General features: G+C 47.6%; 43 protein-coding genes, 5 tRNA genes and 1 pseudogene (1 of these 49 running past the window's edge). 4 read left to right on the top strand and 45 right to left on the bottom strand.

The annotated features are described in order from the left end of the window. The 36 genes and pseudogenes from ACY2VW_RS04650 to ACY2VW_RS04475 form a co-directional block, all read right to left on the bottom strand. Positions 1–779: the 5' portion of a hypothetical protein gene (locus tag ACY2VW_RS04650; protein WP_461877228.1), read on the bottom strand. 484 nt of this gene lie to the left of the window's left edge; the window shows 779 of its 1,263 coding nt (coding positions 1–779); the start codon lies at positions 777–779; the stop codon falls past the left edge of the window. Positions 780–818: 39 nt separating this feature from the next. Next, positions 819–1,730, bottom strand: a complete 912-nt coding sequence (locus tag ACY2VW_RS04645; protein ID WP_461877227.1) for a glycosyltransferase — start codon at positions 1,728–1,730, stop codon at positions 819–821. Positions 1,731–2,037: 307 nt separating this feature from the next. Further along, positions 2,038–2,478 carry a hypothetical protein gene (locus ACY2VW_RS04640; RefSeq protein WP_461877226.1) on the bottom strand — a complete coding sequence of 147 codons (441 nt, stop codon included), beginning with the start codon at positions 2,476–2,478 and terminating at the stop codon, positions 2,038–2,040. Positions 2,479–2,496: 18 nt separating this feature from the next. Continuing rightward, positions 2,497–3,396: a glycosyltransferase gene (locus tag ACY2VW_RS04635; RefSeq protein ID WP_461877225.1), complete on the bottom strand. Its 900-nt coding sequence runs from the start codon at positions 3,394–3,396 to the stop codon at positions 2,497–2,499. Positions 3,397–3,406: 10 nt separating this feature from the next. Continuing rightward, positions 3,407–3,901 (bottom strand): glycosyltransferase, encoded by a 495-nt coding sequence (locus tag ACY2VW_RS04630; RefSeq protein ID WP_461877224.1) that lies wholly within the window; start codon positions 3,899–3,901, stop codon positions 3,407–3,409. A 15-nt stretch (positions 3,902–3,916) separates the two neighbouring features. After that, positions 3,917–4,384 carry a PssD/Cps14F family polysaccharide biosynthesis glycosyltransferase gene (gene pssD / locus ACY2VW_RS04625; RefSeq protein ID WP_461877223.1) on the bottom strand — a complete coding sequence of 156 codons (468 nt, stop codon included), beginning with the start codon at positions 4,382–4,384 and terminating at the stop codon, positions 3,917–3,919. A gap of 22 nt (positions 4,385–4,406) precedes the next feature. Beyond that, on the bottom strand, positions 4,407–5,015 hold the full coding sequence (gene rfbC, locus ACY2VW_RS04620; protein WP_461877222.1) for a dTDP-4-dehydrorhamnose 3,5-epimerase: 609 nt from the start codon (positions 5,013–5,015) through the stop codon (positions 4,407–4,409). 15 nt (positions 5,016–5,030) lie between these two features. Further along, a pseudogene (locus ACY2VW_RS04615) lies at positions 5,031–5,546 on the bottom strand (SDR family oxidoreductase); the annotation flags it as partial. A 149-nt stretch (positions 5,547–5,695) separates the two neighbouring features. Next, a complete protein-coding gene (locus ACY2VW_RS04610; RefSeq protein WP_461877221.1) occupies positions 5,696–7,138 on the bottom strand; it encodes a sugar transferase in 1,443 nt (480 codons plus the stop codon). 270 nt (positions 7,139–7,408) lie between these two features. Further along, positions 7,409–8,152, bottom strand: coding sequence for a DNA repair protein RecO (recO, locus tag ACY2VW_RS04605; protein ID WP_461877220.1), 744 nt, complete (start codon positions 8,150–8,152; stop codon positions 7,409–7,411). Between the two features lie 25 nt (positions 8,153–8,177). Then, positions 8,178–9,095 (bottom strand): GTPase Era, encoded by a 918-nt coding sequence (gene era, locus ACY2VW_RS04600; RefSeq protein ID WP_461877219.1) that lies wholly within the window; start codon positions 9,093–9,095, stop codon positions 8,178–8,180. Positions 9,096–9,115: 20 nt separating this feature from the next. Next, positions 9,116–12,031 (bottom strand): insulinase family protein, encoded by a 2,916-nt coding sequence (locus ACY2VW_RS04595; RefSeq protein ID WP_461877218.1) that lies wholly within the window; start codon positions 12,029–12,031, stop codon positions 9,116–9,118. A gap of 104 nt (positions 12,032–12,135) precedes the next feature. Next, positions 12,136–13,101: an SseB family protein gene (locus ACY2VW_RS04590; RefSeq protein ID WP_158581007.1), complete on the bottom strand. Its 966-nt coding sequence runs from the start codon at positions 13,099–13,101 to the stop codon at positions 12,136–12,138. 102 nt (positions 13,102–13,203) lie between these two features. After that, positions 13,204–14,505 carry a putative ABC transporter permease gene (locus tag ACY2VW_RS04585; protein WP_461877217.1) on the bottom strand — a complete coding sequence of 434 codons (1,302 nt, stop codon included), beginning with the start codon at positions 14,503–14,505 and terminating at the stop codon, positions 13,204–13,206. A 259-nt stretch (positions 14,506–14,764) separates the two neighbouring features. Beyond that, positions 14,765–18,313, bottom strand: a complete 3,549-nt coding sequence (gene nifJ, locus ACY2VW_RS04580; protein ID WP_461877216.1) for a pyruvate:ferredoxin (flavodoxin) oxidoreductase — start codon at positions 18,311–18,313, stop codon at positions 14,765–14,767. A gap of 304 nt (positions 18,314–18,617) precedes the next feature. Further along, positions 18,618–20,432 (bottom strand): ABC-F family ATP-binding cassette domain-containing protein, encoded by a 1,815-nt coding sequence (locus ACY2VW_RS04575; RefSeq protein WP_461877215.1) that lies wholly within the window; start codon positions 20,430–20,432, stop codon positions 18,618–18,620. Next, positions 20,429–20,866: a GatB/YqeY domain-containing protein gene (locus ACY2VW_RS04570; RefSeq protein WP_461877214.1), complete on the bottom strand. Its 438-nt coding sequence runs from the start codon at positions 20,864–20,866 to the stop codon at positions 20,429–20,431. Before ACY2VW_RS04570 ends, ACY2VW_RS04575 begins: the two co-directional genes overlap by 4 nt. 89 nt (positions 20,867–20,955) lie before the next feature. Then, the gene (locus ACY2VW_RS04565) at positions 20,956–22,107 is read right to left on the bottom strand and encodes a DUF362 domain-containing protein (protein ID WP_461877213.1); all 1,152 of its coding nucleotides are present in this window, start codon (positions 22,105–22,107) and stop codon (positions 20,956–20,958) included. Between the two features lie 95 nt (positions 22,108–22,202). Beyond that, entirely contained in the window at positions 22,203–22,559 is a 357-nt protein-coding gene (rplT, locus tag ACY2VW_RS04560; protein ID WP_022461741.1) for a 50S ribosomal protein L20, read from the bottom strand. A 49-nt stretch (positions 22,560–22,608) separates the two neighbouring features. Continuing rightward, positions 22,609–22,806 (bottom strand): 50S ribosomal protein L35, encoded by a 198-nt coding sequence (rpmI, locus tag ACY2VW_RS04555; RefSeq protein WP_022461742.1) that lies wholly within the window; start codon positions 22,804–22,806, stop codon positions 22,609–22,611. A 35-nt stretch (positions 22,807–22,841) separates the two neighbouring features. Continuing rightward, positions 22,842–23,336, bottom strand: a complete 495-nt coding sequence (infC, locus tag ACY2VW_RS04550; protein ID WP_022461743.1) for a translation initiation factor IF-3 — start codon at positions 23,334–23,336, stop codon at positions 22,842–22,844. A 308-nt stretch (positions 23,337–23,644) separates the two neighbouring features. Next, positions 23,645–23,968 (bottom strand): DUF1540 domain-containing protein, encoded by a 324-nt coding sequence (locus ACY2VW_RS04545; RefSeq protein WP_022461744.1) that lies wholly within the window; start codon positions 23,966–23,968, stop codon positions 23,645–23,647. Between the two features lie 85 nt (positions 23,969–24,053). Then, on the bottom strand, positions 24,054–25,991 hold the full coding sequence (thrS, locus tag ACY2VW_RS04540; RefSeq protein ID WP_022461745.1) for a threonine--tRNA ligase: 1,938 nt from the start codon (positions 25,989–25,991) through the stop codon (positions 24,054–24,056). Positions 25,992–26,386: 395 nt separating this feature from the next. Beyond that, entirely contained in the window at positions 26,387–26,836 is a 450-nt protein-coding gene (locus ACY2VW_RS04535; RefSeq protein ID WP_461877212.1) for a hypothetical protein, read from the bottom strand. Between the two features lie 25 nt (positions 26,837–26,861). Next, the gene (locus ACY2VW_RS04530) at positions 26,862–28,148 is read right to left on the bottom strand and encodes an amidohydrolase family protein (protein ID WP_461877211.1); all 1,287 of its coding nucleotides are present in this window, start codon (positions 28,146–28,148) and stop codon (positions 26,862–26,864) included. 184 nt (positions 28,149–28,332) lie between these two features. Beyond that, positions 28,333–29,421: a hypothetical protein gene (locus tag ACY2VW_RS04525; protein WP_461877210.1), complete on the bottom strand. Its 1,089-nt coding sequence runs from the start codon at positions 29,419–29,421 to the stop codon at positions 28,333–28,335. 12 nt (positions 29,422–29,433) lie between these two features. Next, positions 29,434–29,802 carry a type II toxin-antitoxin system HicB family antitoxin gene (locus ACY2VW_RS04520; protein ID WP_461877209.1) on the bottom strand — a complete coding sequence of 123 codons (369 nt, stop codon included), beginning with the start codon at positions 29,800–29,802 and terminating at the stop codon, positions 29,434–29,436. Further along, positions 29,786–30,004 (bottom strand): type II toxin-antitoxin system HicA family toxin, encoded by a 219-nt coding sequence (locus ACY2VW_RS04515; RefSeq protein WP_461877208.1) that lies wholly within the window; start codon positions 30,002–30,004, stop codon positions 29,786–29,788. Before ACY2VW_RS04515 ends, ACY2VW_RS04520 begins: the two co-directional genes overlap by 17 nt. A gap of 92 nt (positions 30,005–30,096) precedes the next feature. Then, positions 30,097–30,429 carry a helix-turn-helix domain-containing protein gene (locus tag ACY2VW_RS04510; RefSeq protein WP_461874355.1) on the bottom strand — a complete coding sequence of 111 codons (333 nt, stop codon included), beginning with the start codon at positions 30,427–30,429 and terminating at the stop codon, positions 30,097–30,099. A gap of 216 nt (positions 30,430–30,645) precedes the next feature. After that, positions 30,646–31,254, bottom strand: a complete 609-nt coding sequence (locus ACY2VW_RS04505; protein WP_461877207.1) for an HD domain-containing protein — start codon at positions 31,252–31,254, stop codon at positions 30,646–30,648. 190 nt (positions 31,255–31,444) lie between these two features. After that, positions 31,445–34,498: a glycoside hydrolase family 2 TIM barrel-domain containing protein gene (locus ACY2VW_RS04500; protein WP_461877206.1), complete on the bottom strand. Its 3,054-nt coding sequence runs from the start codon at positions 34,496–34,498 to the stop codon at positions 31,445–31,447. Positions 34,499–34,592: 94 nt separating this feature from the next. Continuing rightward, the gene (locus tag ACY2VW_RS04495; protein ID WP_461877205.1) at positions 34,593–36,842 is read right to left on the bottom strand and encodes a glycoside hydrolase family 3 protein; all 2,250 of its coding nucleotides are present in this window, start codon (positions 36,840–36,842) and stop codon (positions 34,593–34,595) included. Between the two features lie 305 nt (positions 36,843–37,147). Beyond that, a complete protein-coding gene (locus tag ACY2VW_RS04490) occupies positions 37,148–39,337 on the bottom strand; it encodes a DNA topoisomerase III (RefSeq protein ID WP_461877203.1) in 2,190 nt (729 codons plus the stop codon). 16 nt (positions 39,338–39,353) lie between these two features. Next, the gene (locus ACY2VW_RS04485; RefSeq protein WP_461877202.1) at positions 39,354–42,689 is read right to left on the bottom strand and encodes a 3'-5' exonuclease; all 3,336 of its coding nucleotides are present in this window, start codon (positions 42,687–42,689) and stop codon (positions 39,354–39,356) included. Between the two features lie 185 nt (positions 42,690–42,874). After that, positions 42,875–43,102 (bottom strand): hypothetical protein, encoded by a 228-nt coding sequence (locus ACY2VW_RS04480; protein ID WP_461874348.1) that lies wholly within the window; start codon positions 43,100–43,102, stop codon positions 42,875–42,877. Positions 43,103–43,434: 332 nt separating this feature from the next. Next, positions 43,435–44,613: a serine hydrolase domain-containing protein gene (locus ACY2VW_RS04475; protein WP_461877201.1), complete on the bottom strand. Its 1,179-nt coding sequence runs from the start codon at positions 44,611–44,613 to the stop codon at positions 43,435–43,437. A gap of 250 nt (positions 44,614–44,863) precedes the next feature. Between ACY2VW_RS04475 and ACY2VW_RS04470 the strand changes: the two genes are divergently transcribed. Next, positions 44,864–45,238 (top strand): metal-dependent transcriptional regulator, encoded by a 375-nt coding sequence (locus ACY2VW_RS04470; RefSeq protein WP_055221737.1) that lies wholly within the window; start codon positions 44,864–44,866, stop codon positions 45,236–45,238. A 104-nt stretch (positions 45,239–45,342) separates the two neighbouring features. Here ACY2VW_RS04470 and ACY2VW_RS04465 read toward each other — a convergent pair whose 3' ends face one another. After that, complete coding sequence (locus ACY2VW_RS04465) at positions 45,343–48,675, bottom strand: family 78 glycoside hydrolase catalytic domain (RefSeq protein ID WP_461877200.1); 3,333 nt, start codon at positions 48,673–48,675, stop codon at positions 45,343–45,345. Between the two features lie 159 nt (positions 48,676–48,834). On the opposite strand from ACY2VW_RS04465, the gene ACY2VW_RS04460 reads away from it, so the two are divergent. After that, positions 48,835–49,452: a flavodoxin family protein gene (locus ACY2VW_RS04460; RefSeq protein WP_461877199.1), complete on the top strand. Its 618-nt coding sequence runs from the start codon at positions 48,835–48,837 to the stop codon at positions 49,450–49,452. A 173-nt stretch (positions 49,453–49,625) separates the two neighbouring features. Here the strand turns inward: ACY2VW_RS04460 and ACY2VW_RS04455 are convergent. From ACY2VW_RS04455 to ACY2VW_RS04425, 7 genes are all read right to left on the bottom strand, one after another. Then, positions 49,626–49,699: transfer RNA gene (locus tag ACY2VW_RS04455), tRNA-Asp, on the bottom strand. 27 nt (positions 49,700–49,726) lie between these two features. Beyond that, positions 49,727–49,800: transfer RNA gene (locus ACY2VW_RS04450), tRNA-Ile, on the bottom strand. A gap of 4 nt (positions 49,801–49,804) precedes the next feature. Then, positions 49,805–49,877: transfer RNA gene (locus ACY2VW_RS04445), tRNA-Thr, on the bottom strand. A 26-nt stretch (positions 49,878–49,903) separates the two neighbouring features. Beyond that, positions 49,904–49,975, bottom strand: a tRNA-Glu gene (locus ACY2VW_RS04440). 221 nt (positions 49,976–50,196) lie between these two features. After that, positions 50,197–51,078: a carbohydrate ABC transporter permease gene (locus ACY2VW_RS04435; protein WP_461877198.1), complete on the bottom strand. Its 882-nt coding sequence runs from the start codon at positions 51,076–51,078 to the stop codon at positions 50,197–50,199. An 18-nt stretch (positions 51,079–51,096) separates the two neighbouring features. Further along, entirely contained in the window at positions 51,097–52,026 is a 930-nt protein-coding gene (locus ACY2VW_RS04430) for an ABC transporter permease (RefSeq protein WP_461877197.1), read from the bottom strand. Between the two features lie 109 nt (positions 52,027–52,135). Further along, a complete protein-coding gene (locus ACY2VW_RS04425) occupies positions 52,136–53,836 on the bottom strand; it encodes an extracellular solute-binding protein (RefSeq protein ID WP_461877196.1) in 1,701 nt (566 codons plus the stop codon). A gap of 367 nt (positions 53,837–54,203) precedes the next feature. Between ACY2VW_RS04425 and ACY2VW_RS04420 the strand changes: the two genes are divergently transcribed. Both ACY2VW_RS04420 and ACY2VW_RS04415 read left to right on the top strand, forming a co-directional pair. Continuing rightward, positions 54,204–55,727, top strand: coding sequence for a response regulator transcription factor (locus ACY2VW_RS04420; RefSeq protein WP_461877195.1), 1,524 nt, complete (start codon positions 54,204–54,206; stop codon positions 55,725–55,727). Continuing rightward, positions 55,724–57,388: a sensor histidine kinase gene (locus ACY2VW_RS04415; protein ID WP_461877194.1), complete on the top strand. Its 1,665-nt coding sequence runs from the start codon at positions 55,724–55,726 to the stop codon at positions 57,386–57,388. The genes ACY2VW_RS04420 and ACY2VW_RS04415 overlap by 4 nt, the downstream gene beginning before the upstream one ends. 169 nt (positions 57,389–57,557) lie before the next feature. On the opposite strand, the gene ACY2VW_RS04410 is transcribed toward ACY2VW_RS04415, so the two are convergent. Next, a tRNA-Asn gene (locus ACY2VW_RS04410) sits at positions 57,558–57,629 on the bottom strand. Between the last annotated feature and the right edge of the window lie 42 nt (positions 57,630–57,671).

Here is a 57,671-nt window from a genome sequence, read left to right as displayed (position 1 = left end):
TTTCCGTATTTAACAATAACAACAAAAAGAACGCCCGTTCCTAAAAGTCCAAAAACAAGTTTCTTCGATGTAAGTCGCATTCTCCTTCTGTTTTTCGCCAGCATAAACTGTAATATCACACATACCATCAAGCCAAGCATAAGTGTTCGGCTTCCTGAAACGAAGCCCAGAATAAGAAATGCTCCTTTTAAATACATATTGTTACTATATATATATCCAAAGGTAACTAACGGAGCTAAATTTCCAGCATTCCAGCACATTCCACTGACTTTTAATCTGCCAAACTGATACTGTGTCGTATATTCTCCCATCATATGAAGAATGTCTTTAAACACCAAACTGTTTAAATCCATACCAAGCATATCAAAAAGAAACTGTGCATATCCCCATATCATCTGAATAACTGCCGAAATATAAACTCCTTTTATATAATATACGAGATACCCTATTCTGTTTTTCGAATCAAAAAATATGTAAACTATGATCAAAAAACATAACTGTATAAAACTTGTTACAATACCATTCTTCCATTGCGCTGGCATTCTTAATGCACAAATCACATAGGAAATCACCCACGTTATAACTACTGCCGTAAAAGCTTTCTCACGGTTTCTTAAAACTTTGATTCTTCCCTGCCAGATCCATTCACCTAATGCCATGCATCCCAGCAATAAAATGCCCCATACATACATTGTTGAAAACACATTTATAATCAGCATAGGAGCCAATATTCCAAATATATACAGAGCCCTGCTATATAACTTTTTTTCTTTAATCATATCATTTGTTTTCTTTTCTTATTCTATTATCCAGGTTTTCTACATTAAATTCAAAAGAACTTTACACCGAATTGAAATACTTGTTCTGCCAAATTTTTCTTTTGTATACGGTTTTGCCAATACTCTTAATCGTTTTATAAAACTCTTATCCATTTCTGAAATAAGCTGATATTCCTTCTTCTGATCTGCACTCATTTCGTTTCCCAGAGCCTTCAAAACTGCTCGTGCATACTCAGCCGTTGAATAATTTTCTTTACAGCGAATCAAATGCATTTTATCCTTAATCCATTTTCTTACTTTTATCTTCTTATGGCTGTATCCTAAAACATTATCACCATGCTGACGATATAATACAAACGGATTTTTTTCAAAATATATCTCTCCTGTTATCAGCGCCACATTCATGGCCATGATATCATGCATACGAATTTCCGAAATTTCTATCATTCGCATTTTCTGCATAAGCGCCCAGTTAAAAAACATTGTGCATCCTGGAACATTGTTGTAGAACATGGATTTGACATCATCCTGAATCGGTTGTTTTAATGCAGAGGGAAGTATAACGTTCAGATTTGCATCTGTTACCTGATAGTCCGAACACCACAGAATTGGCTGTTCGGTATCTCCGATCTGCTTTACTGCCGTTGCTATTTTTTTCGGCAGCCATACATCGTCCTGATCACAGAAAGCATAATAATCAGCTTTTGGGCAGTTTCTGATTGCAAGTAAAAAGCTTCTTGCTGATCCCGCATTTTCTCCTGCATCTATTTTAATTTCAACATGGTTTTTCTTTCCATATTCTTCCAAAATCTGTATGGTATCATCCTTTGACCCGTCATCCCGTACGTACAAAAAGATATCCATATCTTCTGCAGACTGAAATATACTGTCAAGCTGCTGACATACATACTTTTTTCCATTATATGTTGATAATATTATACAAACTCTCATTTTACATAACTCCAGTTCTATTATCCTTCACATTTTTCCAAGAATCACTTTCACTATAAAAAGAACTCTAAGTGTACTGCTGTTAAAGTATACCATCTTCGAATTCAGCAGTTTTATTTTTGTCGATAGATTTCCATTTGCTGCCTTACATATTTTGAATCATTTTCCATATAAAATCTTTTTCTCGACGATTTACCTGCTTCATATAATACACTTTTTCATCTTTGGTTTTTGCATTATACAGCGTTTTTCCGTGATTACAAAGCTATTATATTCTTCCATTAACGGTTTCAGCATCATAAGCTGCTCATAATGTCCCCCGGATGAAGCCAAATTCTCTTAAATGCCACACATGCTTAATTCCGTATTTTTTATTAATCAGTGCTCCTAATCCATCTCGGTTAGAATTTGTATGAATCAAATCAATAGAACTTAAATCCACTTCGTTCTCGATTACCTTAAGTGCTCTATGATTTCGCAAAGCACACCGAACCGCATAATAAGGTCTCAATAACCATTTAGCTATCCTGCGTACTGTTGTGCTCCCTTTTGCTATCACAATCGGTTCATGTCCCGCAATACAGCAATTTAACCCATTACTTTTGCAAAAATCCGATATTATCCCCTCGTGATTAACTACAACTGTATAATCCACATCGTAATTTTCATGTATTATCCTTATCATATCCAACATGGATTTAGGTGCTCCGCCACGCTCATCTTTACCGGCAATCATTAATATCTTCATCGCTACTCCTACTTCAGATTATAGCCTATTAAATAGAACTTTAATGCTATATGTGAGATTCAATCCTTTGTTAAAGAAGTTTACATTTTCCTTATTTAGTAAAAACAGTTTATTCTTTATTGAAGTTCTGTATCCTAGAACAATTTCCGTTAACCGCTTATAATCAGGCAACATTTTTTCTGAATACCCACTATACAATTCTCTCAATTGCTTTTCTATTTTGTACTCTGTCAAGTATTGTTTAACCTGTTTCATATAGGCTGGAATGCTTCTACCAAGTCCTACTGTATTTCCTCCATGCTGGCGATATTGCATATGAGCATGCGGATCAACAACAACATTCCCACCTAATGCAATACATATCTTTAAAATCCAAGTATCATGCATCAACATATAATTAGGCTTGTATGAGGTTACGGCATCCAACAGTGCCCTATTAAATACCCCTGTGCACCCCGCAAAATCCGACATTATAAATCGTGTTTTTAGTGTTCTATTTTTATTTAATTCATGAACAGCAATTGGGTGTAATTCTTCATCCACAAGATTTTGACCGCAATAATACAAATTTGGCACATCCTGATCAAATTTATCTAATTTGTCAACTGCAACCGTCAGCTTATCTAAATTCCAAACGTCATCCTGATCTGAAAATGCAATATAATCCGATTTCTTTTGTTTAGCCTTTAGCATCAAATCAAAAAAGCCATGTGCAACATTCAGATGCTCGCCTGTATACCATTCTAATTTTCCATTTTCTCTATATCGATTTAATATTGTCACCGTTGAATCAGATGACCCATCATCTCGTACCAAAATATCCACACTTACATTCTTCTGCTGAAGTATGCTATTAAGTTGTTCCTCAAGATATTTTTCCCCGTTATAAGTGGCCATTATGACAAGAATTTTTTTCATCCATCCATCCTCAATACAATCCATCTACCAGTTTTTCAAGTTCTTCATTAAACTTTGCATTGTTACTGCTCATACCATGTCCCATGCCAGCAACAATCTGATCATAGTTCGTTATAATATCTCCCAATGTTTCAATATCTTCTACCGGGATAATCGTTCCCATTCTCTGAGCCACGTTTCTCGCAAACTCCACCTGATGATCGTTCACATGCTCATTGAACTGATGCTGACGCGGCACAACAATAGGAGTCTTACCTATCTGTAGTGGCATGATAAAACTTGCCGGGCCACCGTGAGTGATTACAATACGGGCGTCAGCCACATTTTTCACCATTTGCTGATATGGAATCATCTTACTCCACTGACAGTATTTCGGCTCGTATGTACTAAAACCAGTCTGGATAATTACATCTTCGTTTATAACACCGTCTTTCTTTAATTCATCTATTTTCTGAATCAGCCGATTAAATGGCTGCTCATGTGTTCCTACCGTCACAAAAATCATTTTCTCGTCCCCTACTTAGAATATGCTTCCAAGATTAACCGCCTTTGGATAAACTTTTTTCTGCTCTTCCCACTGCACAACAAACTTGTCCACAATGGGGTAAACCATCTTTCCTGTCATTGTCGATTTATCAATTCGATCAAAAACCTCAATATAGACCAACTTTGCGCCCATCATTTTACCAATATAAAAAAACGGGACCGCAACTGCTGCACCGCAGGAAATAATCAAGTCTGGCTTTTCCTTATGTAACACATTCCATGCAATCTTGGTATTCTTAATAAGAGCCTTTAGACTCCGGTTTGTCGGATAATAACAAGGATACATTTTTTCACCTTCGAGCAGGCTTCTTGCATCCTCCTTATCAAATGTAACCCAAAAATGATTCTTATCTTTCCAAAACGGCTTTAACATATAAAGGTGGGTTAAATGACCGCCAGATGAACCCACCAAGCAAACTTTTATATTTTTATTATCTTTCATCTGACTTGCTCCTCTAATTGTCTTAAAATTTAAAAGTGTCTTTCAGTCCCAGCCACTTCTGGTCCTTATCACTCAGATTCAGTGCAGTGCCATCTTTCAGCGTGTAGCCCTCTGCACTTGCACTGCCCTTGTACTCGCCCTTCAACTCCGGCCACTCAATGCCGATTTCCGGATCGTTCCAAGCCATGCCACCCTCGTCATTCGGATGCCAAAAGTCATTAACCTTGTAGCAGAACTCTGCCTCGTCACTTAGGACAAGGAAGCCATGTGCAAATCCTTCCGGAATAAGAAACTGCTTCTTATTCTCGGCCGATAGGGTCACGCCATACCACCTGCCATAGGTCTCAGAATGACTTCTGAGATCAACTGCGACATCAAACACAGTACCGCGCACGGCGCGCACCAGCTTGCACTGCGGATACTGTTTCTGGAAGTGCAGGCCACGCAACACACCCTTTGTAGACATAGACTGGTTATCCTGTACGAAGTGGACGTCGATGCCAGCATCCTTCATATCTTTTTCGTTGTAGGTTTCCATGAAATAGCCACGGGCATCACCGTGAATAGCAGGCTCAATCACGCAAAGACCTTCGATGCCGCCTACATTTTTCTCAACTTTAATCTGTCCCATTTTCTCGATCTCCACTTACTTCTCGATCTCTTTCAAGTAACGGCTCAGCGCATCCTGCCAAGTCGGAAGCGGAGTAAATCCTGCTTCCACCAGCTTGCTCTTATCTAAGCGGCTGTTGAACGGACGAGCCGCCTTGCTCAGACCGTACTCTGCCGTGGTCACCGGCAGGACTTCCGTCTTATATCCAGCCTGACGATAGATTTCTTTCGTGAAATCGTACCAGCTGATATAGCCGCCCTCGTTGGTTGCATGATAATAACCATATTTTTCGGTTTCATTCATATCAACGAGCAGTCGAGCCAAATCGTATGTATAGGTCGGTGTGCCGATCTGGTCATTGACCACACGGATAGTGTCATGTGTCTTTCCGACATTCAGCATAGTCTTGATAAAGTTCTTACCATTCAGCCCAAACACCCAAGCAATGCGGACGATGAAATACTTCTCCAGTGTCTGGCTGACTGCCAACTCACCTTCCAGCTTTGTCTGACCGTATACATTCAAAGGCTTATAATCCTTGCAATCTGGCTGCTCTCATTCACCGCTTCTTCTCTTCCTAAATCCTTATTTCGCCAATCTTTACAAACTTACTTTTATTTTACCACACTGTTTTCTCACCCGCAACATATCTGCCGTTTTTATAGTATAGTTAAATGTATTTTTTTCAGATTAGACTTTTTTTACATGGAACCCTTCTGTCCTAATACAATCAGTACGGTTTTGAACAAAATTTTGATATCCAGCATAAACGACCATTCTGCAATATACTGGGTATCCAGTCTTACAACCTCCTCGAAGTCTGTAATATCACTTCGTCCGCTTACCTGCCACATACCGGTAAGACCTGGTTTAACAGCCAGACGGGCTCTGTGGTGCAGTTCGTATTTTTCCCACTCGTCTACTGTCGGCGGACGGGTTCCGATGAGGCTCATATCACCTTTTAATACATTGAAGAACTGCGGGAACTCATCCAGTGAAGTTTTGCGGATGAAATTTCCAATTCCCTTGCCAGGGCCCTTTTCGCTGCCGATAACACGCGGATCGTTCTCCATTTTGAACATCAGACCGTCGCTGACACGGTTCTGTTTCATCAGTTCTTTTTTCCGTTCCTCAGCATCCATGTACATACTGCGGAATTTGTAGATTTTGAATTTTCTTCCGTTCTTTCCAACACGGTACTGTGAAAAGAAGATCGGACCCGGCGATTTGATATAGATTGCAGGAGCAACAAACAAAAAGATGATTCCTGTCAGGATACATCCTACGAGACCGCCGCAGATATCCATGATTCGTTTCAGAACAAGTTCACCGGCACTTGCCATGTTGATGCATGTAGTGATGACTGTGTAGTTACCCATGCGTTCTACGGTCTGGTTTTTGCCCTGCATCTCGTTGACATCTGCAATTTTTACATGAATCGTGATTCCCATTTCCGTGAAAGCATCAAAAACTTTCTGTGGAATCTCTCTGCCTTCCGGCAGAACAATCAGTACCTCGTCAAACCACTCGCGGCAGACATACTCGGCTGCGTTTGCGAGGCTGGAAACGACTGGCACGCCGTGGATTTTGCGTCCGGTTCTGTCCTGATCTACGAGGACAACGCCGGTCGGGCGGACACCGATATAATCGAAGTCAAGCATGCTTTTTACAACAGACTGTGACTGTTTTTCGGTTGTAATAATCAAAAGGGAACGGCCACTGTGTTCTCCGCTGCCGCGTTTTTTCAGGAACATTTTCCAACCGACACGCATCAGATAAGAAATGATTCCATAGATGACACCAGTTAAAATAATGGTTGCTCTGGAAAACTGATCTCCCTCCCGAATCAGGAACAGATAAAATACACCAAGTACAATGATGTATATCATATTTTTGACTGTTTTTCCAATTTCAGCCAGATAACCGCGCTTCATGACGTTCTTGAACGAATCGTCGAAGAACATGATCATCACCTGAATCAGCGCAAATACAATGGCTTCGTTTCGATAAATCGTGTTTCCATATGGATTCAGACTGTGATGTCTCAGAAAATAACCCATAATAAAAGCAAGCTGAAGGCAGATGATATCAAGGACCATAAAATCCAGGTGCTTCAGCCAGCCTGTAGATGATTTTTTATACATACCTTTCTCCCCTGTCGTACTTCTCTTTTCTCCTAAGATCGTAACAGAAATTTCTTTCGCATAGTTTTTCTATTTTCTTTTATTACCACTCTTGTCAAAACTCATGTCTGTCTTATCGGATTCTACGCAACCGTGACATTTCTGCGCCGAATTTAGAAGCTGATTTTTCTTTATCCTGAGTATTTTATCTCATCTCTACTTATTTGTAAAGATGTGGACAGCTTTTTGGACATACTTTTTTCACATTTTTGTAAAATATTTCATTTTCTATTACTTCATCAGGTCCAATATTTGCAGCGTTTTCATTTTTTTCTCAACATACCGATGCAGGTAAACACGCAGCAGTCTTTCGAGTTCATCGAGAATCTCTTCATTCACTGTAAACCCATACAGCTTCTCCAGCGGCGCCGCAATGATATAGCGGCATGCCAGCACGGTGCCCGGCTGCAGCGGCCATGGATCTTTGATTGTCTTTCCGCAGTTTTGGCAGTAGATGGCGCTGTCGCGCAGGGAGAAAACGGTCAGATTCTCTTTCGTGCCGCACTCCATGCAGGAGAACATCTGCGGTGCTTCTCCGCTGATCGTGATCGTCCGCAGTTCGAAGATACACCGGATCAGGCGCAGGTCCTGTTTTCCGCGGCGGATGGCGTTCATCGTCACGTACAGTAGGTTCAGCATCTGGGTTTCATCGTTTCCTTCCTGACCGAAATATTCGGCCAGTTCCAGAAAATAAAAACCGTAATAAACACCAGGCTGCATCTGCGCCAGGTCGAGGAAGTATTCTTTGATGTTCGCACCAGAGAGGGTGTAGCTGTCGCGGCCTTCGTAGACCTGAAACTCGCCGAAGACGAACGGATTGGAAACGGCCATCAGCGGGCTTTTCATGCGGCGGGCGCCGCGCGCGAAGGCAGTGATTTTGCCGAGCTCCCGGGTCAGGATCACGACGCGCTTGTCATACTCTCCGACCGGGGAGGCGGATAATACCATTCCGCTTACATTGATTGGTTCTCGCATGTTTCTTCCTTATTATAATGCAATATTAGAAATCGAGTTTCTTTTTATCATATCCGAAGTTCTTCACAAGAAAATCGCTGTCGCGCCAGTCTTTTTTGACTTTGACCCAGAGCTTCAGGTTGACTTTCTGCTCCAGCATCTGCTCCAGCTCATACCGCGCGTTGCTTCCGATCTTCTTGAGCATCGCGCCCTGTTTTCCGATGATGATGCCCTTGTGGGAATCACGCTCGCAGATGATGGTCGCGTCGATATCAACGATTTTTCCGTTCGGGCGGTCTTTCATCTGGTCGATCACAACGGCGATGCCATGCGGAATCTCTTCGTTTAAGGCGTACAGTGCTTTCTCGCGGATGATCTCAGCCACGATCTGGCGCATCGGCTGATCGGTGATGGTGTCCTCATCGTAGAACTGCGGGCCGTACGGCAGGTATTTGAAGATGCTCGGAATGATGTCATCGGTATTCTGATGGCGGAGTGCCGAGCACGGAATGATCTCGGCAAACTGGAACAGCTTGCGGTACGTATCGATGAATTCCAGGATTTTGTCTTTCTCCACGGTATCGGTCTTGTTGATAATGAGGATGACCGGCGCCTTGACTTTCTCCAGGATCTCTGCGATATGGCGCTCTCCTGCTCCGATGAAGTTGCTCGGCTCTACGAGCCAGAGAATCACATCGACTTCTTTTAACGTTTTCTCGGCTACATCGACCATGTACTCGCCGAGCTTATTTTTCGCCTTGTGGATACCCGGTGTGTCGAGGAACACGATCTGTCCCTCGTCACACGTATAAACGGTCTGGATGCGGTTGCGGGTGGTCTGCGGTTTCTTGGATGTGATCGCAATCTTCTGTCCGATCAGGTGGTTCATCAACGTGGATTTTCCCACGTTCGGACGGCCGATCAGGGCTACAAAGCCGGATTTATAGTTTGCATTGTTTTCCATTGCTGTTTTGTTCTCCTCATTTATAAGTTCTCTACGTTCTTGAACAGTTCTTTCTCTTTCTGAATGGCTGCTTCGCTTCCGACAACGCAGATATTGTTCTGTTTTAAGGCTGCATCTACAAGGTCTGCCAGTGCATGAATATCATCCAGGGTTGCATCGAGGATCTGGTCTCTCTCCTGCTGGAAATCGGCTTCGGTGATGCCGTTGAACCATGCGCTCTCGGAGGTCTGGCCTTTTGCGGACGGGTTCATCGGGACGTCGAGTTCGCTGATCGTTCCGATGATGTATTTGGTCATCTGGCGCTCTTCTGCTTCGAAATTGCGCACGTAATCGCCGATACCGCGGTATACTTCAAGGGTTCTTCCGACGTTCGGGTCACGGTAGGAAGAAATGCACGCGTTTCCGCCTCTTCCGAAAGCTCCGCCGCAGCCGTAAGCGCCGCCTTTGACACGGATGTTGATCCACAGATAGTCATAGCTCAGCATGACACGCAGGATGCGCAGGGCTCCTGTGTAGTCGTAGCCTTCGCGCTCGAAGTTTCCACAGAGTGCCACGTACTGTACCTGGCCGGAGGTCTGGAAGGCTTCGTTTTTCTGTTCAAAGTCATACACAATGCTGCCCGGCTCCACTTCGTCGGTGTACAGATTCTCTTTGAATGCTGCGATTTTTTCTTCCAGCGGCGCGTAGCCTGTCTCGTCTGCGGTATAGGAGACGGTCAGGTTCTCTTTGCGGAAGATGTATTTCATCAGGGTCTGCAGATTTTTAATCAGTTCTGCTTTTTTCTCATCGAAGTTCTCGTCCAGATCTTTTAAGAGCTGGTAGAAGCCGATGCCTGCGATGCGGTCCTGGAAATTGCTCATCGGGGAGTAATAGGAAGCTGCACGCATCACAGCCGTTGCATTTCCGGCGGAGGACAGACGGTTCTGCAGGCCGGATTTCATGCTGGAGATGATCTCGTGAAGACGTTTTTCATCGTCCAGGCAGGAGGTGTTCAGGATCTCCTCGATCATTTTCATGACGAAATCCAGTTTGTCGTACAGGAATTTCGCGCGGATGCCGAACATTCTGCGGCAGTCGTCATCATTTTCCGGAATGCGGAATACCTGCAGTCCGCAGTTGATGCCGCCGGTCTGTGCATTGATCTCGTTGAACAGTTCGCCGTAGGTGTAGTGTTCGGTGTCCACATAGCCGAGAACGGATTTCAAGACACCCATGTACGGGATCAGATCGTTCGGCACATTTTTCGTATCAAACAGCAGGCTTAAGTAACCGATGCCGTTCGTGAATACGTTGTGATGAAGCACAGTCGTTCCATCGACTTCATGCTCGTCATTGTAAAGTTTGATAGACTCACGTTTGATATCGCTTCGCTTCAGGAGCGGAATCGTCTCGAGTGCTTCCTCGCTCTCCTCTTCTTCCTGATATGCTGCCAGCTCTTTGGTGTCAGCAATGATTTTCTCGATCTCTTCTTTTGACAGGCTCTCTTTGTATTTCTGCAGTTTTTCTGCGGTCTTTGCATCATTTTCTGCGGCAAGACCGGTCTTCGGAACGAGGGTCACGATGGAGGCATGGGTGTTGTCCAGCAGATACGTCTGGATCAGGTTTTCGAAATAGCCTTCTTTTGCCAGTTTTTTCAGCTCATCGTAGATCGCAAGCTGCTGCAGGTAGGCGAACGGTTTGTTCTCGTCGTACAGCCAGCTGTCGAAGACGTCAATGCCGTACATCAGGCCCTTCGGGAAGCTGGAGAAGTCCGCCTCACGGAAACGGAATTCGAAATAGTTGATGCCTGCCTCGAGGGCTTTCTGATCCATGCCGTTTTTCACGATATCCTCGAGGGTGCCGCGGATTATGGACAGGAATTTTTCTTTCTCGTTTTCATCGGCGTTTTTGGCTACGATGGAGAAGAATGGCTGTAAGATGCCGTCTTCGTAGGAGCCGTAAACGTCTTTTCCAATGTGTGCGTCGAGGAGCGCCTGTTTGACCGGAGCTCCCGGGGCATCGAGAAGTGCATACTCCAGAACGGAAAATGCCACGTTTAATTTTACATCCAGACCGCTGCCGATGACCATGTTGTAGGACAGATACGCATTGTTTTCGAGCGGATCGCCGTCAAGTACCGGGTACTCGTGTACAATGTCGAGGGTCTCTGCAAATGGTTTCTGGTACGGAATTTCGGACTTCACTTCTTTTGCATCAAAATGGGACAGATATTTTTCATCCATCCATGCCAGTTTTTCTTCCATGTCCATGTTTCCGTACAGGTAGATGTAGCTGTTGGACGGATGGTAATAGGTCTGATGGAATTTCAGGAAGTTTTCGTAGGTCAGATCCGGGATGCAGGACGGATCTCCGCCGGATTCTACGCCGTACGGGGTGTCCGGGAACAGGGTATTGAAGGTTTCACGCTCCAGGACATCGTCTGCGGAGGAGAAGGCTCCTTTCATTTCGTTGTATACCACACCGTTGTAGGTCAGCGGGCCGTCTTCGCTTTCCAGATGGTAGCTCCAGCCTTCCTGGCGGAAGATTTCGTCGTGTTTGTAAATGTTCGGATAGAATACGGCGTCCATGTAGACGTGCATCAGGTTCTGGAAGTCGGCGTCGTTGGTGCTGGCTACCGGGTACATGGTTTTATCCGGGTAGGTCATAGCATTTAAGAAGGTGTTCAGGGATCCTTTGACAAGTTCTACGAAGGGATCCTTTAACGGGAATTCGCGGGAGCCGCAGAGGACGCTGTGCTCCAGGATGTGGGCTACGCCGGTGCTGTCGGCCGGCGGGGTACGGAACGCGATGTTGAAGACTTTGTTGTCATCTTCGGTTTCGAGAAGAAGCACGCGGGCACCGCTCTTGTTGTGGCGGAGGAGATAGCCGTGTGCATGGATATCGTCAATCTGCTGTTCCTGCAGCAGGGTGTAGGCTTTGCAATGTTCTGCGTTCATATTTCTGATGTCCTTTCTTGTTTTTCTTTATTATTTCCGGTTTTATGCAGTCAAAAACGGACCGCAGTGCCCGTTTGCTGGGATTTTCTGCGGCCCTGTCGGTTTTATTCTTCGTTGTCGGTTTCTGCTGCGGTGTTCTCTGTCTCGTCGACGTGTTCTTTTACTTCGTCGTTTGCAGCGTTGTTCTGTGCATTTTTCTGTGCCTGTGCTGCAGCGGCCTGTGCCATCATTGCCTCAAGGTTCGGTCGGACGCTCTGTGCCTGGGCTCCCATGATTCTCTGGAGCTGTTCTCTGGTCAACAGAAGGTTGAAGCCGGACGGGTTGATGACGAAGCCTTTTGCCTGTTTCATCAGGTACGGCAGAAGGTGCTGGAACGGGATGGCTGCCAGACGGAGTTTTGCCTGCGGATCCGGACGGAATTTCTGGAATTCACCGATATCGGAAAACAGCGGCTGGAAGATGTCTTCGTTCTGGTTTTTGATGTACGGGATGCGCACGTCTGGTCCCGGGTTGGCCGGATCGAATTCGCCCTGTACCTGGGAGATGTCGATGGCAAGGATGAATTTGCTTCGCATCAGGTTGACAAGCATTTCTTCTTCGAGTTCACGCAGGTGCTGCATGCGCTCGGCATCGTCTCTTCTCTGGTTTGGTTTTCTGAGTTCCTGCAGAAAGTATACGACTGTGAGCTGTACGCCCGGGTTCAGAACCGGGAGGTGCTGTTTGTTCATTTTCTCCATGTCTGGTTTCGGGAAGATCTGCTCGAGCTCGATGCGGCGGGTCTGGTCGCCTTCGTGGAAGATGACCATGTTGACGCCTTCGGCGTAGAGGCCCATATAGAAGTTCGGCATCTGCTTGCGCAGGACTTTTACGGTGAGCAGCGGGGTGTTCTTTTCTACATAGGATTTTGCAAACTCCTTGGCTGCTTCTTCTTCGGTAAACATGTATACCTGATCATCAAAGGTTTCCGGATCGCACTCTACGTATGGGAGTTTTGTGATCTGGGAAAAGGTCACATAGATGATTTCCATGCTCTGGAATTTCTTCATGGTGAAGCTGTTGTCTACTGTCATTTGTGGTTGAGTCCTTTCTTCGCTCTTAGAGGACGGTTTATCCTCAAAATATCTATGTGGTATTATATCATACTTTTGATGGGTTGCCAAAGGTTTATTGCTTCAGCTCGCCATTTTTGCGTTCGGATAGATTTTTTCCATCCGGCTGTCCGGAAAACGTTCATCAATGAGCTGCTCTATGGCGTTTGCTGCTGACTCATTGTGGGCACGCTGGTCGTAGCGGGTGAGGGCCAGGGTGGAGACGAGGATGTTGGCGAGCATGAAGATGATCAGTATCCAGGTGATGATGGGACCCTGTTTCAGGGGGATTTTTTCGATCCATTTGGAGAACAGAGGGTAGAGTTTTTTCAGCCATACGACAGCGGCAATTCCCCAGAAGAAGCAGTACAGGAGGTTGATGCGGCCTCCGAGGTTGAAGGGGATGTCGCTGTAGTCCCAGAAAACTTTTCCGAAGACGATTTCGGTGAAGACGCTGCAGAGGTATTCGTAGGCGCCGCCGAGGAAGGTTCCGAAGGCGAATAAAAAGCCGTCGGAGCGGTTTCTGTAATTATAGAGGAACCAGGTGGCGAGGGCGATGGCGAGGCCCCAGACGATGCTGAACGGGCCCCAGACAAGGCTGCTGCGGCTCATCCAGACGCCGGCGGTGATGCGGCAGAAGATGGTCTCGACGATGTCTCCTAAGAAGGCGCCGACGATGAACAGAAGGACGATTTTATAAAAGCTGCATCCCTCGGCAAATACTTTCGATTTTTCTTTCTGCTTCGGAATCGGCTGCACCGACGGGTAGGCGCGCTCGACACGGGCTTCCAGGCAGCGGTACAGACGAACCGAAAGGCGTTTGGTGAAAGCGTCGATCTGATCGTTCATCGCGGTGATGCGCGGCATCTTTTTGGTGATGTGGCGCAGAACGGCGTAGGAACCGACGGCATCGACGGCAAGAATTCCGAACAGGATCCACAGCGTGATATGCATCACGCCGGTTGGCGCCAGATGGAGGAGGGTAAGGCCGAGTGCGTTGCCGAATTTCAGGGCAAGAACACCAAGGATTCCCCATAGTACGGAATACTGGAGGCAGATGTAGCCGTCCATGTTCCATTTTTTATTAGAATAATCCCACCATTTGCCGTGGCCAATACGCTCCAGGACGTGGCCGGCGATCCATTCGGCGGCGGTAGCGATGATCATACAGCCGAGGAACAGGAATACGGGGCTGGACTGCAGCTCGTACAGGTAGCGTGTCATAGCAACGGCTGTGATTCCGTAGATGGCACACAATGGGCCGTTTAAGAATCCTCGGTTTACCATATGTTTCTTTCGAACGGCTGCTACTGCTGTTTCCAGAAGCCAGCCAAGGAAAGCGTAGAGGAAGAACAGACCGAGGTAGTCGTAGATTGTGTAGTTCATCGGGATCTCCTTTTCGTTCTCATTTTTCTATTGTTTATAAAAATACTTCTTCTTTTTATACACTATTTGCAGCCTGCTATTCTGCTATTATATCATAGCTTTTATACAAAGAAAGCAGTTTAAAAGAAGTTTATGCTTCCTTTTTTAAGAAAAGAAGCCACACCCTTTTGGGGCATGGCCTCTTTCTTTGCTCAGGCGGCGGCAATACGTACCGCCCGAAGGTTTATGTTACAGGTTCGGAGTAATCTGAACGAAAGAATTACTCTTCTGCGCCGTACAGTTTTACAAGTTTGTTCAGGTAAGTGTAACGGTCTTTTGCTTCCTGCTCGTTCTTGCCGAACAGTCTTTCTGCTTTCGCCGGGTTTGCACGTTTCAGAGAGTTGTAACGTACCTCGCCGTTCAGGAATTCCTGATAATCTCCTGACGGAGCCTTGGAATCCAGTGTGAATGCGCTCTTGCCTTCTGCAGCGAGTGCCGGGTTGAAGCGGAAGCAATGCCAGTATCCGGTCTGAACAGCGAGCTGCTCCTCGGTCTGTGCTTTGCTCATACCTTTCTTGATACCATGGTTGATACATGGAGCGTAAGCGATAATGAGGGATGGTCCCGGATATGCCTCAGCCTCTGCGATTGCTTTGACTGCCTGATTGTAATCAGCGCCCATAGCGATCTGTGCTACGTATACATAGCCATAGCTCATTGCGATGCTTGCCATATCTTTCTTCTTGGTCTCTTTACCACCTGCTGCGAACTGTGCTACTGCACCAGTCGGAGTAGCTTTGGAGGACTGTCCGCCTGTGTTGGAGTAAACCTCGGTATCGAATACCATTACGTTGATATCTTTTCCGCTGGCAAGTACGTGGTCTACGCCGCCGAATCCGATATCGTAAGCCCATCCGTCACCACCGAAGATCCACTGGGATTTCTTAGCGAGGAAGTCTTTGTTCTTAACGATGTCTCTGCAAACGTCGCAGTCAGCGTCTTTGATTGCTTCTACAAGTTTCTCGGTTGCAGTTCCGTTGGTAGCGCCGCAGTCAAAGGTATCCAGATACTCTTTACATGCTGCTTTTACTTCTTCCGGAGCTTTCTCGGAGTTCATAACATCCTCAACTTTGGCTTTCAGGCCGCCGCGGATTGCTTTCTGAGCGAGAAGCATACCATAACCGAACTCTGCGTTGTCCTCGAACAGGGAGTTGGACCATGCCGGACCCTGTCCTTTCTCGTTTACAGTGTAAGGAGTGGACGGTGAGGAGTTACCCCAGATAGAGGAGCATCCTGTTGCGTTTGCGATGTACATTCTGTCACCAAACAGCTGGGTGATCAGTTTTGCGTAAGGAGTCTCGCCGCAGCCTGCGCATGCGCCGGAGAACTCAAGCAGCGGTTTCTTGAACTGGCTGCCCTTTACGGTATTCTCTTTGAATTTTGCTACAACGTCTGTCTTCTCTGGAAGAGCTGCTGCATAATCGAAGTATTTCTGCTCTGCTTCGTGTGCTGCAAGGCTTTCCATAGCCAGTGCTTTCACACCCTTCTTGCCCGGACATACGTTTGCACAGGAACCACATCCGGTACAGTCAAGCTGGGAAATAGCCATTGTGAAGGTGTAGTCCGGCATACCGGTCATCGGCATGGTCTGGATGCCTTCCGGAGCTGCTGCTGCTTCTTCTGCGGTCATGGCAACCGGACGGATAACAGCGTGCGGGCAGACGAAGGAACATCTGTTACACTGGATACAGTTTTCCGGATTCCATACAGGTACGTTTACGGCGATACCACGTTTCTCGTATGCGGATGTGCCGGACGGAGTTGTTCCGTCTACGTAGTCTGCAAATGCGGATACAGGCAGGTTGTTTCCTTCCTGGGAAGTTACTTTTGCCTGGATGGTATTTACGAATTTAACAGCGTCAGCGCGGCCGCTCTCTGCATGAGTTGTGGTCAGACCTTCGTCTTCTGCATTTTTCCAGCTTTCCGGAACTGCAACTTCTTTGATCTGTTTTGCACCCTCATCGATAGCTGCCCAGTTCTTTGCTACGACATCATCACCTTTACGGCCATAGGTAGCTTTTGCTGCTGCTTTCATGAGTTCGATGGCTTTTTCTTCCGGAATGATCTTCGCAAGCTTGAAGAATGCAGACTGAAGAATGGTGTTGATACGGGTCGGTCCCATGCCGGTCTCAATACCGATCTTAACACCGTCGATCACATAGAATTTGATGTTATGGTTTGCGATGAATGCTTTTACCTGACCTGGCAGATGCTCTTCAAGGCCTGCTTCATCCCATGGACAGTTCAGAAGGAAGGTTCCTCCGTCAACCAGCTCTTCTACCATGTGATATTTGTTCACATAGGAAGGATTGTGACATGCCACGAAGTTTGCTTTGTGGATCAGGTATGTAGATTTGATCGGTTTCTTTCCGAAACGCAGGTGAGACATGGTTACACCGCCGGACTTTTTGGAGTCATAGTCGAAGTAAGCCTGTGCGTACATGTCTGTGTTGTCACCGATGATCTTGATGGAGTTCTTGTTTGCACCTACGGTACCGTCTGCGCCAAGTCCCCAGAATTTGCAGTTGATGGTTCCTTCCGGAGTTGTTACCAGAGGAGCGCCAACCGGCAGAGACAGATTGGTAACATCGTCTACGATACCAATGGTAAATCTCTGTTTCTCTGTATTTTCATATACAGCAACGATCTGAGCCGGTGTGGTGTCCTTGGAACCAAGTCCGTAACGACCTGTGAATACCGGTGTGCTCTCGAATTTGCTGCCTTTTAATGCTGCTACTACGTCCAGGTACAGAGGCTCGCCAAGAGATCCCGGCTCTTTTGTTCTGTCCAGAACGGAAATCTGTTTTACAGTCTCCGGAATTGCATTGATGAGTGCTTCTGCGGAGAACGGACGGTACAGACGTACCTTTACAACGCCGACTTTCTTGCCTGCTGCTACGAGGTAATCGATGGTCTCCTCGATGGTATCGCAGACAGAACCCATAGCGATGATTACGTGCTCAGCGTCTGCTGCTCCATAATAGTTGAACAGTTTGTAATCGGTTCCGATTTTCTCGTTTACTTTGTCCATGTACTCCTGTACGATTGCCGGAAGAGCATCGTAGTACGGGTTACATGCTTCTCTTGCCTGGAAGAAGATATCCGGGTTCTGTGCGGATCCTCTCTGGCACGGATGGTTCGGGTTCAGGGCGTGTTTACGGAATGCATCTACTGCATCCATATCTACCATGTCTTTCAGATCTTCGTAATCCCATGTCTCGATTTTCTGAATCTCGTGGGAGGTACGGAATCCGTCGAAGAAGTTGATAAATGGAACTTTGCCTTTCAGTGCTGCACAGTGTGCAACCGGTGTCAGGTCCATAACCTCCTGTACGCTGGATTCGCAGAGCATTGCGACTCCGGTCTGACGACAGGCGTAAACGTCTGAATGATCTCCGAAGATGGAAAGTGCGTGGCTTGCAAGGGCACGAGCGGATACGTTGAATACGCCCGGGAGCTGCTCGCCGGCAATTTTATAAAGGTTCGGGATCATCAGAAGAAGTCCCTGGGATGCGGTGTAGGTTGTGGTAAGAGCTCCGGCTGCCAGTGATCCGTGTACTGCACCTGCTGCTCCTGCCTCGGACTGCATCTCTGTTACCTGAACTTCCTGTCCGAAAATGTTCTTTCTTCCCTGGGTTGCCCACTCATCGGTATGCTCCGCCATAACGGATGAAGGGGTAATTGGGTAAATAGCTGCTACGTCGGTATACGCATAAGACGCATGTGCTGCAGCCTGGTTACCATCCATGGTTTTCATCTTTCTAGCCATTTGATTTTATCCTCCTTAAAAAATGATGACCAAAAATTACTTTGGCTTTTCTCAGGTTGGTGTTCTGCCGGGTTTCGGTTGCCTCCGCGCTTCGAAAAACCCGGATAAGGGCATGGCAATGCCACTATGTCCAGTGTTTGAATTATAACACCGATTGGGCATTCTGTCCAGATTTTCTGTGGGTGTTCAGGGAAAAATACAAGTTTTTTACAACTTCTGGTAATTCCGCGTCGAATTTCTCGATAAAAAAAGAAGGAACGGCCCGCATATTTTTTCTCTTCTGCGGACAGTTCCTTTGCTTCTTTTATTTCTGATTCTGCGCCTCAATCTGTTCTGCGAGGTCGGTGAGATAAACCCATCTCTCGGTTTTTTCTTCCAGAGCAGCTTCGGTCCTCTCTTTTTCCGCCATCAGTTCGGCGAGCTTTGCAGAGTTGGTGGCGTTTTTGAGCATCTGATCGTCAAGCGATGCAATCTTTTCCTCGAGTGCGGCGATATCGTCATCGATGGTCTCGTACTCGTGCTGTTCTTTGAACGTAAATTTCAGGCGGGTCGGACGGTTCTGCTTCCAGTCATTGTTCTTTGACTTTGCAGGTTCGTCCGCGGACGTTTTGGACGGTGCTGCTTTTGCCGTTTCTTCCGCACTTCCGCCGAAACGGCGTTCTTTTGCTTCGAGGTAATCGGTGTAGCCGCCCTCGTACTGCAGAAGATTTCCGTTTCCGTCGAATTCGAAGATGCGGTCCACGACGTTATCCAGGAAATAGCGGTCGTGGGAAACGGTGATGACGATGCCGACGAATGTGTTCAGGAAATCCTCAAGCACGGTCAGGGTCGGGATATCAACGTTGTTGGACGGCTCGTCGAGGATCAGAACATTGGCGCCGCTCACCAGGACGGATAAGAGATACAGTCTCCGTTTTTCGCCTCCGGAGAGTTTGGAAATCGGGGTGTACTGCATATCCGGTGTGAACAGGAAGCGTTCGAGCATCTGCGATGCGCTGATGCGGCCGTCACGGGTCTGGACATACTCAGCGATATCTTTCACGTAGTCGATCACGCGCTGATTCGTATCCATGTCCGGCTCTTCCTGTGCCAGATAGCCGATGCGGATCGTGTCGCCGATTTCGATGGTTCCCGCATCCGGCAGGACTTCTCCGGTGATCATCCGCAGCATTGTGGATTTTCCGCAGCCGTTCGGGCCAATGATGCCGACACTCTGGTTCCGCAGGAAGATGTATTCGAAATCTTTCATCAGCGTTTTATCGCCGAAGGCTTTGCTGACGTTATGGAATTCAATCGTTTTCTTTCCCATGCGGGTCTCGACAGCATCCATCTCCACGACAGCGTCTGAGGTCGGTGCCGTGCCATTTTTGAGTACTTCGAGACGTTCGAGTCTGGCGCGCTGTTTTGTGCTTCTTGCGCGGCAGCCGCGTTTCGCCCATTCGAGTTCCATGCGCAGGATGCTCTGGCGTTTCCGTTCAGAGGCGAGTTCCATCTCCTCGCGCTCAGCTTTCAGTTCCAGAAAACGGGAATAGTTGGAATCGTAGCTGTACATTTTTCCGTGACTGATTTCGAGGATGCGGTTCGACACTTTATCCAGGAAATAACGGTCATGGGTGACCATAAAGACGGTTCCGCGGTAATTTTTCAGGTAATCCTCGAGCCAGGAGAGCATCGCATTGTCGAGATGGTTTGTCGGCTCGTCGAGGATCAGGACGTCAAAATCGGACGCAAGCACTTTTGCCAGGGCAACCTTGCGGCGCTGGCCGCCCGAGAGGGTGTCGAGTTTTGCATCGTATTCGGTGATACCGAGCTGTACAAGGTTGCTCTGCACCTGCCAGTCCTCCTCATCGCCGGAAAGGGCGTAGGACAGCACGGTGGCATCCTTTGGAAATTCCGGTGTCTGCGGAAGATAGGCCATTTTGAGGTTGTTCTGGCGGATAATCTGGCCGGAATCCGGGGTCTCCTCTCCTGCTGCCATGCGCAGCAGCGTGGATTTTCCGGTTCCGTTGATTCCGACGATGCCGACCTTGTCGCCCTCCTGCAGGCCGAAGGAAGCATCGTCAAAAATCAGTTTATCGCCGAACAGTTTGCTGATGTGTTCGATGTTGATGATATTCATTTGCACAGTTCTGCAACGATCTGGTTGATGACTTTTCCGTCTGCTTTACCTTTCATATCTGCCATAACGGCCTTCATGATGGCACCTTTGTTCTTGGTTGCCAGAACATCTGCGAATTTCTCCTGGATGTAGGCTTTGACTTCGTCTGCACTCATCTGTTTCGGTGCATACTCGCTGATGACGTCATAGCGGAACTGATACTCTGCTTTTAAGTCCTCACGGGATGCCGGGCAGGTATCGATCTGCTCTTTTACGGTCTTCAGCTCTTTTAAGATGACGCGGTCTACCAGCTCCGGTTTGATGTCATCGCGGCAGCCCTCGTCGATGGCTACTTTCTTTGCTGCGGAGATCAGGGAAGAGATGGCCTCTTTTCTCGCTTTGTCTTTGGCTTTCATTGCTGCTATCATATCACTTCTTAAAGTTTCTAATTCCATGGTGTTGTTCCTCCTGTACTAAATTTTGTCCGGTTTCAAGTATAACACTTCTCTTTTTGCTTTTCCAGTCACTTTGTAGAATAGCTCCCTTATTTTTCCCACGGCAGACGGTGTTTCTTTACCTGGATTGCCTGATGCGGGCACATTTCCTGACAGCAGAAACAGCGGATGCACTTTTTATAATCGTAGACCGGCGGATTTCTGCGGCCGTTATCAAAGCGGACGGCTTTCCCTTCCACCGGGCAGCTCTCGACGCAGACGCCGCATTTTTTACATTTTTCTTCTATGATATAGGGGCGGCTCTGGAAGACCCCGAGGATCTCGAGCAGGTCGAGGGCTCCTTTTTTGCGGGCTTTGCGGCGGTCGACGTTGAAGTTTGGATTTCCGTACTTTCTTTTCAGTTCTTCCTCGGATATGGTGCCATCCGCTGTCACGATTTCGATGCGGTCGTCGTGCCACGTTCCAAGGCCGAGCGTTTCCCCGTAGAGATTTGTCGGCACATACGACGGATCGAGGTTCACCAGATGGCAGAACACGGTATCCAGTGCAATCGGATCGGTGGACATAAGAAGAACTCCCATCGAAACCGGGTCGCCGGAAGTCGGACCATTGCCTTCCATTGCTACGATGCCGTCGCAGATATAGAGGCGCGGGGCGACTTTCTGGTTCAGCTCGATCAGCATGTGCGCGAAGCTCTCAGCGTTCGGATACTGCGTGTGGCCGAGTTTTTTGTAGACGCCGCTGATGCAGCCGTACTGGTTCTTGACAGCTCCGGTGATGCGTTCCAGCGCGTGGGTTTTCATTTTGCTGACGCTGATGAGGGCGTCGCAGTCGAGTGCATCTTTCGCAATCATCAGAAATTTGCCATCGGTGGTTTCTACGCGCTCGCTCGTAAGGAAATCCTTCAGCGGAACGTTGTGTTTTTCCAGCACCTCTTTCAGCCCGGCTTCCTTTGCAATGCCCTCCGGGGTGCCAAGGCCGCAGGAATCGCCGCAGGAAATATTCTCATAGCTATTTTCCTGCAAAATCGTGATCAGGGCATCCATGACTTCCGGGTCGGTCACGACGGCGCGTTCGCGTTTTGCGGAGCGGACGAGGTTTGGTTTTAATAAGATATTCTCTTCTTTTCCGATCAGAGATTCCAGGCCGCCAATTGCTTCCAATCCCTTTTGCAGGCTTTCCTTTACGCGCGCCGGCTCATAGTCGGGACAGGCAACCACTGCCACTTTGCTTTTTTCCATATTCACCTCATGTTTTTCTATATTTCAAAAGAAGCTGCGATCCCCTTACCGGTTCTCACAGCTTCTTCGTATATTCACACAGAATATGTTTTTACTTATGCTACTTTGCTTTTTGCAAGCTCAGCCAGTGTTGCAAATCCTTCTGCATCGTTAACTGCCATGTCAGCCAGAACTTTACGGTTCAGCTCAACGCCTGCCAGTTTCAGACCATACATAAATTTGCTGTAGGACAGACCGTTCATTCTTGCTGCTGCGTTGATACGAGCGATCCACAGCTGACGGAACTGACGTTTTTTCTGTTTTCTTCCTGCGTAGGAGCTGGTCAGTGCGCGCATTACGGACTGTTTTGCTACTCTATACTGTTTGCTTCTGGCTCCTCTGTAACCTTTAGCCAGTTTTAATACTCTGTTATGTTTTTTCTTAGCGTTCATGCCGCCTTTAATTCTTGCCATTTCTTATTTTCCTCCTTGATCTGTTGGGCGTAACTCTACCTTGCAAAAATTACATGTAAGGTAAGATTTTCTTCATGTTCTTTACGTTTGTTGCATCAACAGTAGTCTGTTTTCTCAGGTTTCTTTTTCTCTTCTGAGATTTCTTGGTTAAGATATGGCTCTTGTAAGCTTTATTTCTTACTAATTTTCCTGTTCCTGTTGTTTTAAAACGCTTTGCAGCTGCTCTGCTTGTTTTTACCTTTGGCATTTTAATTTCCTCCTTGATATTGATTCAAATGTATTTTAACGTTTAGCCGTCAAAAACATGGTCATGCTTCTGCCTTCCACCTTCGGCGCTTTGTCAACCGTTGCAATATCGGACAGACTCTCTGCAAATTCATCGAGGATGTATTTGCTGCTGTTCATATGTGCCATCTCACGGCCGCGGAAACGAAGTGTTACTTTTACTTTGTCTCCCTTTGTAATGAACTTGCGGGCTGCACCTACTTTGGTATTAAGATCATTGGTGTCAATGTTTGGAGAAAGGCGAACTTCCTTGATTTCAATTGTTTTCTGTTTTTTCTTTGCTTCTTTTTCCTTGCGGGCCAGTTCATATCTGTACTTTCCGTAGTCGATAATTTTGCAAACCGGCGGTTTCGCTGTCGGAGCAATTTTCACAAGATCCAGACCTGCTTCCTGTGCTTTCAGGTACGCATCTCTGGCAGACATAATTCCAAGCTGTTCTCCGTTCTGACCGATCAGACGAATTTCTCTGTCTCTGATCTGCTCATTAATCATTAATTCGCTAATTGTAGTGCACCTCCATCATTATAAAAGACTGTGTTCCCGCTTTTGCGGTGTAACGAAATCAAACTCGGCTCACCGGACCGGATTTGACTGATAACGCAAGAAAAGTGGATAGACAGACTATCCACTTAACATTGTACATAAATCTCTACACAAAGAGAACTTAAGATCAATATTGGACCGTAGTCGCGTGTTTGCGCTAGGGTGAGAGTGGATACTCTACTTTCTTTTTCTCAGACTATTGCAGTATAGCACTCTCCCATCCTGTTGTCAATACTGATTTTCGCATTTTTTCGTATTTATCTCCCGCAGCCACAGCGGAAGGAGCTGCACTCGGTTTCCTGGCAGCTGCATGCGCTGTCTCCGGCGATATGGATGTCTCCGGCTTCGCATTTACAGTTGTCGTTAAAGGTACAGTTCTGCGCCTTGCAGTCGACACCGATTTTCGTACAGCCGCAGCCGGTAGAGTTGAACATCGTGCCCTCACCGCGCTCCTTGAAGCTCTCGCAGCACGTTTCCATGGAGCTTTTGGCTTCGCTTCCGCCTACGCGGATATCTCCTTTGGAACAGAGCTCGTTCTGGTTGTAAACACAGGTCATAGCGGAACAACTTAATGCTGGCATAATAAATTACCTCCTGAAATTTAGTTTTCTGCGGTTTCGCCCGCATAGAAACCATTATTTCCAAGAGGTAATTTTTTATGCTTTATTATTTATTTTCTTTTGTTTCAACAGTAACCGGGCGGTTAACGCGGCCTGCGATTTCTTCTTTGATATCTGCGATAAACTGCTCCAGGCTTCTCTGGCCTTCATCACCTGCAAAACGGCTTCTGACAGATACAAGACCTGCCTCTTCCTCTTTTGCTCCGGCGATCAGCATGTATGGAATCTTCTGTCCCTGTGCCTCACGGATCTTATATCCAATCTTCTCGGAACGGGTATCCATCTCTGCGCGGATGCCTGCCTCGTGAAGGGCGTCCAGAACCTTCTTACCGTAATCTGCGTATTTGTCGGAGATTGGCAGAACCTTTACCTGTACCGGTGCAAGCCAGGTTGGGAATGCACCTGCAAAATGCTCGATCAGGATACCGATGAAACGCTCAACAGAACCGTAAACAACACGGTGGATCATAATCGGACGATGCTTCTCGCCGTCTGCTCCTGTGTATTCCAGCTCGAATCTCTGCGGCAGCTGGAAGTCAAGCTGGATGGTACCGCACTGCCACGTTCTTCCGATGGAGTCTTCCAGATGGAAGTCGATCTTCGGGCCATAGAATGCGCCGTCGCCTTCGTTGACTACATAGTCAAGGCCAAGATCATCGAGTGCGCCGCGGAGACCTTCGGTTGCTACCTCCCAGTCCTCATCGCTTCCCATGCTGTCTTCCGGACGGGTGGACAGCTCTACGTGATATTTGAATCCGAACAGTTTGTAAACCTGGTCAATCAGGTTTGCAACGCCTTTGATTTCGTCTTTGATCTGCTCCGGTGTCATGAAGATATGGGCATCGTCCTGGTTGAAGCAGCGTACACGCATCAGGCCGTGCAGCTGGCCGGATTTCTCATGACGATGTACCAGACCAACCTCTGCCAGACGCAGCGGCAGATCACGGTAGGAACGAGGCTCGGATTTGTAAACGAGAACGCCGCCCGGGCAGTTCATCGGTTTGATTGCATAATCTTCATCGTCGATGACGGTGGTATACATGTTTTCTTTGTAGTGATCCCAATGACCGGAGGTCTCCCACAGGCGACGGTTCAGGATGATCGGTGTGGAGATTTCTACGTATCCTGCTTTTCTGTGGATTTCACGCCAGTAATCCATCAGTGCATTTTTCAGATCCATTCCTTTTGGAAGGAAGAACGGGAATCCCGGGCCGTCCTCACTCATCATAAACAGGCCGAGCTCTTTTCCGAGTTTTCTGTGGTCACGCTTCTTTGCTTCCTCGATCATGTGGAGGTACTCTTCAAGCTCTGCTTTCTTTGTGAATGCAGTTCCGTAGATTCTCTGCAGCATCTTGTTTTTCTCGCTGCCTCTCCAGTATGCGCCTGCAAGGCTGGTCAGTTTGAAGGCTTTGACCGGCTTTGTGCTCATCAGATGAGGGCCTGCGCACAGGTCCGTGAATTCACCCTGGCGATAGAAGCTGATGACTGCGTCTTCCGGCAGATCTTCGATCAGTTCTACTTTATATGGCTCTTCTTTTTCTTTCATGAAAGCGATGGCTTCTGCTCTCGGCAGCTCAAAACGCTCCAGTTTCAGATCCTCTTTTACAATTTTCTTCATTTCTGCTTCGATTTTTTCAAGGTCTTCGCTGGTGAGTGGAGTATCTCTGTCTACATCGTAGTAGAATCCGTCTGCGATGGACGGTCCGATTGCAAGCTTGGTATCCGGGTACAGTCTCTTGATTGCCTGTGCCATGATATGGGATGTGGTGTGACGGAATGCTGCTTTTCCGCCTTCATCGTTGAAGGTCAGAATGGAAAGATTGCAGTCCTTGTCGATGACGGTACGAAGATCTTCTACTTCACCGTTTACTTCACCTGCACAGGCCATTCTTGCAAGGCCTTCGCTGATGTCTGCTGCGATCTCAATGATGGATTTCGGTTCGGAGTACTCTTTGGTACTTCCATCTTTCAGTGTGATGATCATTTGCTTTACCTCTTTCTTTGTATATTTTTCGCAAGCGTGTTTCAGAATTTTTATACTTTTTGCAGCAACAAAAAAGTCCCTTCTGACACGCCTATGCTGTCAAAAGGGACGATGTATTTTCATTCACCGCGGTTCCACCCATTTTGTTTTTTCAAACCACTTCATTTGACGATAACGGAATCACCGGGCCGGATTGGGGCCGCTCAGAGCTGGTCTTCGATCACGTTCCTGTTAAAACCCTTGCACCACAAAACGGGGTTTCTCTCTGTCACATTCGCTGTGATTTACTCGTCTCTTCTACGCTTTGTTTTTTGTGTTCGGTGCTTTTTGGCTCCCGATAGTTTTAGATTATATCACCCAATGCGTGGTTGTCAAGACCTGTATGGGCGGAAAATTTATTTTTCCGGCGATTTTTGTCCTGCTGTCTGCAGAGCAATTTTTTCTTTTGCTTTTTCCGGCATTTCCAGCAGGGAAAACTCGTAAAAGATGCCGTAAATATACGTAATTCCACGGATATCGCCCAGCGCTTTCGGGCGCTCGACAACCGGTCTTTCGTTCTCCTGCTGTAATTCCAGCACTTTCTGATATGCACTCCGGACGGAGCTCCAGACAAGACTTTTGCTTTTTTCTCTGCGGTTGATCCAGAGCTCTTTTGTATAGGTGCCGCTTCTGCCGTATTTCATATGGTAGGAATACGGCAGGCCGGAATACGTATGGAACTCAAAATCCTGATACGCAGTAACACAGTCCCACAGGGCTTCTTCTGTCCGCTCCCTGTGGAGCCGCTGCAGGGCCTGTTCTCTTTTTCGCTGTAAGCTTTCCTGTGTTTCTTTCGTTTCTTCCATCTTGTTTGTCTTCTCCATCCTGTTTTTAATCCACCAGAAATTTATCCAGCTCCGCCGTCACGACCGGATTACGTTTTACCTGCGGATGGTCGATTTTTCTTCCCTTCGCGACAACCATTTCGATCTGGCGCAGAGCGCGGAGGTTTTCGAGCGGATTCTTTGCGGTGACGATGAAGTCCGCGCATTTTCCCGGCTCGATCGTTCCGGTTTTGGCTCCGATTCCTGCCATCTCGGCGGCGCGGGCGGTTGCAGTGTAAAGTGCGAATGTATTGGAAACACCGACATATTTATGGAAATAAAAGAGTTCCCGCCAGAAGTCATACTGGGTAATCCACGGGCATCCGACGTCGTTTCCAAGGACAACGGGGATGTCGTTGGCGATGGCTTTTTTCGCACAGTCGATGATTCCCTCAAATACTACGTTTCCATTGAACTGCTCCACTTCTGTTGCATTGGTGATGGAGCGGTCGAACAGCGCGTATGGGAGTGCTGGTGACAGCGTGGTGCAGAGAAATGCTTTCTTTTCTTTAAACAGGCGGATCATATCCTCGTCCATTTTTGCACCGTGTTCGATGGAATCCACACCGTTTTCCAGCGCCACGCGGACTCCCTGCGGCGATTCGACATGGGCAGCGACCTGATAGCCGAGCACATGGGCTTTGTCGCAGACGGCTTTTACCATCTCCGGTTCCATTTTGAGTTCGCCCGGGACGCCTTTTTCTTTCGCATCGAGCACGCCGCCGGTGATCATCAGCTTGATCAGGTTGACATTCTCGCGTTTTGCCTCCTCCACATGGGCGACGGCCGCGTCGATGCTCTCCGCTGCGATGGCTACGGATCCTGCCATGTGTCCGCCCGGTACGGAGATTCCCTCATTTGCGGCAAGGATTCTCGGGCCTGTCTTTTTTCCGGCTTTAATTTCATCGCGCAGCCGCGTATCGAAAGTTCCAAGCCCTCCGACGGTGCGGATCGTAGTGACACCGCTCAGTAACTCGTCTTTTGCAAATCCTGCCACCATGCGGTAGGCGATAGCGCGGGAAATACCGTTGCTCATCAGGGTTTTGACGAGTTTTGCATTGTCGCGCTGCTTCTTCTGCGGTTTTCCATTGCCCGCGAGGTGGACATGCATGTTGATCAGACCGGGCATGATGTATTTTCCCTGCAGATCTACCTCTGTATAACCGGAAAGTCTCGTCTCTTCCGGGACAATCGCCGTGATGTTTTCTCCCTCCGTCAGAATCGTAAGACCGTTCTGGACCTGCATTTCTTTCGTTCCGTTTAAAATTTTTCCATTTTTGTAGGCATATTTCATACTCGATTCCCTCTTTCTGCCGAACGTATTATGGTTTATTTTAACACGTCAGAGAGGGATTGTGCGACAGAAAAATCGTTTTTCTCTGTTTTTTATTTCTCTTTCATAATTCCCCGTTCTGCCGGATGTGTTCCTGGCAAAACGGGGATCTTATTTTCTAAAAGCGAAATCTCTGTGCGGATGCTTATTTTTCGAGGATTTCCCGCATCTGCTGCATGATTTTCTTTATTTCATAGACTGCTACGCTGTTTACGACTTCAAAATTGATCTGTTTTTCTTTTCCGCCGTATTTTGTTTCATATTCTCTGGCTTTTTCTTCGTCGTGATCTTTGTACCGTGCTTTGCCGATCAGATAAGCATCTGAATTGGCCGTCTCGGGGTAGCCCGGGCCTTTTTCCAGTTCAAACAGCTCTTTCTTTTCTTTTAGATCCTTTTCCAGTCTGCTCAATTTTTCCAGAAACACCTGACAGACTTCAGGATAATGTTCTCTGATGTATATCAGATTTTTGTGCAGACATATTGCGCTTTTTTCCATCAGATGACGCTCTGTTTCGTTCGTCAGATAATCAAACTCTCCCGGCTGTACTTCATCCCCCTGAATGGACCGCGCAAGCTGTTCAGACCAGTACATCTGCCGCGGCATACTGTCCGGGAACATGAAATATGTTGAAAACTCATGATCAATCATCGGCGCCAGACGCAGAATCTTATCGTCTTCACGGCAGACAAATGCGATGTTTTCGTAATGGTAGTTCTGATCGCCTTTCAAAATCGAAACGAGAATCTGCAGTACCAGCTCCTCCGCCATCGCCAGGTGGGTCTGGAAATAGTCGGATTCTAGGATTTCGGTGTAGTCGTAGAACATCTGGCAGTAATTGACGTAGTCATCAATATGGACTTTGTCGTCAGGATATTTTCGAAAGAACTCCAGCAGATTCAGCAGATGTTCTCCTTCCCCGTAAATCATCGGTGAAACTGTTCCATAATCGTAATATTTCTCCACCTCCGCCTCATACCCTTCGCAAAACGCAAGCTGATACTGCGGCGCCGGCATAAAATACGCATCAATCACCCATGACCAGAAAACCTCAGCATAGGCGAACAGCGGTGTAGACAGCGGTTTAGATTTTGTAAGCGGTTTAAAAACAACATCTCCTTCAAAAACCGGAAAATGCTTCTCCCCTTTCACAACCCCTACCGCCTCCGCTTTCAGATTGCCGGTGCGTTTGGCATAAATGTACTTTTTCGGAATGTAGGATGGTTTTTGTGTCATATTTTCACCGCCTTAAAATTTTCTTGAAACCATTGCATCGTTTTTTGATAGAAGATATACGCAATACTGATTCATACTGATTCCCTCTCGTTTCGAATGCTCTGCCAGTGCTCTGTGCAGGCTTCGCGGCATTCTCAGCTTAAATTGTCCGGAATACGCTTCCAGGCTATCCGGCTCAGCGATTTCGATTCCTTCCTCCAAAGCAGCTTCCAGCCATGCCTTTTTGGCATCCACCGCATTTGCTGCTGCGCTTTCTATGGTCTCTCCACAGGTAATACATCCTGGCAGATCTGGATAAGATACTACAAATCCGCCTTCATCCTGATCCTCTACAATTTCCATACGATAGGACATTTTCATATAATCATTCAACGTCTTCATGTTTCTTTTCCTCACTTTCTATCACCTGTCTTACCATTTCTACATACACTTTCTTGATCGGTTCATGTTTTGGTATTGTAATTGGTACGGCGCCTGGTTTTCGAAATGTATAATGACTGCTCCCGCTTTTCGGCGCATTCCGTTCATATCCGTAGCTTTCTAATACTTTTCTCAGCTCATGAAACCGCAGATCCTTTGACACTCCTCAGATCCTCGCAATCAGTTTATCCCATTTTGACATGTCTTATCTCTCCTTTTATTATATTTGGTGTCATATATGGTGTCAATATTTTCTTATTCCTCCTGTAATGCCGCCAGATATCCCAGGATTCTTTCCTTTTGTCTGCCTGGCAGATTGCGGAATCCCTCCAGAATCATTTTTTCTTCTGTATTTACCGCACGCAGTTCAAAATCCACAGCGCTTGGCTCTGTCTCATTCTCCCCCAGAAGTTCATACGGCGTAACCTTCAGCACTTCGCAGATTTTCAGTATTTTATCCGCTGACGGATTGGTGCCCTTTCTTTTCCAGTCGCTGATGGTGCTCTGGGAAATTCCGGTTTCTTCGGAGAATTCTTTCTGCGTCATGCCGTTTCGAAGAATTAATTCAAAAATTTTTTCACTGATCATATTTTATCTCACCCTTTCACTCAGATTTTGTTTGATACCAGGGGCAAAAGGGCAAAAAGCCGATGCAAGCTCGCTTGCAAGAGAATTTTTGATCTTTTGACCCGCCAAAAACATGAGTAAGTAGCCATTTTTCGAAGAAAAATGAGCGGATTACGAATGTTTTTGAAGATTGCGGGAGTGCCAGGCACGTAGCAATCTGGTATCTCAGGCTGTTTTTTACACATTCTGCTCCGCTTCCACTTCCCGATTGATCTCATCCTCGCTGTCAGCCATGGCCTGCAGTGTCATGGTCAGCAGTTTTTCCAGCGTCCAGTCAAGCTGCTCGGCGCCCCGCTCAATGACTTCCCGCGAACATCCAGCCGCAAAGCCTTTGCTCTTATATTTTTTCTTCAGGGATTTCAGTTCCATATCTTTTGTACTCTTTGAAGGCCGCATCAGCGCAGCCGCCCAGATCAGACCTGTCAGTTCATCTGCGGCAAACAGCACTTTTTCCATCTCGTGAACCGGCTCCACATCCAGCGTCACGCTGCACTCGATGGTGATGCCATAGCCGTGTGAAACAACTCCATGAATGATATCCTCCGATACGCCGCCTTCCCGCAACAGCTCCGGTGCTTTCAGGCAGTGCTCAGCCGGATACAGTTCAAAATCAATGTCATGCAGCAGACCGACAATTCCCCAGTGCTCCTCTTCTGCTTCATAGCCGAGTTCTCTCGCATACCATTTCATCACCGCCTCTACCGTAAGCGCATGCTGAATATGGAAGGGATCTTTGTTGTATTTTTTTAATAAGGCAAACGCCTCGTCTCTTGTAATTTCACTCATGATCTGTTTTCTCCTTTTTCTTCCCTGATTTTCCAGAATCTGTGAATCTGAATTGTAATTTCATCCATTATATACCCATATTCATACCGTATCAATAGGTTTATTCAGACTTTTTCCTATCCCCCATACAAAAAACGCTGCTTCACTCCCCCTTTTCGGAAGATGAAGCAGCATTTTTTCTGCAATCGTCTTACAGCAGTTCCGGTTTCATCCGCACATCGAAGCTGATTACCGTTTCTTTTAACTGATACTTCTCCAGCAGCATCGGTCCGCAGCTTGCCGATCCGATTCCCGCCTGGCGGTAGTCAATGCAGAAAACAGTGCTTCCGCACGGCTTAAGCTCATAGTTATGCGCTTTTTCCGTCAGCTCCTCCTGCGTATAAACGGATGCCTGGAAGGAGAACGTTTTCTCTCCCACTGCCGTCAGCACCACGCGGTCATTGGCAAGGCTTGCGTAATCACAGTCATAGTGGCTGCCGTTCTCCTGCGGGCGGATGTAATCCTCCTGCTGTTCTGCCGGTGTGCTGTGGAAAACGCCGTGATAGCTTGCCTGGTGCTTATCCACGTAGCTCTCCACCGGGCCGAGGCCGCAGTAGGTCAGTTTTGCAAACGAATCCGGCAGGAACAGGCGCAGGCCAAAGCGCGGCAGAACCGGGAATACCGGGTCTTTCTTTGCTTCTACATGGACATCGGTCGTTCCGTCGCCGTAAATTGTCCATTTGATCACACCTGCAAGGATCCGCTGCAGAGCCGGAGACGAAATCGAATAGCTCGTCTCGATCTCCACACAGCCGTTTTCTTCTTTTGCCGTTGTCTCATATGCCCGCGTCACGGTGCGGTCATACTGCGCACGCATCCAGGTATTTTTGATATTGCGGTCATTGTCTGTCGGCGCACGCCAGATGTTCAGCTCCATCGGGCGGTCGAGCAGATTCTGGTTGGCATAGCACATTTCCTCGAACAGGCCGGTGAACTTATTATAGGTATAGCTGAACTGTTCCGTCGATACCGTCAGGTAATGATCGTCCTCTTTCCAGCCAAACGAAGCCGTTCCCTCCGGGCGCTTCATCATCTCTTTTGCCTTCTGGTTCTGATTGTCTTTCGTTTTCACCGGAACTTCTTCAAATCCCAGTTCGAACTGCTCCGGCAGCACCTCAGTGGCCTGTTTCTGATACCAGGTAACCTTCAGCGCACATTTTCCCTGCTCCGGCACGGAAATGGCAAGCGGAATCGTCTTCTCACAGCCTGCCGCAAGCTCCAGCAGTGCTTCATCTGTAATCTTGCCGCTCTCCGTCACTTCGCCGTCCACAAGCACCTCATAGCCGAGCACAGCGTAATCTTTCAGATTCACAAAATTCATATAGTTTTTGATGGTCAGTGTACCCTTTTCGGCATCATATCCCGTCACGCGCACCGGACGATGCACGTTTTTAAATTCCATCAGTCCCGTATGCGGTGTGCGGTCCGGATAAACGAGTCCGTCCATGCAGAAGTTGCCGTCGTGCGGATACTCATTGTGGTCGCCGCCGTATGCGTACATCTTTTTGCCTTCGATCGTTTTTCCCATGTCGATCGCGTGGTCACACCACTCCCATATAAAGCCGCCGCACATCTTCTCCTCACTGTGGATCAGTTCAAAATAGTCCTCGAGATCTCCCGGGCCGTTGCCCATCGCATGGCAGTATTCGCACATGATATACGGCTTATCCCCGTACTCCACCAGCTCTTTTTTAATCTCCTCGAGTGATGGATACATGCGGCTGTAGAGGTCGAGATTGCTGTAATCGTATTTCTTCGGATCATCCACATACCGTGCCGCCTCATAGTGCGTCAGACGCGTCGGGTCAAATTCCTTCGTCCACTTTAAGGCCGCCTCGAAGGTACAGCCGTATGCGCACTCATTTCCCATCGACCAGATGACAACGCTCGGGCGGTTCTTGTCGCGCTCTACGCAGCGCTGGGTGCGGTCCACGGTTGCCTCTGTAAATACCGGATTGTTTGCAATCAGCTTGTTCCAGTTCTTCGCATACTCTTCCCACGTCGTATAGTTGCTGTAAATCGCCTCGGTGCCGTGGCTCTCATTGTCCGCCTCGTCAACGACATAGAAGCCCAGACGGTCATAGAGCTGATAGCAGTACGGCGCATTCGGATAATGACTGGTACGAATCGCATTGATGTTGTGTTCTTTCATCACTTTCAGATCTTTTTTGATCTGCGCCAGGCTGATCGCAAAGCCCGTCACCGGATCGCTGTCGTGACGGTTTGTTCCGTGGAATTTGATCTTCACGCCGTTCAGGTACAGCACACCGTCCTTCGCGTGGATCTCACGGATGCCGACATGATCAGTGATCACCTCACCCGCCGTCTCCAGCACCAGCGTATACAGATACGGCTCCTCGGCATTCCACAGATGTGCATCTTTTACATGCATCTGAACCGTATCGCCGCCAAACGCTGCCTCTGCCACAAGATGATTTTCTGCATCAAACAGCTTTGCCGTTCCTTCCTGCGGTTCCCCGTCATTCCAGGTAATCGCAATCGAAACTTCTCCATTCTGGTACGATGCGTCCGGCGCTGCCTTTACAAAGTAATCGCGGATGCCTTTTTCTGGTCTTGCAAGCAGATAGACATCGCGGAAAATGCCGCTCATGCGGAATTTGTCCTGATCCTCGAGATAGCTTCCATCGCACCATTTCAGTACCAGTACGGCGATGGTGTTGGTGCCATCTTTTAAGAAGTCTGTTACATCAAATTCACTCGTGGAATGAGACACCTGGCTGTAGCCGACGAAGCTGCCGTTCATCCACACGTAGAAGCAGGAATCCACGCCCTCAAAATTCAGGAATGCCTTCAGTGCTTCCTCCTGTTTTTTCCACGCAAACGTTCTCACGTACGCACCGCACGGGTTCTCATACGGCACATACGGCGGATCCACCGGGAACGGGTAGCGGACGTTCGTATACTGATGGTGGTCATGGCCATAATTCTGCCAGACGGACGGCACCGGAATCGTCTCGAATGCAGAAGTGTCGTATCCTTCTGCGAAAAACTCCTCTTTTACATCGTAAATACTGGTAAAATAGCGGAATCTCCAGTCGCCGGAAAGCAGGAAAAAGCGGTCCGACGCCTCCCGGTTCTCCACCAGATCATCCATGCGGCGGGATGCCGGAATGTAGTAGGCACGGTTCGGCATGGTATTCACATGCAGGTGATCGAAATCTTCGAAATATTTTGGAACAATCATCTCTTTTTAAGTCCTCCTTATTCTGTCTTTTGTTTCCAATATCGGCACCGAAACACACGCGGTCCCGGTGCCGATCAGGTTTTCTGTTATTCTTTTACTTTTTCCATGCAGGAAGAACGCCTTCGTAATTCATGCCATAACCGTAGTCATAGTTATGTCCTTCGCTGTCAATATAGGTTTCCATATCCAACGCACGGTCCTCGCTCTGCTCCTCAACCGCATCCATATCCTTCGGCATCTGGATCGGCAGACGGCCGGTCGGGTTGTAATCGCCGAAGACAACGTCGAGCACAGCGGCTCTCGAAACACCGAACTCTGCGACGATTGCATCGGCTTCGGCTTCAAATTCATGCATCACCATCGGGTTGTTGACGGTTGCGCAGACGATCACCGGCTTGTCGCCCATCGTGCGGCGGCATTCGAGAATATTGTCGAGATCAGCCTCGTTGTAGGCAGTGTTTGTCTTTCCAAGATAGCTGCGGTTCGTGAAATCCTCACGGAAATCACCGCCTGCAATGCTCACCTCACGCGCTTTTTTCGCCGTATACGGGCGGTACTGCAGTGTGATCGGCAGGTAGCCGTTTCCGCCATTCGCAAGATCTTCGGTGGAATACGGGTTGCACGCCGGGCTTTCGATAAATACCAGCGCCACATCGGCCTCCTCCGGTGATGCCACACGTGTACCGTATCTGGACGGCAGCCCATCCGGCAGCGGATCTTCGGTTTTCGCCGGCAGATCGATACGGAAGAATGCTTTGGACGGTCCGATCTTTCTCTCCGGAATATACACTTTCAGGCCTTTCTTCAGCGGCAGTACACCGTTCTGTCCTTCCGGTGCGCGTTTGGCACTGTTTTTCAGCAGGACGATGGATTTCTGCTGTGCCTCATAGCCATGGTGGCAGAACTCTTCGCATCCTACAATCTTTGCGGATTCTTCCGGATCAAGATACGGATTCTCAAACAAGCCGCAGTGGAAAATGTTGATCAGAAGACGTTTGGCGGACAGCTCCATGCGCTCACGCATCGCTTTCTCGCCGTATTTCTCACAGCCGATCTTATACGCCTCGACAATCGGACCGGACTCGCTGTTTCCGCCGAACTGGTCAACGCCGTTTGTGATCGCCAGCAGACACCGTTCTGCCTCGGTCATATCCTGCACGCCGTAGCAGCGGCTTCCAAAGCCCTCAATCGTCTTCTCCGGATCCTGGGTGATGCCCCAGTCGGTGCAGACAATGCCTTTGAATTCATATTTTCCGCGCAGCAGATCCTTGATCAGGTACTCGCTGTAGGAGTTTCCGACATTCTTTCCGTTCTTCTTGTCCACGCCGTAGGATACGGTGTAGTACGGCATAACCGCGGATGCGCAGTCGGTCGGTCCGTCCAGATGGAAGGCGGCCTCGGTAAACGGTTTTAAATGTTCCTCAAAGTTTCCGGTCGGATAAACAGCGAACTGTCCGAATGCATAGTGCGCATCGCGGCCGGCTTCTCCGGTGCCGCCGCCCGGCCAGTGTTTGACCATCGTGTTGACGCTGTCTTTTCCCCAGCCGTCTGCTTCCCCTTCCGTTGTCTGCATACCGTCACAGTACGCTTTGGTAAGCTTTTTGGACATCTCCACTTCTTCGCCTAACGTATCGACAAAGCGCATCCATCTCGGCTCGGTGCAGAGGTCGATCTGCGGTCCGAGTGCCGTTGTGATGCCGAGTGCCCGGTATTCACGGGAGGCATCTTTTGCAAACTGTCCGGCTACTTCCGGGTCAAAGCATGCTGCAAAGCCGACACCCTCCGGCCATTTGCTGATCTCGCTTCCGCCGCTCTTGAACTCTGCGCCGGAATCCTTTGCTCCGTTCCGCGGATCAGAGGAGAGGTTGATCGGAATACCATACGGCAGTATCTCTGCCCGTTTCTGCAGCTCATTGCTCCATTTTGCGGAGATCTCCGGGCTTTCCACGTTCGTCAGCAGGATATGGCGGATGTGCTCGTCCTCCAGAAATTCTTTCTGCTGATCGGAAATCGCATATGGTTCTCTGCCGGATTCCAGATACGTTTTTCCGTCAAACGTTCCCTGGAATGGTCCGCCCGGCATCGGCGGTACGGCCTGATGCGGTGAGTACAGCATAAGACCCGCGATCTCCTCGATGGAAAGACGGCCCGCAAGGTCTGCGGCTCTCTCTTCATCGGAGAGACGCCAGTCCTCATACGGCAGCAGTTCACCGGTTTTTGCCAGGTCTTTAAAGTAATATCCATCTTTTTCCAATACTTTTACGCCGGACTCTTCTGCCCAGGCGATCGTTTTTCCGCCCTCCTGGCTGATCCGGTTAATTCCGTTTTTCGTTGTTTTCTCCATAAGTTTCACCCTTCTTTTCCCAATTTATTTTGTTTCAACTCACAGTCGGTATTTTCACGGAGTCTGACATGTCGAGAATAGTTCGACTGTGATTTGCCTCATGTCAGTGGAGGATACCGATTTCTCTCCGCCTGCCACTGCCGTTATGTTTCTTTTAACAATTTTCCTGTTTCTTATATCATTTGTTTCTATTTTACGGCATAACTCTGCATAAAACAATCACTTTTTTGACTCTTTTCTTTACGATTTTAACAAAAAGAGCGAGTCCACCGTTTTTTTGATTTTTGGCAGGACTCGCCCCATTTTTATAATTTGATTCCTTTTAATGCCGCGGCAAACGCATTGTTCACCGGCTCTTCGGCCTCTTTTTTCTGTTTCTTCATATAGGCTGCCACATCGCGCTTCGTCACGCCGCCGCCCTCTTTTTTGCGGCGCTCCTGGAATTTTGTCATGCGCTCTTTGTGGCCGCAGGCACAGACAAACGTCGCATCCTCGCCCTTTCCGATCATCTCCATGCGCTTATGGCAGACCGGGCATCTCGCATTCGTCGTGCGGGAAACCGTCTCGCGGTAGCCGCACTCTCTGTCCTGGCAGACGAGCAGTTTTGCGTTCTTTCCATTCACCGCAAGCAGCCGTTTTCCGCAGTTCGGGCACTTCTTGTTCGTCAGGTTGTCGTGGCGGAACGTTCCCTCTTCCGTCTTGATCTCATCGATCAGTTCCACCGTGTAGCTGCGGATCTCCTTCATAAACACATCGCGCCGCTTCTTTCCCTTTGCAATGTCGTTTAACTGCATCTCCCAGCTTGCCGTCAGCTCCGGCTTTTTCAAATCCGCCGGAACCAGCTTCAGAAGCTGGCGTGCTTTCGAGGTCAGATAGATCTCATTGCCTTTTTTCTCCAGCAGAAAGCTGCGGAACAGCTTCTCGATGATATCCGCACGGGTCGCAACCGTTCCAAGGCCGCCCGCCTCACCGATCGTTTTTACCAAGCTGCTGTCGCGGTTTTCCATGTAACGGACCGGATTTTCCATTGCGGAGAGCAGCGTGCCTTCCGTGAAGCGTGCCGGAGGTTTTGTCTTTCCTTCGCGGAGACTGATCTTCGGCTGCCCGATCTTCATGCCTGCCTCCAGAAGCGGCAGATTCTGCTCCCGCACCTCTTCTTTCGCCTCATCCTCTTCGTCGTACCGGTTATCCTCGTACGCCTCCTGCCAGCCTTTCTCGACCATGCGCTTTCCGCGCGCAGTAAAGCATTCCTTTTCGATGGAAGCCTGGATCACCGTCTCTTCATATACACACGGCGGCAGCAGTACCGCAAGAAAACGGCGCACAACAAGATCATAAATGCGGCGCTCCTCGTTCGAGAGTGCGGATAACTGCACGTACTGCTCCGTCGGAATAATGGCATGGTGATCGGAAACCTTCGCATCATTGACAAAGGAGAGCTTTCCGTTCAGCGGACTGCGCTTCGCCTGCTGGGCCAGTGCTTTGTACGGGCCGATGCTGACCGCATCCAGCCGCTCTTTTAACGTCGGCACAATATCTTTCGTCAGATACCGTGAATCTGTCCGCGGATACGTAAGGACTTTATGGGTCTCATAGAGGCTCTGCATCAGATTCAGCGTCTGTTTTGCCGAATAGCCGAACCGTGCGCTCGCATCGCGCTGCAGCTCCGTCAGATCGTAGAGCAATGGCGCTTCTTTCTGCTTTTTCTTCTTTTCTACGTTCTGTAAGACAAGCGGATACCGTTTTGCCTTCTCTGCGATCTGCTTTGCCTTTTCCGGATCGGAGATTCTTGTGCCGCCCGATTTTTCATCTTTCCAGGTGTAGACCACACCGCCCGCCGCGGCCGTCACCGTGTAATACGGTTTCGGGACAAATTCACGGATTTCCTGCTCGCGCTGTGCGATCATGGCAAGTGTCGGCGTCTGCACACGGCCGCAGGAAAGCTGTGCATTGTATTTACAGGTCAGCGCCCGCGTCGCATTGATGCCGACGAGCCAGTCCGCCTCGGCACGGGAAACGGCAGCGCGGTAGAGATTGTCGTACTCTTTCGCATCCTTCAGATTGGCAAAACCCTCACGGATCGCCTTGTCCGTCACAGAGGAAATCCAGAGACGCTTACACGGCTTCTGGTTATGTGCTTTGTCGAGAATCCACCGCGCCACCAGCTCACCTTCGCGTCCGGCATCGGTTGCAATGACAATCTCATTCACGTCCTTCCGCGCAAGCTGTGTCGTCACCGCATGGTACTGTTTTCCCGTCTGCGGAATGACCTTGATCTGCAGTTTTTCCGGCATCATCGGCAGAACTGCCATATTCCATTCCTTATACTTTTTGTCATAGTCTTCCGGGTCTTTTAATGTCACCAGATGGCCGAGCGCCCAGGTCACAATATACTGGTTTCCCTCCAGCGTTCCGTTTTCTTTTTTGCTGCACCCGAGCACGCGCGCAATGTCGCGTGCCACGGATGGTTTTTCTGCAATTACCAGAGTTTTCATAAAATGTCTGCTCCTTTTATAGCTCTTTATACTGTTTTACTATTTCCTCCCGGTCTTTTCCGAGAATGAAGTAATAATCAATCTGTCCGTCCCCTGCGGTGTGAAGATACGTTCCAAACGTCCGTACATTGCACAGCAGTGCCGTCCGGGACGCGGCGGCCGCAATGCCGTAGCCGCGGTTCGAAACAAGCAGCGGCATCCGCGCCTGCTTTCCGCCAAAAGAGACGTAGCGCGCCTTCGCGGTCAGATCCAGCCACTCGGTCGAGAGAATGCCCTTTGCTTTCAGCTTTTCGGAACCGCTCCAGTCGAAAAATGTCCATGTCATGCCGCCATCGATCATGCGCGGCTCGTCACGCTTCTCGGAAAGGATTGGTTTGTTGTCCGGCGTCAGGAACTGCACCGCGCCGTCCTTTTTTTCTACCATGACGCGCAGCTTTTCCGTCTCGACCAGAACCGCCGTCTTCGATTCTTTCGCACTCCACGGAAACGCGGTATCCGCTTTCGGCTTCCAGTACGTGTCCTGCACTTTTGCGGTCACGCCCTTTACGAAACTGATGCGGATCACCTCCGGCGTGATCGGAGTGATGCGTAAGATGCCGTACATGCTGGCAATCTCAACCGCCGATTTTCCTTTCTTCGCCCATTTCACCGCACACTTGATCTTCGAATGGCCCTTGATGCGCAGCAGCTCGTTTTCCGGGATTGCACCGAAAGCGTAAGGTGAGGTATTCAGACGCTCCGTCTTCTCGGCTTCTCCTGGTACCATACCTGCTCCGCCCGGTCTTTTTTCACTCTGCACTCCGGCCGTGCCCGTTCCATATTGCATTCCTGCCTGTGTTCCTACACTCCGTCTGCTTCCCGGCGCTTTGCCGCCTGCCTTTCCATGGTAAGCCGCACCGGCAAACACAGACGACACCCCTTCCGGTGCACGCTGCTGCATTGTCTTTGCTGCAATTTCTTCTCCCGTTTCTGCCGCAGCCCTCCGCGTTGCCGTACTGCCTTTTGCCATCACCGCTGTTCCGGTCGTGCTTGTATTTCCAGGCGCCATTCCCGGCCTCTGCTCCGGCTTGATCACAATCCGTTTCGGTCCATGACTGTTCCGCTCGTCCATCTCCTGAATGCCGATCGCGCGGTTCTCCTCACGCGCCTCCTTCTGCGTCAGCGAAACCTTCTCATACTCTTTCGCCTTCGTCAGCGTCTCCATGGCAAATTCCTGATTGTGACGGCCCTTCGGCGCTTCTTTGGCAAGGATTCCCGTCAGCTCTCCTGTATACAGCACCGCCAGCTCATGCAGTGCCCGCGTCGCCGCCACGTAAAGCAGCTTCACCTGCCCGTCATTTTCAGGATATTTTTCTTCCGCCGGATCAAGAAGCAGCACCGCATCAAACTCAAGACCTTTCGTATATGCTACCGGGAGCACCATCACGCCCTCGCCGAACTCTGCCGTCTCGAGATCCTCCTCCTCAACCGGCACGTATTGTTTCAGCTTCCGCGCCGTATCCGCCGCTTCTGTCTCATCCCGGCATACAACGGCAATCGTCTCATATCCCTGCGCCTGCCATGTCTTGATTGTCTGAACACCCGCGGCGAGCAGCGCCGCTTCATCGTCAAATGCTTCTTTCCGCACCGCCGTTCCGTGCCGCAGCACCGGCTCCACCGGATAGATCGCAAAGTCCCCATGCCGCAGAATCTCGTTTGCAAAATCGGAGATCTCCACCGTATTCCGGTAACTCTTCCGCAGAACGCCGAACGCATCGTACGTGCCGGTCAGAATCAGCTTTTTCAGCTCCTCCCAGTCGTTCAGGCCGTAGGAAAAATGGATATTCTGCGACGTATCTCCCATAATGGTATACGTACAGTCACGCAGACAGTAATGAAGCACCTGGTACGCCATCATCCCGAAATCCTGCGCCTCGTCGATGACCACATGGCTCGCCTCGCGCACGGGATCGTTTTCCTTGATCCGCTTATAGAGGTATGCCAGCGCCGCCAGATCATAGACATCAAAGGAGTTTTCCGGCACTTCCACCGCTTTTCCTTTCTCCGCCTGCTGCTCCAGAAACTGCAGATAGAGATCAAAAATGGATCCCCGCCATTTTCCATCTCCAAAATATTTCTCGTATTTCCGCTTCAGCGCCTTTTTTTCGCGCGCCGGAAACGTCACTTCTTTTCCCGAAACCTCGTTCTCAAATTTTGCCAGCAGGATCTCGTTCAGCATGCACATCTTTCCTTCCATGGAAAGTGTGGACTGCTCCCTGCAATAGTTATCAATATACTCGGCGTCCAGAAGCAATGTTCCCGTTTTTTCCAGCCGCACCGGCTCCCGCGGAATCTGCTCTGCCTCGTACGTACGGCAGAAATTTTCCAGATCGAAAAACCAGCCGCTTCCGCCCTTTATGCTGTTTTTCTCATCCGCGCGGTCGATGGTGTGTACCGTGTACTTTGCTTCGTCCCAGTCCTCGTACAGAAGCCGGATGAAAAGCTGCTCCATCGTCATCTGACGGATGCCGTACACATCGAGTTCCGGCAGAACGCTGGTAATGTAGTTCAGCAGAATGCGGTTGCTTCCAATGATATAGAAATCCTCCGGCCGGAAGTCCTCCTCGTAATTATAGAGGATGTACGAAATCCGGTGCATCGCCACCGTCGTCTTTCCGGAACCAGCCACGCCCTGTACGATCAGATTTGTCTTCGGGGATCTGCGGATAATGAGGTTCTGCTCCTGCTGGATCGTCGCAATGATCTCACCGAGCACCGCTTTTTTGTTCTTCGCCAGATACTTTGTCAGCAGCTCATCGTTCGCTACCACATCGGAATCAAAAAAGTCTTTCAGATGGTCATTTTCAATCTCATACGTCCGCTTTCTTTTCAGATCAATCGAAAAAGTACCCTCTGAACTCACCGTATAGCTGCACGGCCCGGTGCTGTTCTCATAATAGACGGAGGAAATCGGCGCCCGCCAGTCCAGCACAACCGGTTCCGCCTTTTCATCGGAAATGCCGACGCGCCCGATGTAATAGGACTCTAAAAACGAAAGCCGCGGATCCTGAAAATCAATCCGCCCGAAATACGGCTTCTTTCTCGCTTTTTCCAGCCGCGCCATGCCGTGCTGGTACGCATTCAGCTTCGCCGTCGCGTTGTTCCAGAGCGCCAGGCCTTCCGCCTCTTTTGCGTCGTACGTCTCCATCAGATCCGCCAGATCCTCATTCGCCGACCGGATATCCGCCTTCGCCTGCTCCAGATTCCGCTCGGCAATCCCGATCACCTTCGCAAGCTGTGCTTCCTCCTCTTCCCTCGTAAGTCCGGGAATCTCTGATTTTCTGATGCTTCTTTCCAGTTTCTCTTCTTCCACTTTGTGCCTCCTTTTTTACGAAAAACTTCTTCTACATCAGCCCGTTCTTTTGATTCTCTTATTTCCATCCCAATAGACTTTATTTTACCATGCACACGTCTCCCCGGCAAGATGCTTCACCCTCTTTTTCGCGCATCAAAAAAGACACCATGCGTCTTACACACAGTGCCTTTCCGACTTTTTTCTTACTGAAGGTAATTCTTAAATTTCTTTTTAAACGCTTCGATATCGTTCGTATGGGCTTCCACTACCGCATCCGGATTGCCGGCGATCATCAGGACGCTCATCAGGGATTTCGCATCAAAGACGCATCGTCCTACTTTTACGTCAACGTCGTAATCCAGGCATTTCACCATATTTACAAATTCTTCTACACTCTCTACTTCATCAAACTTTAACGGTAACGAAATCATATTTTCTGCATCCTTTCTGCTTTTTGGTCTTCTTTTCATGATTTTGAATTCTTTCTTTTATTTCCTTCAAAATCGGTCAAAAACTTACACGATATCCCTTTTTTGCTGTTTTTCCTGAAAGTAGTAATGAAATCGCCTTCATTTTCGACTGACACTAAAATAGCATACATCTGTCTCACTGCAAATATCCGTTTTAGACAAAATTCGACGTAGTTTTACAGCAATTTGCTCATATGTTCCGTCTGATTCGTTAAGTTGTTTCTTTTCCGGCACTTTTTTCGTCTGATCTGACGGGTCGGAAGGTCTTACTTGAGAATCACTCTCATGAAAAGTCATTCGCTGAAAATAATATTTCGGATCTTCCGGGACAGGGTGTACGTTCCGGCATCTTTTTTCTGGGTCATCATCAGAAATGTCATATTCTGCTCCGGCACGACTTCCATGTAGCATCCAAGCCAGCCGTCCCAGCCGAACTCACCCTTGCTTCCCAGCGTTACCGCACGCGTCGGATCTGCCAGAACACGCATCAGATTGCCATAGGAGAACCCTTCCAGACCGATCCAGTTATCAAATCCTGCCTGCTGTACCGCGCTTAATGTGTGGCCTCCCAGAAATTTTACCGTCGCCGGACGGAGAATCTGTACACCGTTGTAGGTGCCGCCGTTCAGCAGCATCTGCGCAAATTTCGCATAATCATCGATGGTAGATGCAAGGCCTGCTCCGCCTGCCTCATATGCCGGGCGGTACGCCATATCGTTCTGAATGCCAAGGTTATTGTCCAGATAACGGACGGACGGCTGTCCCTCCCTGCAGTCATACACCTTCGCCAGACGATCCTGCTTTTCTGCCGGAACCCAGAAATCGGTATCGTTCATGCCGAGCGGCTCGAAAATTTCTTTTTTCAGAAAATCCCCAAAGCGCATGCCGCTTGCCACCTCAATCACCGCACCTACGACATCCGCCGACGTTCCATAACTCCAGGACTGGCCCGGCTGATACAGAAGCGGGACTTTTCCAAGACGGTTTGCAAATTCTACTGTACTGATTGTTCCGCCGTTTTCTTCCTTAAGTCCGTGGATCACCTCCTGAAAAAGTGCATCGGTCTGCCGTCCCGTCTCATCCGTTCCGCCGTACGTCAGCCCGGATGTCATATTCATAATATCCTCCAGAAGGATCTCCCGCTCCGCTTTTTCTATCTTCCCATCCGCTGTACATACAACCGGGTTTCGGAAGCCCGGCAGATACTTGCTGACCGGATCCGCCAGATCGACGACTCCGCGCTCTACCAGAATCATCATGGCCGTCGCGGTAATCGGCTTGCTCATGGAGTAGAGACGGAAAATATTATCGCGGGAAACCGGCTTTTTCGCTTCGATATCCGCATATCCGCTCTCCAGATAAACCTGCTCCTCCCCATCTCTGATCACCATCAGAAGACAGCCCGGTGTCTCTCCTTTTGCAACGGACGCATCCATCACCTGCTGCAGTCTTTTCTTTATCACCTGTTCCATGGTATTGTTCTAACCTCCATCTAAAATTCATTGTTTTTCCTATTTTACCTCTCTTTTGGGCCCATGTCATCTTCTATCTTGCTTTTCTTTTCTGTTTTTCCTGTCGCTTTTTTCTGAAATCTTACAACTTTTCTGAAATTAAGAAAAACCATCAAAAACCATCATTGCCCTATTCCGAAAAATATGCTATTCTATATTTATATATATTTATGAATCTTCAGCTATTTAGAAAAACGAGGTGAACATTTTGCTGAAAACGAACGAGTCCGCAGAAAATTATCTGGAAACCATTTTAGTCTTAAGTCAGAAAAAACCCGTTGTACGCGGTGTTGATATTGCAGAAGAACTTGGCTTTAAAAAATCAAGTGTCAGCGTTGCCATGAAAAACTTAAGAGAAAAAGAGCAGATCCGCGTAACGCCGGAAGGCTATATCTACCTGACCGACAGCGGACGCGCGATCGCAGAGATGATCTATGAGCGCCACCAGCTCCTCTCCCGCGGCCTGATGAGCCTTGGTGTTGATGAGCAGACCGCCACGGAAGATGCCTGCCGCATCGAGCATGTCATCAGCCAGGAAAGCTTTGAGGCGATCAAACGTCATCTGCACATGACTGCCGAAAAATAAGCATGACAAAGAAAATGCTGCCGGAGTTCTCTTCTCTCCGACAGCGTTTCTCTTTCCGCCCGAAAGTCTCCCATTTTTTTGCCGGAGCCTTTCGGGTTTTCTTTTTACAGCATAAAAGTATACGTTCCGCTTCCCAGTTCCACGGTATCCGCCGGATCATCCGTGTTTTTAAACAGGGTTGCCGTTGTATTGACCGGAATCGTAACCTGATACTCTATTTTGTCACCTTTCCGCTCCCATCCGGCAGAAATCACGCCGTACGGGCTGTCTACGGAACCTTTCATAAACTCGAGCGGGCCCGGCTGCGGTTTCAGCAGAATGTGCTGATAACCCGGTTTTGTCTCGTCTCTCCGGATACCAAGTCCCGTGTGATACAGCCAGGAAAGAACGCTTCCGAGAGAATAATGATTGAACGAGTTCATCGCATTCTGTCCGCCGAAGCCTTTTTCCTTCGTGTAGGAATCCCAGTGCTCCCAGATCGTCGTCGCTCCCTGGGTCACCGGATACAGCCACGACGGGAATGCCGTCTGCAGCATCATCTTCCAGGCATCCTCCACAGCGCCCTGCTCGGTCAGCATCTGGTTCAGAATACCCGTTCCAAAGAATCCCGTTCCGACCGTATGGCCGATCGCTCTCGTCTTTCGGATCAGATGCTCTCCTGTTCTCTTTCTGTCTTCTGCCACGCCATAAGACAGTGCAATTGCATACGAGCACTGCGTATCACACAGCGTTCCGTCCGCATTGCAGGTCTTTCCGGAATCCGGAAGTACAAATGTCTCATTCCAGAATTTCTTCACCTTCGCAGCAAGCGCCTCATACTGATGCTGCTCCTCTGTTCTTCCGAGCGCACCGGCAATCCGGCTCATCAGATCGGCTTCTTTATAATAGAATGCATTCCATAAAAGCAGCAGATCCGTCTCTTCCGGTGCCAGCCAGTCGCCAAGCGGTCCGATCGCCGGATTTACCTTCGTTCCCGGCAGACCCTTATCCTTCATATAGTCCATATATTTCTGCATGCCAGGATAAAATTTCTCCAGTGTGCGGATATCCCCATACTGCTCATACAGCTCCCACGCCATAAAAATACTCGCACACTCATACGTAATGCCGCCGAATCCGCCGCCCACCGGTGCAATCTCCGGGTACTGGCCTTCCGGTGTCTGCAGATCACGCATCGCCTGCAGGTTCCGCTCATAGAATTTCTTCAGGCTGCTGTTGTTGAGCGCCGTATGGCAGAAAATATGCGTATCGCCCGCCCAGCCCATGCGCTCATTTCTCTGCGGGCAGTCGGTCGGAATGTTGATAAAGTTGCATTTCTGTGACCAGGAAACATTCTCGGCAAACCGGTTCAGCAGTTTATGGCTGCTCGTAAGGCTTCCATGGAATTCCATCACAGAAGAATACTGAAGACTCTCTACTTCTTCCAGCTCCGGCGCATGCTCCACACCGCTGATCTCAATATATCGGTAGCCGTGGAAGGTAAACTTCGGCTGGAACACCTCTTCCCCGCCGCGGCAGATATAAACATCCGTACTCGTCGCATCCCGGTAATTTTCCAGCATCATCGTGCCTTCTTTTCCGGCATACTCCGGCAGATCCGGATAAAGCACCTCCGCATAGCGGATGATGATCTTTGTGCCCGCCTTCTCATGCAGTGTAATCCGCGGTACACCGGCCATCTCCTGTTCCAGATCGTAGAGATACACACCCGGGAACAGCTCTTTTCTCGTCTTTGCCGTTCTCCGATCCACAATCCGCACCGGCGCATCGTACTCACCGATATATTCCGGCTTCTGCTCATGAACCGCCGGCCAGGACCGTCCAAAGCCCGGCATCGTGCAGAACTCTTCGATCATGACGGTATCCACAACAACCGGTTTTTCCCATGTGCTGTCATCAAACTCCGGCAGAGAATACGTTTCGTAAACTTCCGCCCGGCGTGCATCGTACTGCTCTCCTGCAAAATAGCTGGAAAACAGATAAGGACCTTCACCGAAATATTTCCAGTCCTTCGTATTCGTTCCAAAGACCTCGCGGCTTCCATCCTCGTACGTCATGACAATCTTGGCAAGCAGACTCTCCTTGTCTCCAAAGTAATTGAAATTCTTCACCACAAAGGTCTGTGCCTCGCTCCACCAGCCTGATGCCAGCGTCACGCCGATTCCGTTCCGTCCCGGTTTCATCAGCCCTGTGATATCGTATGTCTGATAGTTCATTCTGTGGTCATACTGTGTCAGTCCCGGACGCAGCAGATCTTCCGTGATCTCCTGTCCGTTGATCCGGCAGTCATAGATGCCTCTCGCGGTGACATAAAGACGTGCCGATGCCAGCTTTTTCTCCTCCTGGCAGAAAAAACACGACCGCAGCATCGGAATCGAATGATGGGACGGATCTGCTGTGACCTGGCTGTTTTCTACTTTAAAGCAGCCGCTTTCCACCGGAATCTGATCCGCAAAGATACTTTTTCCCCCATCCAGCCGTCCTTCCGGCGTCTCACGAACAATTTCCGCGGATGGTTTTCTTACATTTCTTACCGTCAGGTTCTTAAAATAACCCGTCGTCTCTTTTCCTGCATAAAATCCAATCTCATTCAGTCTCGGATACGGCAGTACATCGTTGTTTCCTCTCGGATTCAACTGGCGGCCTGATACTTTCGTTCCAAAAAATCCATGCTCCTCAATGGCATCCACGAGGATGCCGTCGACATAGGCGTATGCCACATTTCCGTCAACCTGTACAGTCAGCTTATGAAAAGCATCCGCATTCTCCGGTGTCAGAATTTCCTGTGTTTTTTCGTTCCAGTTGACCAGTTCTGTAACGGCAAATGGCTTTTCTGCTGTATCCTCCGGTGCATAGCCCACGCGGTAAATCTCAAGGCGTGTATCTCCATCCTCAAGGCACACAGCATAACGGATATAGTTCTCCCCTTCCATGCCGAGTTCATTTTTCGTATGATCGTTCAGACGGAAGTCATTGGCTCCAAAGACGATACCCGCTTCTCCCTTCCCGCCTTCCATCCTAAATTCACTCTCGATCGTAAAGACACCGCGGTTTTCCGCGCATACCGTCGCATGCGGTGCGCCGATCCACTCAGCTCCCTCCCATGCTGCATACGAAGAATCCATAAGGCCTGTCTCGAAGGAACTTTCTGCTTCTGCTTTTCCGCCGTGGTTATCCCACACCTCTGCCTTTACTTCATATTTTGTGCAGGGCTGCAGTGCTTCTCCTTCATACACAATCCCCGTCGATACACCGGTTTCCATTTTTCCGCTGTCCCACACCGTACTTTCTCCGGTGCGCACAACAATCTGGCATGCGCTCTGCAGTAAATTCTGTTCTCCCTCTTCTGCTGTCAGCAGCCAGGAAAATGCCGGCTTTTTCTCATCCAGCCCGATCGGCGCCATCTGGTCTTCGATCAGAATTCTCTCTATCTTCATTTGGTAACCTCCCATTGCAAGTTTTGCCTTCTTTGCTGATTGTATTATACCGTCCCGCATCCATTTCTGTTAAGATCAGTTTTTGTCCAAAAAAGCGTCTTTATTTGCATCTTTTCCGGTGCTATAATAAAGAAAATTACGAAAGAGAGGTACACTCACATGAAAGTATTATTAATCAACGGAAGTCCTCATGCCAAAGGCAGCACCTACACTGCCCTGCACGAAATGGAAAAAGTCTTTACAGAAAACGGCATTGAAGCGGAAATCGTACATATTGGAAATAAAGATATCCGCGGTTGTGTTGCCTGCGGCGCCTGTTCCAAGCTCGGTAAATGTGCTTTTTCCGATATGGTAAATGAGGTTGCTCCGAAATTTGAAGAGGCAGACGGTCTTGTTGTCGGAAGCCCGGTTTATTATGCATCTGCAAATGCAACACTTATTGCTTTTCTTGACCGGCTGTTCTACAGCACACACTTTGACAAGACCATGAAAGTCGGCGCTTCGGTTGTCTCTGCACGCCGCGGCGGTCTTTCCGCTACCTTTGATGAGCTGAACAAATATTTCACCATCGCCGGCATGCCGGTTGCCTCCAGTCAGTACTGGAACAGTATCCATGGAAACAATGCCGACGAAGCACAGCAGGATCTCGAAGGACTGCAGATCATGCGAACCCTTGCACGGAACATGAGTTTCTTGATGAAGAGCATTCAACTCGGAAAAGAAGCCTATGGCCTTCCGGAAAAAGAACCACGTGTCGGCACAAACTTTATCCGCTGATCAAAAACTGCCAGCTCCCCCAAAAAACAAGAGGGGAAAGCTGGCAGTTTTTGATCTGATCTTTTTTGTCGGGAAGCTGACAATTTTTTGTTCTGATCTCCGCAGAACCTGATGCAGATATCTTTTGATGTAAGAAACACAAAAAAGTCTGCTTTTGCAGACTTTTTCTAAAGCGACCCGGATCGGGATCGAACCGACGACCTCCGCCGTGACAGGGCGGCGCTCTAACCAGCTGAGCCACCGGGCCAGATATAAAGTAGAATATAAAATTGAGTGGACCTTCGGGGACTCGAACCCGGGACCGACCGGTTATGAGCCGGTTGCTCTAACCAACTGAGCTAAAGGTCCAAAGAGCCGATGATCGGACTCGAACCGATAACCTGCTGATTACAAATCAGCTGCTCTGCCAATTGAGCCACATCGGCATACATAACAAATATTTTATATTCAGTGACTCCGACGGGAATCGAACCCGTGTTACCGCCGTGAAAGGGCGATGTCTTAACCGCTTGACCACGGAGCCATATTCTACACTGTGTTTAAGATCTCAGCGACAATTAAGATTCTAACATATCTTCTTTTATTTTGCAAGCACTTTTTGAAAGTTTTTTCATTTTTTCTTTTTGTCAGACAACAATGAAAACTTTTCTTCCCGACGACTGCGTTTCCATTATTTCAATAAAATTCCAGCCTCTGTTTTCGCACTCACAGAGGCTGGAGATTTCCTTGCTTACACGCAATCGCTTATTCTTTTACTGCTCCAATTACCATACCTGTTACAAAATATTTCTGCAGAAATGGATAAATTACCAGCAATGGAATCGTTGAAACCACAATCTTTGCTGCATTAAACGTACGGTTATTCATAGATGCAAGCTGTTTTAACTGGTTTGCATCTGTGATCTGTGTCAGATCTACCGTCAGCTGCTGAATATAGGTTTGAAGTGGATACATCTCTGCCTTGCTCATATAAATCAGACCTGAGAAGTAATCATTCCAGTGATTTACAATGGCAAACAGTGCTACCGTCGCAAGAGCCGGAAGAGAAACCGGAAGATAGATTTTCAGAAGGACAGTCAAAGGACCTGCTCCGTCAATCCGTGCCGCCTCATCCAGAGAATCCGGTACTCCTTTAAAAAAGTTAATCAGCAGGATAACATTAAATACCGGAACTGCACCAGGAAGCACCAAAGACCAGATTGTATTGGTCAGATGCAGTTTGCTGACTACCATAAACAGAGGAATAATACCGCCGCTGAACAGCATTGCAAAGATTACAATTTTCATGTAAACCTCTCTTGCCCGGAAACGATGTCTGCTTTTTGACAGCGGATATGCCATGGAAATCGTAAATACCATATTGATAAAAGTACCAAGCACCACACGTTCTACTGAAATAAGAAAAGATTTCCAGAACTGTGCATCTCCCAGCAGTTTTTTGTAAGCAGATGTATTAAAATCAACCGGCAAAAGTCCTACTTTATTAGCAGAAACCGCATTGCTTCCACTGAAAGAAATAGCAACCATGTTGATTAATGGAAGAAGACAACTTAACGTCAACAGAATCACGACTGCCCAGATAATGATTCTGGAAATCAGTTTTCCCGGTTTTATTTTTTTCGTCATATCGCAAAACTCCCCTTACTAGAAAATTCCTGATCCGGTGGCTTTCTTCGCACACTTATTGGCACTCAGAATCAAGATAAAGCTGATGACAGACTTGAGCAGACCAACAGCTGCACCAATACTGTACTGACGTTCTACCATACCAATCCGGTAAACATAAGTATCAATAATGTCTGCTGTCTCATAAACGATCGGATTATAAAGGTTGAAAATCTGGTCAAAGCCTGCATTCAGGATGTTTCCAAGATTCAATGCTGTCATCAGCACCATCGTCGGCATTAATGCCGGCAGTGTAATATGAATCGTCTGTTTCCAACGGTTTGCTCCATCAATGGATGCTGCCTCATAAAGACCTGGATCAATGCTGGTCAGCGCAGCCAGATAGACAACGGAATTATATCCAAATTCCTTCCATACATCGGTTCCTACAATAACCTTCCGGAACCAGTGATTGTCTGCCAGAAACTGGATCGGCGAACCTCCAACCGCCTGAATTACCGCATTGAATGGACCTTCCAGGGAGAACATATTGGTAATGACCGTTGCCAGTACAACCCAGGAAAGGAAATGCGGCAGATATACGATGGTCTGAAATGTTTTTTTGAAAAATCTTGCCCGGATTTCATTTAAAAGGACAGCAAATGTAACCGGAACAATAATGTTCAGCACTAATTTTGCAAACGCAATAATTAATGTATTTAAGAATACCTGACGACTATCCGGAAGACTGAAAATAAACTTAAAGTTCTCCAATCCAACCCATTTTGATCCCAGCAGTCCTTTGGCCGGTACATAATTTTCAAATGCCATCATAGATCCAACCAGTGGTGCAAATACAAAAATGGCGAGAATGATCATTCCTGGAAGAATCATCAGGTGAAGCGCCTTTTCTTCCGTTCCCATGCGGCGTTTTTGTTTTTTTACCGCCGCTGCGCTGGTCTGACTCATAAATTAAGCCTCCTATTTCACTTGCAAGCGGCACAACCGATCTGTTGCCCGGACTGTGCCGCAAGAAATTGTTTCGTTTTTTTGATTATCTTTTGGGATTATTTCTTAATCATTTAATTGCTTCGTTTACTTCTTCTGTAATTCCTTCTCCTCCGGCATTATTCCAGTCTTCTACGAACTGATCGAAAGAATCCAGATCTGCTTCTCCTACAATGATTTTAAGAATCGCCTGCATCTCAATTTTTTCCAGAGAAGCCCACTTGGTTTTCATGGATTCCGTTGTCTCAAAGAAGGACGGCGTTACAAAGTTTGCCGGTTCATCAATCATTCTCTGCATGGAAACAATACGGGACATATACTGGGAATAATCTGCGGAATCCGCTTTCTGTCCGGCTGCCTCTGCTTCTTCAAATCTCTGTGCAGCTTCCAGATATCCCTGTTCCTCTGTAGTCAGGGTAGATTCATCTGCACTTCCGTCCATCACCGCTTTTACATGCTCTGTCATCAGTTCCGCATTATTACCTGGCTGAACTTCACAATACAGCGGCCAGTTAAAGTAAGCAATGGACTGATTTTCCAGAACTTCTTTGGAAGCATCACTCTTATCCTGTTTGGAATATTCCGAGTTTACATTTACAATTTTCATTGCAACTTCCGGATGCTCATATCCTTTTCTTACAACGACAAATCCCGCGTAGGATTTTGTATTAATTGCATTGATTTTTCCGTCAGATCCGGTCGGGCAGGAAAGATTGATCCATTCTGCATCATCTGTAGCGTAAGTAGATGTCTGTGCTGTATTAAATGGAGACCACCATGGTCCGATATAAGCACCACACTGTCCACTGGAAATCAGAGCAACAATATCATCGTATGTTCTAGTTGTAAACTGTTTATCCAGAAGTCCTTCCTCATACCAATCATGCATTAAAGAAAGTGCATCTTTCATTTCTGGCTGTACAGAACCATAAACAGCTTTTCCATCATCATCTGTAATCCATACATTTGGGTACGCTCCCATTGCCGTAAAAATATTGTCTACGGCAAATGTATTGTTCGGATAGCTTCCGTATACTTCCGAATGTACTGCAAGTCCTACAGTATCTGCCTGACCGTCTCCATCCGGATCCTCGTTAATGAATGCACGCAGAAGATCTGCCAGATCATCCAGTGTTTTCGGCTCTTCCATCCCAAGCTTATCCATCCAGTCCTTTCTCACCCAGAGGAAATCCTGTCCGTCGCTCAGCTGAGTTTTTGGAATTGCCATGATTTTTCCATCAAAGGTTACGGTATTCAGCGGATTATTGTCGCCATAGCTCTCGTATGCCTCTTTTACCGTATCGCATGCCAGATTGTTGTAAATATCTGTCATGTCTTCAACCATATCATTTTCTACCAGATCCACAAGTGTTGCATAATCGCTGACATACATAATGTCAGGAATGTCCTGGCTTGCAATTGCCATGGAAACCTTCTGGTCATAATCTGGTCCTGTTACTGCTTCAAACTGGTTCTCATTCTGGACATTCAGAACCTCTTTTAAATAACGGGTATATGCGTTATCTTCGGTTGTATCATTTTCATAGGCCGTTCCTTTTAAGGTATCGGCTCCTTGATTTGTCAGGTTATATCCGGTTGTATAGGTTACTGTTTCCGGATACTTTCCATAAGGATCATTTTCCGCCTCGTCCCATGCTGCTTTCTCTTCCTCTGTCATATTCGCCTGGCTGTCTTTCTCTCCACCGCATCCTGCAAGCATAGAAGCTGCCATAATACCTGCCATGAAAAGACAGAAATATTTCTTTTTCATCTTAGATCTCCCTTCCTAATCTCTTTTTTTAATAGTCCGGATACCTTTCTGTTATGTCTTCCATCTTCCTGTCTTTCCCTGTTATCAGGCATCCGTATTCGCAATGCGCATCACTTTTCTTGTATTTAGGATATCAAAAATCAGGAAAAACGGATATATCAAAAAACCGGAATTCATATCACTATCCCGTTTTTTTCATGTCTATATTTGACATCTTTTCTCGAAATCGTTATACTTTTCTATAAGGATTTCGGCAAATCTTTCTAAAATCCACCGGATTTCTTTTTTCTTTTGGAAATTTTTCTCATTTTACTGTAATGCCGCAATCTTGACATATTTTGCTGTAGTACGATTTATGGAGGTTTTTATGTACAGGATATTAATTACCGATGATGAAAAAACAGAACGCGACTGTATACGCTTTCTGATTCAGCAGACCCAGCTGCCTCTGGAAATTCAAGAAGCCGAGGATGGTCTTTCTGCTCTGCATATTCTGAAAGACTGGCCAGCAGATATTCTTTTTACCGATGTGCAGATGCCCGTTATGGATGGTCTGGAACTGATCCACACGGCTCTTTCTCTTTTGCCAAATCTGAAACCTGTTATTTTCAGCGGTTATGCAGATTTTGAATATGCACGCACTGCGATTAAGCTTGGTGTGGAAAACTATATTTTAAAACCAGTTGTTCCTGATGAGCTTTTCAAGACCTTAACCTCGCTGATTCAGCAGCTGGATCAGGAACAGAATCAGAAAGAACGTCTTTCCATCCGCCAGTCTTTTCTGCTTCAGCATGGTCTACAGCAGGCAATTTCCGGAACTTTGGACACTTTTCAAGCAGATCCTTATATCCTGGAACAGATCCCGGCTTTTCAGTTCATGATTCTGCTCGATTTTCCTGGCTCTTTTCTGGAAAATAATTATTCTTCCTTTTATGATACATTAAGGAAAGATCTTTTTCCCGGAATGGAGTCTTTAAATCCGGCCCCCGGTCAGGCTCTTCTATTTCTCAGACAATCGTCTGATGATTTGGCTCTCCTGACACGAAAGCTTTACCGTTTTATTCAGAATCATTTCAAAACCGCCTGTTATCTCGCAGCCAGTTTTCCGCTCCAGCAATATTCTTCTTTAAAAGAAGCATTTTCCGCTCTGGAACAACAGATGGAACAACGTTTTTGGGTACCTGATGAACCAATCTTTCTACCCTCTCATGATCCAGAACCTATGCCACAGCCAGAGCAGGTGGATGACAATCAGCAGCTGGGACTGATTCGTCAGGCTCTCTCTTCTGTCAATCCCGACAAATTGCAGCAGAGCCTCGATCTCCTTTTTGCCAAATACCGTCTCCCTGCCAATCAGTCACAGATTTATGTTAAATTTTTCTTTTCCAGTCTGTTGACAACGCTTTACCCATATCTGCCTTCCCAAACACCAGATGGTACTCCGACGCCTACATTGGATGAATTAATTTCTTCTCTCTATCTTCAGCGTAATATCGAGAACATCATTGCTCAGATTCAATCCTGTTGTGACAGAATCAAAGAAACCTTTGCGGTTACGCAGACTGGTGTCCGAAAAGAGGTTCTGATGCTAGAACATTATATTGCACAAAATTACGGAAAAGATCTTTCCATTGAACATCTTGCCTCTGTTGTTTATCTGACACCGGATTATCTGAGTCGACTTTTTAAAAAAGCAACTGGCAAAAGCCTCTCGCAGTATATCCGTCAATTCCGCATGGAAAAAGCGCGCGAACTCCTTCTTGGCAGTGAAAAAAAGGTCATACAGATTGGATCAGAAGTTGGCTATCCAAACTATTCTTATTTCTGCCAGAGTTTCCGTGAATATTTCGGAAATTCTCCGGAAAAATACCGACAGGAGAATGGACAATGAAAAAAATATTACTACATTTTCAAAACCTGACCTACCGTAGAAAATTAATTTGGGCCTGGATTTTGGTCAGCCTCCTTCCCCTTAGCATTATGGGAATTTTCTGCTGCTATCAAACGATCCATCTGCTGCAGAAACAAGAACTTTCCTCTATGAATTCCGCACTGAACACGGTTTCCAACACACTGGACAGCCAACTCGAATTATATTATGAACTGATCACATACCTTGCCAGTTCCGATGAAATCGTAAGTACTCCTTTTCTGAATTCTTCTTCTCTTTATGACACGTATGATCACCTGAATTATCATTTTGATGTTTTTCTGAAAGGGATCTATACGCAGCATCCGGAAATTGAGCAGATTACTCTTTATAATGCGGTTTCTGACCTTTCTCATGGCCAGCAACTGCGCCCAATAGCTGATTTGAAACAGTATTCCTGGTACGATGAGGATAGCGTTACTCCTCATCCCTCCTGGTATTTGAATGATGATGGGACTCTCTGGGTCATTCAGCAGATTCCAAACCCTTTCATTAAATACATTCAGTCTTATTCCAAGAACTGTATTGCAATTAAAATATCACCGCACAGATTTTTTCAATCGCTCGAGGATATTTCTACCGATTATCATCTTCAAATTTCCAGTGCATCGCAGATTTTATATGATGTTACTTCAGATTCTGTTTCCAATATTTCTCATGATCCAGCAGTCTGGACAACTTTATCTGGCAAAACACAGCAACAGGGATGGAAAATTCTTCTTGAAAAACCAACACAGATGGTTTTTGCTTCCATTCATCAGATGGCATATATTATTATCGGTATCATTTTTATTTGTATTATACTGATTGTTCTTGCAAGCGGGATCCTCTCTTCGTTTTTTGTCCGCCGGATCAATCATCTGCACGAACAGATGCAAGAGGTAAAAAAAGGAAATTTTTCCATTACCATTCATGACAGCTGCCATGATGAAATCGGCGAATTAACGGAAAATTTTCATGATATGGTTGAAAAAATTAACCGACTGATTCAACAGGATTATCTGAATAAAATCCAGCTGAAAGAAACTCAGTTAAAAGCACTGCAGGCCCAAATTAATCCGCACTTTCTCTATAACTGCCTTTCCTTGATCAACAGCAAGGCAATTATAAACCAGCAGCCGGAAATCAGTCAGATGTCTCAGCTTCTTTCAATCTTTTACCGGACCACCCTCAATAAAGGAAAATCTGAAACAACGCTGGAAAACGAAATTAAAAATGTGCAGTCCTACATTGATATTCAGCTGCTTCTGCATGATCAGGCTTTTGATGTGATTTATCAGATTGATCCAGCTCTTCCAAACATTAAGGTTCCAAATCTTCTTTTACAGCCTTTAGTAGAAAATTCCATTATTCATGGTATTCTGCCAAACAAAGTCAGACGTGGAAAACTCTTTCTTTCTATTACAAAGGTGCAACAGCAGATTTTAATTTCTGTCCTGGATAACGGTCTGGGCATCCCGGACGAACAATTGCAGCAATTGCTTACTACTGATTCCGGAGGTTATGGCCTTAAGAATGTCAATGAGCGGATTCACCTTTCCTATGGTGATGGATATGGACTTACCATCAACAGTATTTGCGGCGAAAGTACGATGATTACATTCTGCCTCCCTATTTCTTGACAGCATCAGACATAAGATTTCATAAAAAAGTTCACAATGTGGAATAAAAAAAGAGGGATTCCCCTCTTTTTTTATTCATACACACTCATATAGACACAGCATCCAACATTTTTTCGTTTCCTGCAATGTAACGAAAAGACCTGCAAGAAAATCTTACAGGTCTCATTCACTCCCCGAGTTGGGCTCGAACCAACAACCCTTCGGTTAACAGCCGAATGCTCTACCATTGAGCTATCGAGGATTATTTAATTGAAGATATTTGATATACCTTCAAAACCGCATA

It is taken from the genome of Fusicatenibacter sp., from assembly GCF_977045365.1.
Note: the sequence above shows the minus strand (reverse complement) of the source record. Positions and strands in the feature narration are given on the sequence as shown.

Bases quoted from the DNA above. Each gene is read 5' to 3' on its own strand.
- ACY2VW_RS04520 (WP_461877209.1), bottom strand. From the start codon at position 29,802: ATGAAGACGTTGAATGATTATATGAAAATGTCCTATCGTATGGAAATT.
- ACY2VW_RS04530 (WP_461877211.1), bottom strand. From the start codon at position 28,148: ATGAAATATGCCTACAAAAATGGAAAAATTTTAAACGGAACGAAAGAA.
- ACY2VW_RS04535 (WP_461877212.1), bottom strand. From the start codon at position 26,836: ATGGAAGAAACGAAAGAAACACAGGAAAGCTTACAGCGAAAAAGAGAA.
- ACY2VW_RS04415 (WP_461877194.1), top strand. From the start codon at position 55,724: ATGAAAAAAATATTACTACATTTTCAAAACCTGACCTACCGTAGAAAA.
- ACY2VW_RS04575 (WP_461877215.1), bottom strand. From the start codon at position 20,432: ATGAATATCATCAACATCGAACACATCAGCAAACTGTTCGGCGATAAA.
- ACY2VW_RS04425 (WP_461877196.1), bottom strand. From the start codon at position 53,836: ATGAAAAAGAAATATTTCTGTCTTTTCATGGCAGGTATTATGGCAGCT.
- ACY2VW_RS04500 (WP_461877206.1), bottom strand. From the start codon at position 34,498: ATGATTGTTCCAAAATATTTCGAAGATTTCGATCACCTGCATGTGAAT.
- ACY2VW_RS04585 (WP_461877217.1), bottom strand. From the start codon at position 14,505: ATGAACTACACAATCTACGACTACCTCGGTCTGTTCTTCCTCTACGCT.
- ACY2VW_RS04430 (WP_461877197.1), bottom strand. From the start codon at position 52,026: ATGAGTCAGACCAGCGCAGCGGCGGTAAAAAAACAAAAACGCCGCATG.
- pssD (WP_461877223.1), bottom strand. From the start codon at position 4,384: ATGAAAGATAATAAAAATATAAAAGTTTGCTTGGTGGGTTCATCTGGC.
- ACY2VW_RS04590 (WP_158581007.1), bottom strand. From the start codon at position 13,101: ATGACAGTAGACAACAGCTTCACCATGAAGAAATTCCAGAGCATGGAA.
- rplT (WP_022461741.1), bottom strand. From the start codon at position 22,559: ATGGCAAGAATTAAAGGCGGCATGAACGCTAAGAAAAAACATAACAGA.
- nifJ (WP_461877216.1), bottom strand. From the start codon at position 18,313: ATGGCTAGAAAGATGAAAACCATGGATGGTAACCAGGCTGCAGCACAT.
- infC (WP_022461743.1), bottom strand. From the start codon at position 23,336: ATGATTAATGAGCAGATCAGAGACAGAGAAATTCGTCTGATCGGTCAG.
- ACY2VW_RS04510 (WP_461874355.1), bottom strand. From the start codon at position 30,429: ATGATCAGTGAAAAAATTTTTGAATTAATTCTTCGAAACGGCATGACG.
- ACY2VW_RS04480 (WP_461874348.1), bottom strand. From the start codon at position 43,102: ATGATTTCGTTACCGTTAAAGTTTGATGAAGTAGAGAGTGTAGAAGAA.
- ACY2VW_RS04565 (WP_461877213.1), bottom strand. From the start codon at position 22,107: ATGGAAAAAAGCAAAGTGGCAGTGGTTGCCTGTCCCGACTATGAGCCG.
- ACY2VW_RS04420 (WP_461877195.1), top strand. From the start codon at position 54,204: ATGTACAGGATATTAATTACCGATGATGAAAAAACAGAACGCGACTGT.
- rpmI (WP_022461742.1), bottom strand. From the start codon at position 22,806: ATGCCAAAGGTAAAAACAAGCAGAGCAGCTGCAAAGCGTTTTAAAACA.
- rfbC (WP_461877222.1), bottom strand. From the start codon at position 5,015: ATGGGACAGATTAAAGTTGAGAAAAATGTAGGCGGCATCGAAGGTCTT.
- ACY2VW_RS04640 (WP_461877226.1), bottom strand. From the start codon at position 2,478: ATGAAGATATTAATGATTGCCGGTAAAGATGAGCGTGGCGGAGCACCT.
- recO (WP_461877220.1), bottom strand. From the start codon at position 8,152: ATGCGAGAACCAATCAATGTAAGCGGAATGGTATTATCCGCCTCCCCG.
- ACY2VW_RS04495 (WP_461877205.1), bottom strand. From the start codon at position 36,842: ATGGAGAAAACAACGAAAAACGGAATTAACCGGATCAGCCAGGAGGGC.
- ACY2VW_RS04545 (WP_022461744.1), bottom strand. From the start codon at position 23,968: ATGCCAGCATTAAGTTGTTCCGCTATGACCTGTGTTTACAACCAGAAC.
- ACY2VW_RS04595 (WP_461877218.1), bottom strand. From the start codon at position 12,031: ATGAACGCAGAACATTGCAAAGCCTACACCCTGCTGCAGGAACAGCAG.
- ACY2VW_RS04465 (WP_461877200.1), bottom strand. From the start codon at position 48,675: ATGAAGATAGAGAGAATTCTGATCGAAGACCAGATGGCGCCGATCGGG.
- thrS (WP_022461745.1), bottom strand. From the start codon at position 25,991: ATGATCATCACACTGAAAGATGGAAGTACCAAAGAGTACTCCGAACCG.
- ACY2VW_RS04475 (WP_461877201.1), bottom strand. From the start codon at position 44,613: ATGGAACAGGTGATAAAGAAAAGACTGCAGCAGGTGATGGATGCGTCC.
- ACY2VW_RS04570 (WP_461877214.1), bottom strand. From the start codon at position 20,866: ATGGAATTAGAAACTTTAAGAAGTGATATGATAGCAGCAATGAAAGCC.
- ACY2VW_RS04645 (WP_461877227.1), bottom strand. From the start codon at position 1,730: ATGAGAGTTTGTATAATATTATCAACATATAATGGAAAAAAGTATGTA.
- ACY2VW_RS04525 (WP_461877210.1), bottom strand. From the start codon at position 29,421: ATGACACAAAAACCATCCTACATTCCGAAAAAGTACATTTATGCCAAA.
- ACY2VW_RS04635 (WP_461877225.1), bottom strand. From the start codon at position 3,396: ATGAAAAAAATTCTTGTCATAATGGCCACTTATAACGGGGAAAAATAT.
- ACY2VW_RS04435 (WP_461877198.1), bottom strand. From the start codon at position 51,078: ATGACGAAAAAAATAAAACCGGGAAAACTGATTTCCAGAATCATTATC.
- ACY2VW_RS04610 (WP_461877221.1), bottom strand. From the start codon at position 7,138: ATGTATAAAAAATCATCTACAGGCTGGCTGAAGCACCTGGATTTTATG.
- era (WP_461877219.1), bottom strand. From the start codon at position 9,095: ATGGAAAACAATGCAAACTATAAATCCGGCTTTGTAGCCCTGATCGGC.
- ACY2VW_RS04460 (WP_461877199.1), top strand. From the start codon at position 48,835: ATGAAAGTATTATTAATCAACGGAAGTCCTCATGCCAAAGGCAGCACC.
- ACY2VW_RS04490 (WP_461877203.1), bottom strand. From the start codon at position 39,337: ATGAAAACTCTGGTAATTGCAGAAAAACCATCCGTGGCACGCGACATT.
- ACY2VW_RS04505 (WP_461877207.1), bottom strand. From the start codon at position 31,254: ATGAGTGAAATTACAAGAGACGAGGCGTTTGCCTTATTAAAAAAATAC.
- ACY2VW_RS04630 (WP_461877224.1), bottom strand. From the start codon at position 3,901: ATGATTTTTGTGACGGTAGGAACACATGAGCAGCCATTTAATCGGCTG.